This window comes from Paraburkholderia fungorum (genome assembly GCF_003610895.1).
Lineage (GTDB): Bacteria > Pseudomonadota > Gammaproteobacteria > Burkholderiales > Burkholderiaceae > Paraburkholderia > Paraburkholderia fungorum_B.
This window is the reverse complement of the sequence record NZ_MCAS01000031.1, coordinates 1-56040: the sequence shown is the minus strand read 5'-3', so window position 1 is coordinate 56040 and position 56040 is coordinate 1. Positions and strand designations below refer to the sequence as shown.

57 protein-coding genes and 1 tRNA gene are annotated in these 56040 nt (G+C 62.2%); 37 read left to right on the top strand and 21 right to left on the bottom strand.

What is annotated here, in order from left to right:
* Positions 1–267 precede the first annotated feature (267 nt).
* The 12 genes from BCY88_RS25800 to BCY88_RS25745 all read right to left on the bottom strand — a co-directional run bounded on the left by BCY88_RS25800 (position 268) and on the right by BCY88_RS25745 (position 9567).
* On the bottom strand, positions 268–687 hold the full coding sequence (locus tag BCY88_RS25800) for an ExbD/TolR family protein (RefSeq protein ID WP_120346996.1): 420 nt from the start codon (positions 685–687) through the stop codon (positions 268–270).
* 16 nt (positions 688–703) lie between these two features.
* Entirely contained in the window at positions 704–1435 is a 732-nt protein-coding gene (locus tag BCY88_RS25795) for a MotA/TolQ/ExbB proton channel family protein (RefSeq protein WP_120346995.1), read from the bottom strand.
* A gap of 29 nt (positions 1436–1464) precedes the next feature.
* Entirely contained in the window at positions 1465–2193 is a 729-nt protein-coding gene (locus BCY88_RS25790; protein WP_120346994.1) for an energy transducer TonB, read from the bottom strand.
* Between the two features lie 246 nt (positions 2194–2439).
* Positions 2440–2676: a (2Fe-2S)-binding protein gene (locus BCY88_RS25785; protein WP_120346993.1), complete on the bottom strand. Its 237-nt coding sequence runs from the start codon at positions 2674–2676 to the stop codon at positions 2440–2442.
* A gap of 216 nt (positions 2677–2892) precedes the next feature.
* Positions 2893–3780 (bottom strand): glutamate racemase, encoded by an 888-nt coding sequence (gene murI, locus BCY88_RS25780; RefSeq protein WP_120346992.1) that lies wholly within the window; start codon positions 3778–3780, stop codon positions 2893–2895.
* 180 nt (positions 3781–3960) lie between these two features.
* Positions 3961–4440 carry a bacterioferritin gene (bfr, locus tag BCY88_RS25775; protein WP_090685707.1) on the bottom strand — a complete coding sequence of 160 codons (480 nt, stop codon included), beginning with the start codon at positions 4438–4440 and terminating at the stop codon, positions 3961–3963.
* Between the two features lie 195 nt (positions 4441–4635).
* Positions 4636–6159: a fumarate hydratase gene (locus BCY88_RS25770; RefSeq protein WP_120346991.1), complete on the bottom strand. Its 1524-nt coding sequence runs from the start codon at positions 6157–6159 to the stop codon at positions 4636–4638.
* Between the two features lie 55 nt (positions 6160–6214).
* The gene (locus BCY88_RS25765; protein ID WP_259461513.1) at positions 6215–6781 is read right to left on the bottom strand and encodes a TIGR00645 family protein; all 567 of its coding nucleotides are present in this window, start codon (positions 6779–6781) and stop codon (positions 6215–6217) included.
* A 279-nt stretch (positions 6782–7060) separates the two neighbouring features.
* The gene (locus tag BCY88_RS25760; protein WP_120347022.1) at positions 7061–7954 is read right to left on the bottom strand and encodes a DMT family transporter; all 894 of its coding nucleotides are present in this window, start codon (positions 7952–7954) and stop codon (positions 7061–7063) included.
* A gap of 81 nt (positions 7955–8035) precedes the next feature.
* On the bottom strand, positions 8036–8647 hold the full coding sequence (locus BCY88_RS25755; RefSeq protein ID WP_120346989.1) for a hypothetical protein: 612 nt from the start codon (positions 8645–8647) through the stop codon (positions 8036–8038).
* A 101-nt stretch (positions 8648–8748) separates the two neighbouring features.
* Positions 8749–9129, bottom strand: a complete 381-nt coding sequence (locus BCY88_RS25750; RefSeq protein WP_120346988.1) for a hypothetical protein — start codon at positions 9127–9129, stop codon at positions 8749–8751.
* A gap of 120 nt (positions 9130–9249) precedes the next feature.
* A complete protein-coding gene (locus tag BCY88_RS25745; RefSeq protein ID WP_120346987.1) occupies positions 9250–9567 on the bottom strand; it encodes a ribbon-helix-helix domain-containing protein in 318 nt (105 codons plus the stop codon).
* Between the two features lie 39 nt (positions 9568–9606).
* Between BCY88_RS25745 and BCY88_RS25740 the strand changes: the two genes are divergently transcribed.
* From BCY88_RS25740 to BCY88_RS40455, 18 genes are all read left to right on the top strand, one after another.
* On the top strand, positions 9607–9804 hold the full coding sequence (locus tag BCY88_RS25740) for a hypothetical protein (RefSeq protein ID WP_120346986.1): 198 nt from the start codon (positions 9607–9609) through the stop codon (positions 9802–9804).
* A gap of 178 nt (positions 9805–9982) precedes the next feature.
* Positions 9983–12115 carry a type III secretion system outer membrane ring subunit SctC gene (gene sctC / locus BCY88_RS25735; protein ID WP_183081447.1) on the top strand — a complete coding sequence of 711 codons (2133 nt, stop codon included), beginning with the start codon at positions 9983–9985 and terminating at the stop codon, positions 12113–12115.
* Positions 12105–13202 (top strand): FHA domain-containing protein, encoded by a 1098-nt coding sequence (locus BCY88_RS25725; RefSeq protein ID WP_120346985.1) that lies wholly within the window; start codon positions 12105–12107, stop codon positions 13200–13202. The genes sctC and BCY88_RS25725 overlap by 11 nt, the downstream gene beginning before the upstream one ends.
* Entirely contained in the window at positions 13180–13437 is a 258-nt protein-coding gene (locus BCY88_RS25720; RefSeq protein ID WP_259461512.1) for a hypothetical protein, read from the top strand. Before BCY88_RS25725 ends, BCY88_RS25720 begins: the two co-directional genes overlap by 23 nt.
* Positions 13438–13453: 16 nt before the next feature.
* Positions 13454–13786 carry a hypothetical protein gene (locus BCY88_RS25715; RefSeq protein WP_120346983.1) on the top strand — a complete coding sequence of 111 codons (333 nt, stop codon included), beginning with the start codon at positions 13454–13456 and terminating at the stop codon, positions 13784–13786.
* 28 nt (positions 13787–13814) lie between these two features.
* Positions 13815–14300 carry a tetratricopeptide repeat protein gene (locus BCY88_RS25710; protein ID WP_259461511.1) on the top strand — a complete coding sequence of 162 codons (486 nt, stop codon included), beginning with the start codon at positions 13815–13817 and terminating at the stop codon, positions 14298–14300.
* A gap of 1 nt (position 14301) precedes the next feature.
* Positions 14302–14625 (top strand): acyl carrier protein, encoded by a 324-nt coding sequence (locus BCY88_RS25705; protein WP_120346981.1) that lies wholly within the window; start codon positions 14302–14304, stop codon positions 14623–14625.
* Positions 14625–15554 carry a type III secretion system inner membrane ring lipoprotein SctJ gene (sctJ, locus tag BCY88_RS25700; protein ID WP_120346980.1) on the top strand — a complete coding sequence of 310 codons (930 nt, stop codon included), beginning with the start codon at positions 14625–14627 and terminating at the stop codon, positions 15552–15554. The genes BCY88_RS25705 and sctJ overlap by 1 nt, the downstream gene beginning before the upstream one ends.
* Complete coding sequence (locus BCY88_RS25695; RefSeq protein WP_120346979.1) at positions 15551–16123, top strand: hypothetical protein; 573 nt, start codon at positions 15551–15553, stop codon at positions 16121–16123. The genes sctJ and BCY88_RS25695 overlap by 4 nt, the downstream gene beginning before the upstream one ends.
* Positions 16117–16908: a flagellar biosynthesis protein gene (locus tag BCY88_RS25690; RefSeq protein ID WP_120346978.1), complete on the top strand. Its 792-nt coding sequence runs from the start codon at positions 16117–16119 to the stop codon at positions 16906–16908. The genes BCY88_RS25695 and BCY88_RS25690 overlap by 7 nt, the downstream gene beginning before the upstream one ends.
* Positions 16905–17879, top strand: a complete 975-nt coding sequence (locus tag BCY88_RS25685; RefSeq protein WP_120346977.1) for a FliM/FliN family flagellar motor switch protein — start codon at positions 16905–16907, stop codon at positions 17877–17879. The genes BCY88_RS25690 and BCY88_RS25685 overlap by 4 nt, the downstream gene beginning before the upstream one ends.
* A complete protein-coding gene (locus BCY88_RS25680) occupies positions 17876–18520 on the top strand; it encodes an EscR/YscR/HrcR family type III secretion system export apparatus protein (protein ID WP_120346976.1) in 645 nt (214 codons plus the stop codon). Before BCY88_RS25685 ends, BCY88_RS25680 begins: the two co-directional genes overlap by 4 nt.
* Positions 18517–18792 carry a type III secretion system export apparatus subunit SctS gene (sctS, locus tag BCY88_RS25675; protein ID WP_120346975.1) on the top strand — a complete coding sequence of 92 codons (276 nt, stop codon included), beginning with the start codon at positions 18517–18519 and terminating at the stop codon, positions 18790–18792. The genes BCY88_RS25680 and sctS overlap by 4 nt, the downstream gene beginning before the upstream one ends.
* Positions 18793–18794: 2 nt before the next feature.
* Entirely contained in the window at positions 18795–19517 is a 723-nt protein-coding gene (locus BCY88_RS25670) for an EscT/YscT/HrcT family type III secretion system export apparatus protein (protein ID WP_120346974.1), read from the top strand.
* Positions 19514–20254, top strand: a complete 741-nt coding sequence (locus BCY88_RS25665; RefSeq protein WP_120346973.1) for an EscU/YscU/HrcU family type III secretion system export apparatus switch protein — start codon at positions 19514–19516, stop codon at positions 20252–20254. The genes BCY88_RS25670 and BCY88_RS25665 overlap by 4 nt, the downstream gene beginning before the upstream one ends.
* A gap of 1 nt (position 20255) precedes the next feature.
* On the top strand, positions 20256–22334 hold the full coding sequence (locus tag BCY88_RS25660) for a flagellar biosynthesis protein FlhA (RefSeq protein ID WP_120346972.1): 2079 nt from the start codon (positions 20256–20258) through the stop codon (positions 22332–22334).
* Between the two features lie 8 nt (positions 22335–22342).
* On the top strand, positions 22343–23671 hold the full coding sequence (locus tag BCY88_RS25655; RefSeq protein ID WP_120346971.1) for a FliI/YscN family ATPase: 1329 nt from the start codon (positions 22343–22345) through the stop codon (positions 23669–23671).
* Between the two features lie 257 nt (positions 23672–23928).
* Positions 23929–24099 carry a hypothetical protein gene (locus BCY88_RS40455; protein ID WP_259461510.1) on the top strand — a complete coding sequence of 57 codons (171 nt, stop codon included), beginning with the start codon at positions 23929–23931 and terminating at the stop codon, positions 24097–24099.
* Between the two features lie 76 nt (positions 24100–24175).
* Here the strand turns inward: BCY88_RS40455 and BCY88_RS25645 are convergent, their stop codons facing one another.
* Complete coding sequence (locus BCY88_RS25645) at positions 24176–25612, bottom strand: hypothetical protein (RefSeq protein ID WP_147408557.1); 1437 nt, start codon at positions 25610–25612, stop codon at positions 24176–24178.
* A gap of 471 nt (positions 25613–26083) precedes the next feature.
* A complete protein-coding gene (locus tag BCY88_RS25640; RefSeq protein WP_120346968.1) occupies positions 26084–27223 on the bottom strand; it encodes a DUF1521 domain-containing protein in 1140 nt (379 codons plus the stop codon).
* Positions 27224–27446: 223 nt separating this feature from the next.
* Here BCY88_RS25640 and BCY88_RS39925 point away from each other — a divergent pair, with 223 nt between their 5' ends.
* From BCY88_RS39925 to BCY88_RS25620, 5 genes are all read left to right on the top strand, one after another.
* Positions 27447–27596 (top strand): hypothetical protein, encoded by a 150-nt coding sequence (locus tag BCY88_RS39925; protein WP_183081446.1) that lies wholly within the window; start codon positions 27447–27449, stop codon positions 27594–27596.
* Between the two features lie 422 nt (positions 27597–28018).
* The gene (acs, locus tag BCY88_RS25635) at positions 28019–30001 is read left to right on the top strand and encodes an acetate--CoA ligase (protein WP_120347021.1); all 1983 of its coding nucleotides are present in this window, start codon (positions 28019–28021) and stop codon (positions 29999–30001) included.
* Positions 30002–30149: 148 nt separating this feature from the next.
* Positions 30150–30545, top strand: coding sequence for a DUF4212 domain-containing protein (locus BCY88_RS25630; protein ID WP_120346967.1), 396 nt, complete (start codon positions 30150–30152; stop codon positions 30543–30545).
* 4 nt (positions 30546–30549) lie between these two features.
* Positions 30550–32568 (top strand): sodium:solute symporter family protein, encoded by a 2019-nt coding sequence (locus BCY88_RS25625; protein WP_120347020.1) that lies wholly within the window; start codon positions 30550–30552, stop codon positions 32566–32568.
* A gap of 60 nt (positions 32569–32628) precedes the next feature.
* A tRNA-Ser gene (locus BCY88_RS25620) sits at positions 32629–32719 on the top strand.
* A 171-nt stretch (positions 32720–32890) separates the two neighbouring features.
* Here the strand turns inward: BCY88_RS25620 and BCY88_RS25615 are convergent.
* Genes BCY88_RS25615 through BCY88_RS25600 form a run of 4 tightly spaced genes read right to left on the bottom strand, consistent with a single transcriptional unit; the run spans position 32891 to position 37546 of the window.
* Positions 32891–33622: an ABC transporter ATP-binding protein gene (locus BCY88_RS25615; RefSeq protein WP_120346966.1), complete on the bottom strand. Its 732-nt coding sequence runs from the start codon at positions 33620–33622 to the stop codon at positions 32891–32893.
* Positions 33610–35418: a branched-chain amino acid ABC transporter ATP-binding protein/permease gene (locus tag BCY88_RS25610; RefSeq protein WP_120346965.1), complete on the bottom strand. Its 1809-nt coding sequence runs from the start codon at positions 35416–35418 to the stop codon at positions 33610–33612. The genes BCY88_RS25615 and BCY88_RS25610 overlap by 13 nt, the downstream gene beginning before the upstream one ends.
* Positions 35419–35421: 3 nt before the next feature.
* Positions 35422–36321 (bottom strand): branched-chain amino acid ABC transporter permease, encoded by a 900-nt coding sequence (locus tag BCY88_RS25605; protein WP_120346964.1) that lies wholly within the window; start codon positions 36319–36321, stop codon positions 35422–35424.
* A gap of 25 nt (positions 36322–36346) precedes the next feature.
* On the bottom strand, positions 36347–37546 hold the full coding sequence (locus tag BCY88_RS25600; protein ID WP_120346963.1) for a branched-chain amino acid ABC transporter substrate-binding protein: 1200 nt from the start codon (positions 37544–37546) through the stop codon (positions 36347–36349).
* A 273-nt stretch (positions 37547–37819) separates the two neighbouring features.
* Between BCY88_RS25600 and BCY88_RS25595 the strand changes: the two genes are divergently transcribed.
* The 4 genes from BCY88_RS25595 to BCY88_RS25580 all read left to right on the top strand — a co-directional run bounded on the left by BCY88_RS25595 (position 37820) and on the right by BCY88_RS25580 (position 40637).
* A complete protein-coding gene (locus BCY88_RS25595; protein WP_120346962.1) occupies positions 37820–39064 on the top strand; it encodes a D-amino acid dehydrogenase in 1245 nt (414 codons plus the stop codon).
* The gene (locus tag BCY88_RS25590) at positions 39061–39837 is read left to right on the top strand and encodes a maleate cis-trans isomerase family protein (RefSeq protein ID WP_120346961.1); all 777 of its coding nucleotides are present in this window, start codon (positions 39061–39063) and stop codon (positions 39835–39837) included. The genes BCY88_RS25595 and BCY88_RS25590 overlap by 4 nt, the downstream gene beginning before the upstream one ends.
* A gap of 153 nt (positions 39838–39990) precedes the next feature.
* A complete protein-coding gene (locus BCY88_RS25585) occupies positions 39991–40299 on the top strand; it encodes a hypothetical protein (protein ID WP_120347019.1) in 309 nt (102 codons plus the stop codon).
* Positions 40300–40385: 86 nt separating this feature from the next.
* Entirely contained in the window at positions 40386–40637 is a 252-nt protein-coding gene (locus tag BCY88_RS25580) for a hypothetical protein (RefSeq protein WP_120347018.1), read from the top strand.
* Between the two features lie 42 nt (positions 40638–40679).
* Here the strand turns inward: BCY88_RS25580 and BCY88_RS25575 are convergent, their stop codons facing one another.
* Positions 40680–41483 carry a helix-turn-helix transcriptional regulator gene (locus tag BCY88_RS25575; protein WP_120346960.1) on the bottom strand — a complete coding sequence of 268 codons (804 nt, stop codon included), beginning with the start codon at positions 41481–41483 and terminating at the stop codon, positions 40680–40682.
* Between the two features lie 121 nt (positions 41484–41604).
* On the opposite strand from BCY88_RS25575, the gene BCY88_RS25570 reads away from it, so the two are divergent.
* The 7 genes from BCY88_RS25570 (at position 41605) to BCY88_RS25540 (ending at position 50169) form a co-directional block, all read left to right on the top strand.
* Positions 41605–43008 carry an APC family permease gene (locus BCY88_RS25570; protein WP_120346959.1) on the top strand — a complete coding sequence of 468 codons (1404 nt, stop codon included), beginning with the start codon at positions 41605–41607 and terminating at the stop codon, positions 43006–43008.
* 18 nt (positions 43009–43026) lie between these two features.
* On the top strand, positions 43027–44145 hold the full coding sequence (locus BCY88_RS25565; protein ID WP_120346958.1) for a DmpA family aminopeptidase: 1119 nt from the start codon (positions 43027–43029) through the stop codon (positions 44143–44145).
* A gap of 130 nt (positions 44146–44275) precedes the next feature.
* Positions 44276–45541: an MFS transporter gene (locus BCY88_RS25560; protein ID WP_120346957.1), complete on the top strand. Its 1266-nt coding sequence runs from the start codon at positions 44276–44278 to the stop codon at positions 45539–45541.
* A 155-nt stretch (positions 45542–45696) separates the two neighbouring features.
* Positions 45697–46326 carry a pyridoxamine 5'-phosphate oxidase family protein gene (locus BCY88_RS25555; protein WP_120346956.1) on the top strand — a complete coding sequence of 210 codons (630 nt, stop codon included), beginning with the start codon at positions 45697–45699 and terminating at the stop codon, positions 46324–46326.
* Between the two features lie 57 nt (positions 46327–46383).
* Positions 46384–47304, top strand: a complete 921-nt coding sequence (locus BCY88_RS25550) for a LysR substrate-binding domain-containing protein (protein ID WP_120346955.1) — start codon at positions 46384–46386, stop codon at positions 47302–47304.
* Positions 47305–47553: 249 nt separating this feature from the next.
* The gene (locus BCY88_RS25545) at positions 47554–48861 is read left to right on the top strand and encodes an MFS transporter (RefSeq protein WP_120346954.1); all 1308 of its coding nucleotides are present in this window, start codon (positions 47554–47556) and stop codon (positions 48859–48861) included.
* A gap of 60 nt (positions 48862–48921) precedes the next feature.
* The gene (locus tag BCY88_RS25540) at positions 48922–50169 is read left to right on the top strand and encodes a metal-dependent hydrolase family protein (RefSeq protein ID WP_120346953.1); all 1248 of its coding nucleotides are present in this window, start codon (positions 48922–48924) and stop codon (positions 50167–50169) included.
* 45 nt (positions 50170–50214) lie between these two features.
* Here the strand turns inward: BCY88_RS25540 and BCY88_RS25535 are convergent, their stop codons facing one another.
* Positions 50215–51126 carry a DMT family transporter gene (locus BCY88_RS25535; RefSeq protein ID WP_120346952.1) on the bottom strand — a complete coding sequence of 304 codons (912 nt, stop codon included), beginning with the start codon at positions 51124–51126 and terminating at the stop codon, positions 50215–50217.
* 122 nt (positions 51127–51248) lie between these two features.
* On the opposite strand from BCY88_RS25535, the gene BCY88_RS25530 reads away from it, so the two are divergent.
* Both BCY88_RS25530 and BCY88_RS25525 read left to right on the top strand, forming a co-directional pair.
* A complete protein-coding gene (locus BCY88_RS25530; protein ID WP_120346951.1) occupies positions 51249–52169 on the top strand; it encodes a LysR family transcriptional regulator in 921 nt (306 codons plus the stop codon).
* 142 nt (positions 52170–52311) lie between these two features.
* Complete coding sequence (locus tag BCY88_RS25525; RefSeq protein WP_120346950.1) at positions 52312–53421, top strand: asparaginase; 1110 nt, start codon at positions 52312–52314, stop codon at positions 53419–53421.
* Positions 53422–53442: 21 nt separating this feature from the next.
* Here the strand turns inward: BCY88_RS25525 and BCY88_RS25520 are convergent, their stop codons facing one another.
* Positions 53443–54222 (bottom strand): hypothetical protein, encoded by a 780-nt coding sequence (locus BCY88_RS25520; protein ID WP_120346949.1) that lies wholly within the window; start codon positions 54220–54222, stop codon positions 53443–53445.
* 528 nt (positions 54223–54750) lie between these two features.
* On the opposite strand from BCY88_RS25520, the gene BCY88_RS25515 reads away from it, so the two are divergent.
* On the top strand, positions 54751–56001 hold the full coding sequence (locus BCY88_RS25515; protein WP_120342987.1) for an IS256 family transposase: 1251 nt from the start codon (positions 54751–54753) through the stop codon (positions 55999–56001).
* Positions 56002–56040: the final 39 nt, after the last annotated feature.

The following is a 56040-nucleotide window of genomic DNA, read 5'->3' as shown; positions in this document are numbered from 1 at the left end:
ACTCATGGCCTCTATGATAGTGGGCCTGATAGGGCTGACCGCGCTGTCCGTGTTGAACACGGCTGTCGCATGCGGTGATTCGAGCTATCAGTCATCTTCTGACGGTAAGTGATCCCGCCGCCCGAAGGCGCCGAGTGCGCACAAAAAAAGGCCTTCATCTGACGATGAAGGCCTTTTACTTTTAGCCCTTGTTTCAAGCGCTATTCTGCTTTTTTTTGGCAGGCGCCGCTTAACAGCGGCGCGATGCGATGTACAGATCGCTTGCGCTTATTTCGCCTTAGGCTGCGTGACGAAACCAATTTTCGTGAGACCGCCGGCCTGCGCCGCCGACATCACTTCGGCCACTTTCTCGTACGCGACCTTGCGGTCCGCATCCAGATGCAGCTCCGGCTGCGGATTCGCTTGAGCAGCCTCGGCAATCTTCGCGCTCAGCGCTGCTTGGTCGACCTTCTTGTCGTCCCACAATACGTTGCCGTTTGCGTCGATCGCGACCGTTACTTGCGCGGGCTTGGTATCTTCCTTCTGACTGCTTGCATGCGGCAGATCGATTTTGACCGCGTGACGAATAACCGGAATCGTCACCATGAAGACGATCAGGAGAACCAACATCACGTCGACGAGCGGCGTCATGTTGATTTCGTTCATCAGGCCGTCGTCATCGTCGCCGGCGAAAGGGCTCATTGCCATCGGAATGCCTCGTCGATCAGTGAGCGCGCGTAGCGAGGCGCAGACCGTCACCGCGCTTGGACGACGACAGACGGGCACCCGTCACGAAGAAGGCGTGCAGACCGTGCGCGAAGCGGCTCAACTTGGCGACGACCGCCTTGTTGGCGCGCGTCAACGCGTTGTAGCCGAGCACGGCCGGAATCGCGACGAACAGGCCGAACGCCGTCATGATCAGCGCTTCGCCGACCGGACCCGCGACCTGATCGATCGACGACTGGCCGCTCGCGCCGATCGCCAGCAGTGCGTGATAGATGCCCCACACCGTGCCGAACAGGCCAACGAACGGCGCCGTGCTGCCGATCGAAGCGAGAATCGCCAGGCCGCTTTGCATGCGCGCGACGCTTTCATCCATCGTGTCCTTCAGGCAGCGCGTCACCCAGTCCGACACGTCCATGCGGTCGTGCAGATGCGGCTGGGTTTGATGATGGTGATCGGCGGCTTCCTGGCCCGACAGCGCAAGCGCGAGGAACGGATTGTCCTGCGGCGTCGACGAACCGGCGCCGAGTTTTTTCACGCCGTCGGCGAGGTCGTCCGAATGCCAGAACTGCTGCTCCGCGTTCTTCGTGAGGCGGTTCAGACGCATCACATTCCAGCCCTTGATGATGATCACGCTCCACGACATCACCGACATGATCAACAGCGCGAGCGCGATACCGCGCGTCACGAAATCCCCTTGCGCCCACACGTGCGCCAGTCCGTAGTTTTGCATTGCAATTCCTTCTTTTTTTAAAATCTGCCTCAATCGTTCAGATTGAAGTTGTAAGGCTGGGTGTACGCGGCCCGAATCGGCTGGCCGTTTTCCAGATAGGGCTTGCAGGCGCTCGCGTGCGCGGCGGCGACTGCGGCATCGTCCAGACGGCTGAAGCCGCTACTCTTTTTCAGTTCGATGTTTTCGAGCTTGCCCGTCAGTCCGACCACGAACTTCACGTAAGCCGTACCGGTTTCACCGCGGCGCTTCGACAGCGATGGGTACTCCGGCGTGACCATGCTGCAGTCGATATGCGAGACGTTTTTCGGCGCGGTGATTTCCATCGTCGGACGGCCGACTGCGGGTGCGGTCTGAGCAGGCGGTGCAGCCGGCGCGGGCGGCGTTGGATCAGCCGCCGCGACCGGTGTGGCCGACGGCGCGGCGGCCACGGGCAGCGGCGTAGGCGTTGGCTTGGGTGTTGGTGTCGGTTTCGACGGGACTTTGACCTTGGTGTGGACCGGCGGCGTCGGCTTGGGCGGTGGCGGCGCGATCGATTGCAGCGCGACGGGCGCGGCCACGGGCGCCGGCGGCAGCAGTTGTGCGGTCATGACGCGCGATTCGATTACCGGTTGCACGGGTTCATGACGCAACGTCAGGATCACTGCTAGCAAAGCGACGTGAATCGCCGCGACCGCGGCAGTCGCAGTCAGGGCACGGGAATTCATTCGGAGGGACGAAGCCAGCGTGGTGCTGGCTAAAGCGGTATGCGAGGCCTGCATGTTAGCGGGGAGGCGTGCCGCCGATGCGGCACGTCAGACAAGACATCGTCATGTTCGGAAGATCAGCAGCGAAATGAACAAAGTGGTCACGAAACCTATCAGCAATTCCATCTCGAACTCCTTTTAACGGATGAGCGGGTAGCTGGCTGGTACGGATACTGGCTTGCTGACGGCAGTGGGATAACGCGTGAGGCAGTGAGGCCGTAAGCCTCGAGGCGCGGCGTGGGCCGCGCCCTGAAAACGGGCTCAGGCAGCCTTGCGTTCGTAAAACGTCAACGGCATGACCTGCGAGTGATGATCGAAGCCGCAGCGGCTTGCACATACGCCGCTTTCCATCATGACGCCGCGCACGGAATCCGCGCACTTGCCACAGCAGATAGCGACGCCGAGCTCGAACTGAAGTTCGTCGAACGAATCGACGCCTTCCGCGATCGAGGCACGGATCTTTCGGTCAGAAACAGACTTGCAGACACAGACAATCATGGCAGGGCGTCATAGCTAACGTTAATGCGAACTATTATCATTTTGATTGGCCGGTTTGGCAAGCGTCCTGCATCATTTTTTGTAACAAAACCAGACTCTTAGAAGGGTTTCGTCTACCGGCGGGGATTGGGTGCGAGTGGCGGGAAGGGCGCAAAGCCGCCTAAAAAGCACGCGAAAAGGCCGTAGGACGGCCTGAAACGCAGCGCAGGAGGGGTTTTATGCGGCTTGGGAATCCGGCGCTGCCGTGCGGCGCGAAGGGATCACGACCTGGTCGACCGTTGCGTCAATATGCAGCAGGGTCGCGGCGAGTTGCTGCTGATGCCTGCCGTCGTCGGTCGAATAAAAGCGGGTCGGAGCAGCATGGGTGCTTTCCGCGGCGGCGCGCAATCCATGCTGGTCGAGTACCCGTTCCAGCTGGCGCGCGATAGCCACGCTCGTATCGATCAGCATCAGCCGGTCGCCAACGATATCGCGGATCGCCGCGTCGAGAAACGGATAGTGGGTGCAGCCGAGCACCAGGGTGTCGGCGCCGGCGCCGAGCATGGGCTCCAGGTAGCTTCGCAGCAGCGCGCGCAGCTCCGCGGATCCCACATCGCAGCGTTCCACCGCCTGCACGAGCCCATGGCCCGGCTGGCAAAGAAAGCGGCAATCCGTGGCGTAGCGCTCCAGCAGCCCCTGAAAGCGGGCGCTGCGCAAAGTCACCTGGGTGGCGAGCACGCCGGCAACACGCGTTTTCGACTGCAGGGAGGCTGGTTTGACGCCTGGCTCGACCCCCACCAGCGGAATCGCCAGTTTTTCGCGGACCAGCGCGATGGACTGCGCGGTTGCCGTGTTGCATGCAACCACCAACGCCTTTGCGCCTTGCTTCGCGAGCCATTCTCCGATTGCGAGGGTGCGGTCGGCGATGAAGTCGTCGTCACGCTCGCCGTAGGGTGCGTAAAGCGAGTCGGCGACGTAGATGAGCGCTTCGCCGGGCAGTTGCGCCCGGACCGCCCGCAACACCGACAAACCGCCCAGACCCGAATCGAAAATGCCGACCGGCGCCTGCGAACCGCCGCCTGAGGTGGCAATCGGAGTACGCGAAGATGGCGATTCTGTGGACATTGGCGAGAAGGGGACGTGCGGCACACCGGTCACGGGAAACTCACGAAAACGGGGAAGTGCGCAAGTATATCGCCCGCGCGGCGCCCACCCTGACAAATGAGCCGTCCGATAGACAGCCAGGTCAGATGGCGTGTGAGCAGACCCATGGGCCGGCGCGCGGTTTTTCTCAGACTGGTTCGATCAGGATTCGATCGAGCCCATTGCAGTTTGCTGGTAGTTCTGGATGCCGACCTTGTCGATCAGGTCCAGCTGCGTTTCGAGCCAGTCGATGTGTTCTTCTGTGTCGTCGAGAATCTTCACGAAGATTTCGCGCGAGATGAAATCGCGAACCGATTCGCAATACACAATCGCTTCTTTACAGGTGCTTTGTGAAATCTGCTCGAGCTTCAAATCGCATTCGAGGATTTCTTTGGTTTCCTCGCCGATCAGCAGCTTGTGCAGATCTTGCAGGTTCGGCAGGCCGTCGAGCATGAAAATACGTTCGATCAACCAGTCGGCGTGCTTCATCTCGCCGATCGATTCGTCGTATTCATGCTTGCCGAGCTTCTCGAGACCCCAGTGCTTGTACATCCGCGCGTGCAGGAAGTACTGGTTGATCGCGGTCAGTTCGTTTTTCAACTGTGAGTTGAGATATTCGATGACCTTCTTGTCGCCTTGCATGATGTGTCCTTGTAGGGGATTTGAATTTCCCAGAACAATAAACGGCGAAACGCAAAAAGCCAAGGCAAAAAACAGATTTTCGCCTGATTTCAGAGGGTTTTTCGCGTGATGCGTACCGTTCTCATTTCATCATAAAAAAAGCCGGGGTTTCAGGCCCCGGCTTTAAATTATTCAGCGCACTTCAGTCAATAGCGATCAGGCCGTCGCGACCGGAATCTTGCCGATCTTCGCTTGCCATTCCTTCGGGCCGGTCTGGTGCACCGAGGTGCCGTTCGAATCGACGGCAACCGTCACGGGCATGTCCTGCACGTCGAACTCGTAGATTGCTTCCATGCCGAGGTCTTCGAACGCGAGAACCTTGGCGCTGCGAATCGCCTTCGATACGAGGTAAGCCGCACCGCCCACCGCCATCAAATACGCGGCCTTGTGCTTCTTGATCGCCTCGATCGCGACCGGGCCACGCTCGGCCTTGCCGATCATCGAGATGAGGCCGGTCTGCGACAGCATGGTCTCAGTGAATTTGTCCATGCGCGTGGCGGTGGTTGGGCCTGCGGGGCCCACTGCCTCGTCGCGTACCGGATCGACCGGGCCGACGTAATAGATCACGCGATTCGTGAAGTCGACCGGCAGCTTTTCGCCCTTGGCGAGCATGTCGGCGATGCGCTTGTGTGCAGCGTCGCGGCCCGTCAACATCTTGCCCGACAGCAGCAGCGTTTGACCCGGCTTCCAGCTGGCGACTTCTTCCGGCGTCAACGTGTTCAGATCGACGCGCTGGCTCTTTTCCGTGTCCGGTTCCCACTGCACCTTCGGCCATGCGTCGAGCGACGGCGCTTCGAGCTTTGCCACGCCCGAGCCATCGAGTGTGAAATGCGCGTGACGGGTCGCCGCGCAGTTCGGGATGATCGCGATCGGCTTGCTCGCCGCGTGCGTCGGTGCGGCCATGATCTTCACGTCGAGCACCGTGGCGAGACCGCCGAGGCCTTGTGCGCCGATGCCGAGCGCGTTGACTTTCTCGTGCAGTTCGACGCGCAGTTCTTCGATCCAGTCTTGCGGGCCGCGTGCGATCACGTCCTGAATGTCGATCGGGTCCATCAGCGATTCTTTCGCCATCACCATCGCTTTCTCAGCGGTGCCGCCGATGCCGATGCCGAGCATGCCCGGCGGGCACCAGCCTGCGCCCATGGTCGGCACGGTCTTCAGAATCCAGTCGACGATCGAGTCCGACGGGTTCAGCATCGCGAACTTCGACTTGTTTTCCGAGCCGCCGCCCTTGGCCGCGACCTGCACGTCGACCTTGTCGCCCGGCACGATCTCGTAGTGGATCACGGCCGGTGTGTTGTCTTTCGTGTTCTTGCGGGCGCCTTCAGGCGGGCTCACGATCGATGCACGCAGCACGTTGTCCGGGTTCAGATAACCGCGGCGCACACCTTCGTTGATCATCTCGGTGACGCCCATCGTCGCACCGTCCCAACGCACGTCCATGCCGACCTTCACGAACACCGTGACGATACCGGTGTCCTGGCAGATCGGGCGCTTGCCTTCGGCGCACATGCGGCTGTTGGTGAGAATCTGCGCGATCGCATCCTTCGCGGCCGGGCTCTCTTCGAGCTCGTAAGCGCGGCCCAAGGCCTGGATGTAATCGAGCGGGTGGTAATAGCTGATGTACTGAAGCGAATCAGCAATGCTCTGAATCAGATCTTCCTGTTTGATGACGGTCATGGCTAGCTCAGTGGGGACAATGGCGCTTGTTATTCCGACACGCAGGGCAGTGCGGTCAGTCGTGCGCCTTCAGGGGAGTGGAATCGTGGGAACTCACGACATGCAGCGCCGCGGGTTCCTGAAAGTGTTTCGGGTGCGTATGCGTGGTGAGCCGGTCGACGAGCGCCATTACCAGCGCCGAGACGAGGAACGCAACGTGAATGATGACCTGCCACATGATGGCATGCGTCGAATTCTGGTCGGGGCTGATGAAGGTCTTCAGCAGATGGATCGACGAGATACTGATCAGCGCCATCGACAGTTTGACTTTCAGCACGCCGGCGTTGACATGGTCGAGCCATTCCGGTTCGTCCGGATGACCTTCAACGCCCAGGCGTGATACGAAAGTTTCATACCCGCCGATGATCACCATGATCAGCAGGTTCGAGATCATCACCACGTCGATCAGGCCGAGTACCACCAGCATGATGTTGGTTTCGTCGAGCGTCATGGACGCGCTGACCAGATGCCAGACTTCTTTCAGGAACAGAACGACGTAGACCGCCTGGGCGACGATCAGGCCCAGGTAGAGCGGCACTTGCAGCCAGCGGCTCATGAAGATGATGACGGGCAGCGGACGCATCGGGCGGCGCGTGTTACCAGCGGAGGTGGGGCGCGGTGCGGACATGGGCAAGAGTCAGATGAAACGCAGGTGACAGAACACGGACTAAATGTGCTGACCCGAAGCGCGAATCAAACGCGCGATCGAGCACGCAAACCAGGGCGCAGACAGCGCGGTACGCGGCCAGAAAGGCCAGAGAAGCTCGCGTCAGGCGCGCTATTGTACCGCGTCAGATGGATTTGCTGCGGCGCGGCGGGCAGTGCGGGAGGGTGGCGCCGCCAGGGTGCTCAGCCTGGTCCCTTACGACGTTACCGGCGGTACCCGCTTGACCTTCAGGCTCGCCAGCCCGATCCCGGCCACCACGCAGGCGAGCGCGATGCCGTGCGCGAGCGTGGGCCGTTCATCGAGAAAAACGATACCGTAGATGGCCGCGGCCACCGGCAGCACGGCACTGAACACGCCCGCAAGGCTGCCCGGCACATGACGAATGCCCTTCATCCACAGCCAGAACGAGAAGATGCTCGCCGACAGCCCATACCACAGCACCAGCGTCCAGACGCCGACCGGCACCGCGCGATAGTCGAAGTGCACCAATGCGGTGGCGCCGAGCGGCAGCATCAGCAGCAGGCCGAACAGATGCGTATAGGCGCAGATGTCGATCGGCGCCAGCGTCTGCGTTAAACGGCGCGACAGGATGATGTACAGCGATTCGCAGCACACGGCGCCCAGCACCATCAGATTGCCTGTGAACGAAGTCTCGCCGCTCGCATTCTCATCCACATGGGCCAGATTGATGACGATCACGCCGACGATCGCCAGCGCGATCGACACGAGTGCCCGACCGTTCGGACGCTCTTTGAGGATCAGCCACGAGAGCAGCGCGACGACAGCGGGAATCGTGCTGGTGATGACGCCGGCTGCGACCGCGCTCGTGCGTTGCACGCCGCCCAGCATGAGAAGCGTGAACCCGAAGGTGCCGAACAGCGCCTGCAAAAACAGGTTGAGCCATTCATCGCGTTTGACGCGGCGCAGCTTGGCCACGCGCAGCAGCGGCCACAGCACCGCCATGGCGATCACGAAACGCAGCAGCGCGAACAGGGGGACGGGGACAAACTCGACGATCGATTTACCGATTCCGACATTGCTGCCGACCAGCAGCATCGAGGTAATGAGAAGCAGGGAGTAACGATTCAATTCGAAGATCCGGATAAGAGCGCGCATCAGCCTTGCAGTTTACCGGAGCGGTCGGTCAACCGCACACACCGGCTGCCTGTGTCAGGCGCCTCGGGCACCGTTGTAGAGGTCATAGGGTGTGCCGCATGCGGAGTTGGCCCGGGCGAAATGCGCGACGATACGAGGGCGGCCAGGACCCGCTGCATCCTGGCTCCGAATGATGCGCAGACCCGTCAGGCGCAGCGGGGTCCCTGGCGGCACGATGACATGATCGGCAAGCAGGGCTGTCGACAGATTCTTCTGTGGGACCGACTCGTCAAAGATCGAGAACAGCTGGTAGGCACCGGCACGCGGTTGTGCCGCATTTCTTGCCCATGCCGCCGCATTGGACGGCAGGACAAAGGCGCACTGTGCTCCGAGGTCGACAAAATGCCGGCCTCGGCCGTGTTGTAGCATGGCGAGTCCTTCGCGAGAGATCTGCGACACCCGGTACGAGGTGCCCACGTAATCCTGCATTAACTGCAATTCGTCGAGGAAACGCTGCACGACTGCGTCTGGCGGCGAGGCGCTGCGCAGCGTCTCGCCGATATGGCGATGGCTATCGCTATCGCCGACAAAACCGGTAATGGCCGAGTGCAATCCTGCATTGGAGTGTCGCGCGAGGCCGTCGATTCGCTTGCGATCGACGGGACCCGGCCCGAGAGAATTCATCATTGCGTCCTGAAAGAAAGGCGGGATTCGAAGCGGGGCGGTATACGGGATGCCGCCCCGAGACCGGCCGAGTCTGCGCGACGGCCAGACCGTTCAGGGTGCCGTCAAGCGGCGCCCGAACCCGATGAGCCAGACGAACCCGATGAACCTGCCTGGCCCATCATCGACGTGAACATGCTCATAAGTGGCGAAACCACTTGCGCCGCGGCGGAAATGGCTGTTTTGATGAGGTCCATGATCTGGCTCATCATCTCGCTGCCGCCACTTCCGCTCCCCTGCGCCGATGAGTCGGCGCCCTGTGCTGCCTGGCCGTCACCACCCGCTCCCGCGCAAGACGTATTGCCGGCATCCCCGGTTTTGTCGGTGGAAAACGTGCGCACGGAGGCGAAGTGCGCCTCGGTCTGCATGCCGCTTTGAGCCGGTGCGGACGTGCTGCTCATGTGGAGCTGCGTGCTGTTGCCCATGTTGTTGATCGCATTCGTCATGATCAAATCCTTGTGATTAAAAATTTAAACTGATCAGTTGTTTTTTTCGCGTGAGTAATTGCGCGTCGCGACATATAAGGGAATGGATGCGTCTATTCCGATGAACCTCCTTGCAGGTTATTAAAATGCGTTGACCGGCGCGTCTGGATCGAGTGTCCTCATATCGATCAGATGCTTCTGTTCTATTATTTGAGTGACGCAAATAATTCTGATAAGTCCAGTGAAATTGCAGACGGTTTCTTGCGTCATATCAATATCGATAGCCCATTTTGAAATTAACTTGCCGACTGTCAGAGATTCCTGACGCGCAATTTCTTCGATGATTCGCCAGTAAATTTCCTCGAGTCGCAGACATGTTGCAAAACCGTTAATTCTGATTGAGCGTAGTCTTGGTTTTGCAAGCTGAGGCGTGAAGTTGCAATACCGTGTCATCCGCATGTCGACGCTTCTGTAGGAACCGGCAGGAGCGAAGCATCCATGAAGATCTCGAAGCCCACCAAGGCCCTGAACAAGATCGAGAAAGTCAAAGAGTTGTGGTTTGGGTTGAATGGTTTACCTGTCATAAGCGAATTAATCGAATTGTCGGTTCGTCAATCCTCTTCCTTTGCTAACGCAGAAGGTCATACAGATATAAGACTTGCGACAATGTGTATCTTCAGCCTATTTTTGGGATAAAAAATTCATTTTGATTAATTTGAGGTGAAGATGAAATCCTGGTCTTGAAATTCTGTTCGGTAAGGGGCGTGGCGCGCTCGACATTCCGGGGATGTCGTATATGTGTATGACCATGGAGTGTTGAAGCGCCATTAAATTTCTGGCTAACGTAGTCAATAAACGCAGCCAGGGATTTTTAATGCTAATGATGTGGCGCAACGATTCGATCATCAAGAAGGGCGGCAAACCCTCGTCCTTGCAGCCGTACGCGATCCGGGGCGCCGTGCGCCATATCGCGGGGCTGCTCGGCGTGGCCTGTCCGGCACTGCTGATGTCCACGGCCGACGCCGCGACTCCCGTTTGGCGCGGTGCACCGATTCACTATGCGGTGAACGGCGCACCACTGCCCGACGTGTTGCGTGATGTGCTCGCCGTCGAAGGCTTGAGCGCCGACATCGGTCGCGACGTAAAAGGAGCGGTCAACGGCCGCTTCGACGACACGCCTGGCAACGTCTTCACCCAACTGGCGGAGGCGTACGGCCTCGTCTGGTACTTCGACGGCAAGGTGATGCACGTCGCGACGGCTTCGGACGTGCGCAGCCGGGTTATTCCGTTTGCTCCGATGACCCGCGAAGCGGTTGCATCGCTGCTTCGCAACCTCGATCTCGACGACCCGCGCCTGCCGATCAGATATTCGGCGACCACGGTCAAGGTTGCGGGTCCGTCGAAGTTCGTCGACGCGGTGACGGAGGCGATCGACAAGGCGCAGCGGCAGACTACGGTCGAGCCGTCGTTCGACGAGACCGCGATCCGCGTTTTCCCGCTGCGCTACGCGCAGGCGCAGGACGTTCACTACAGCGTGGGAGCACAGGAGCAGCTCGTGCCTGGCGTCGCTTCGCTGCTGCGCCAGTTGATGACGGACACCTGGCAGTCGACTGCGTCGCGCACAACGCGTGCGCGCACCGATGCGCGGGCCGAGCAGCGCGCCGATGATCGCAGCGCGCGCGGCGGCCCGCCGCCGCTGCCAAGCCTGCTCGGTCTCGGTCTTGGCGGCGCGTCGCCCGCAGGCAATGTTGAGCGGCCGCCACTGCCAGACGCTGACACCGCGCAGCCCCCCGTGACCCCCGCGCGGCGCAATATCGTCGCCGATCAGCGCACCAACGCGGTGGTCATCAGCGACCTCGTCTCGATGATGCCGAATTACGAGCGCGCCATCGCGATGCTCGACCAGCCTCAGGAACTGGTGGAAATCGACGCCGTGGTGATCGACGTATCGTCGAATGCCGCACGCTCGCTCGGCGTGCAATGGGGCGGCGCAAATGGACGTATCAACGGCGCTTCCGGGACCGCAAGCGCGCCGTTGGCGTTCCGCGCTCCGAAGCTGGCGACGCCGGCTAGCGCATTAACCGGACTGAACCTCGCGACGCTGGTCGGCAACTCGGCGCAATACCTGTTTGCACAGATCCATGCATTGGAAGATGCCGGTCAGGCGCGTGTGCTGTCGCGCCCGCAGGTGCTCACGCTGAACAACACGGAAGCGGCCCTGACTTCGCGCAGTTCGGTCTATGTGCGCGTGGCGGGTAATCAGGCCGTCGATCTCTTCAACATCGACACCGGGATGACCCTGAAGGTGACGCCGAGCGTTGAATCGGGCGGTGAGCCTCGCCGCAATATCCGGCTGAACATCCAGATCGAAGACGGCACATTCAACACGCTGGTGACGGTGGACGGTATTCCGAAGGTCGACAACCATTCGGTCGTCACCCAGGCGATCGTGCGCGACGGTGACAGTCTGCTGATAGGCGGCTATCAATATGAGCGCAGCGAGAGCACGACGTCGAAGGTGCCGGTGCTCGGCGACGTGCCGTACCTCGGTGCGCTGTTCCGGGATACCCAGACGACGCATGAGCGCCTCGAACGGCTGATCCTGATTACGCCGCGGCTCAAACGTCTGTCGGGTGACGTTGAGCCGGACACGGCGCAGGCCGCAGCGGGAATGCCGGTGGGCGCCGTTCGCCCGGATCCCGACGCGATCCTCGCGCAGCGGTCTGGCGTAGTGGCTGCCTTGTCCGCGCTGGCACCGCCAACGGGCGGTGCTGCGGCGGAACCCGCGAAACCTGCCGGGGCCACGGCAGCGGTTGCGCAGAACGCCGACGTCGTATCGCGGACGCTGACGCAAGCCGCTGCGAGCGCCGCGCCACCGCCACCGCCACCGCCACCGCCACCGCCACCGCCACCGCCACCGCCACCGTACCCATCGCGATCACATTGGTCGTCATCCGATTTGCCGCTGGTGAGCAAGATGCCGTGGGAGCGTCGCGATGAACGCTGATGCGCTGATTGTGGTGATGGAGGGCGTGCACACCGGCGCGAGCGTGGTGCTGCCGGCTGACCGGCCGCTGCGGATAGGCAGTGGCGCGGATGCCGACCTGATGGTGATAGACGAGGGCGTCGAACCCCTGCACGTTACCGTCGAGCTGCACGGCACGGGACTCGTGCTGGTTGCCCACCAGGCGAAAGTCACGGTGTTCGGCCGGCCCCTGCCGCCGGGGCGGCGCGTGACAGTGGAGCGCGGCGCACGGTTTTCAGCGGGCGTCGTTACTTTTCAGTTCAGCGGCCGCGATGCGCCGGGTGAGGCAATGACGCGTGACGCCGAGCGCGCCTATCTGCTGCGTCATGCGCAGCTTGTGTATCTCGGCAAACGCTGGTCGGATGCGTCGCGCGTCACCAAAGCAGTGGTCTTCGGGATGCCGTTTGCCTTGGCGCTGCTGGCCTGGATCTCGTCTACCCAGTGGTCTGGCGTACCGCGCGCGACGCGTCCCAACGACGCATTCCGTCTGGTGACGAAACATCTCGACCCGAGGACCGGCGCACTCGTCTACGAGGGCTATGTACAGTCGCCCGCTGATCTGGCCGCACTAACCGCCAGTGCGTGGTCACAGAAGCGGGCGCTGGTGATGCACGTGATCGTGCTCGCGCAGTTGCAGGAACAGGTCGAAGAGTTTCTCGCGCGCTACTACCGCGGCGCGGAGGTGCACCCCGCGGGGCCCGGTACGTTCACGGCGACGCTGCCGGTGGCCCAGGGCTTCATATCGCCTGAATCGTGGGACTACGCGCGCATCGCCCGCCTGGCGAGTGCCGAGATCAGCGGACTGCGTGGTCTCACTTTTCCCGGCCACGTGCAGCAGGGCGAGCGCGTGCGCGTGCCGCTCGAAGCACTCGGCCTGAATCTGCTCAGCGGCCGTCACGCAGTCTGGCTTACCGATGCGCAGGGCGTGCGCTACTTCCCAGGCGCACGACTGCCAATAGGACGGATCACGCGACTATCGACCTGTTCTGCGTACATCTTGCGCGATGACGATGGTTCGATCTACGAATTTTTTATGGATGCTGCTCATGCCCCAAAACAATGCCAATAAGAGCACGCTTGGCGCGTGCGCCGATTTGCGGCTGGAAGCTCAACTCGCCGAAGGCGGCGGAGCCGGTCGTGAGTTGATCGCGGCGCGGCTGACTGCTGAGATCAGTCGCGTTAGCGATGCGCTCGTGACGGCGGCGCCGACCGTGAAAAATGAACTGGTTCTGCTTGTCGAGTGTTTGCGAGCGGCTCGACTGGTGGTGGAACGAAGCGCGAGCTTCACAAACGCTCGGGATTAAATTTAGGAATCCAGAAATGAGTGAGATTAATACGACCATGTCTCCGAATTCGGGAGGCAGCAGTTTCTCCGGCGGCGGTGGTAGCGGTGGCAGCTCGGTGGTCGGCGACACAGGAGGCGTGTCGGCCCAGAAGGTTGTCGAAGTGCTGGCGAAGATTCTCGAGAAGCAGAACAAGGACTTCGACAACAAATTGAAGCAGGCCGAAGTCGCCGACGACAAGCAGCAGAACGTCGCAATGCTGAAGGTCCAGCAGGCGATGGGCTCGGTCAATACGACCCAGAGTGCAGCAACGTCGTGCATCCAGGGTTTGACCGACGCGCAGAAGGAAACGGCGCGCTCTTCCAAGTAACGTTTTTTTAACCAGGACGGAGACGCCCTTGTGGCGTCTTCGGGAGCTATTGCAGATGCAGGACGACACACTGGAACTGCTGATTTCAATCGGTCACTACGCTCGCGTCCATCGACGCTTCGACGAGGCGCACTACCTGTTCGACCGGCTGGCCCTGCTGTATCCGCAGCGAGCCTTTCCGTACCTCGGGCAGGGTCTTGTCGAACTCGACCGTGCGAACTACCGCGGCGCGTCGCTGTTGTTCGGCCGGGCGCTCGCGATTGTGCCGGACAGCGCGCTGGCGTGTGCCTGGCTCGGCGTGTGCCAGATTTTCGAAGGGCAATACGCGCTCGGCGCACGCACGCTGATGAAGGTGACGGATGCCGACGAACCTGCTGCGAGTTCGATGGCGGCGGCATTTCTGAATCTGCCCGAATGCGCACCTTACGCGCGCGCTGCTCACGCCGCGCAGGCTGCGCCAGCTGCGGCTTTTCTTTCAACCATAGAACGACTGACCAATCTAGGCGAGCATTGATATGTTGCAACCTCCCGTCACCACCACGCCGACGCAAGCCGGCTCGTTGTCCCCTGTGGCTCCCGTCATGGGCCTGTCCGCTAACGATTCGGGCGACGGCGCGTCGCTATTCGAGCGTCTGATGGCGCATGCAGAGGGCATGCAGGACAAGTCGTCACAGCAACTGTCGCAGCACCTCGATCAACTCGACTCAGGCCGCATCTCGACGTCCGACATGCTGCGTCTGCAGGCCGACATGGGCGCCTTCGCAGTGAAGGTGCAGATGACGGTACGTGTGGCCGACGAGATCGGCCGCGCCATCCAGACATTGACGCAACGAAGCTGATGCGCCGCACCCTGATCCTGCTGCCGGTCCTGCTTTTCCTCGCCGGCTGCAGAACCTCGCTTTTTGAAGGCCTGGACGAGGACCAGGCGAATCGCATCGTCGCCGCGCTGAGCCATCACGGCATTAACGGCTACAAGGAGCGCAGCGCGGACCGGACCTGGAACGTTTCGGTCGACGACGCCGACGCGGTGGTCGCCACCGAGCTTGCCAGCGCGTACGCACTGCCGCGCGGCGGCCACGCGAATCTCGGCGACCTGTTTAGCCGCCAGGGGTTGATCTCGAGCCCCGAGGAGGATCGCGTCCGCTACGTGTATGGGCTGTCACAGGAGCTGTCCGAAACACTTGAAAAGATGGACGGCGTACTGGTTGCCCGCGTGCACATTGTGCTGCCGCAAAAAGACCCGATGGACCCCGCGCAGGACACGTTGCCCTCGGCGTCCGTGATGATGCGCTACCGCAGCGACTACAACATCGAGCTGATGCGCGACAGGATTCGCGCACTGGTGGCGGGCAGTGTGGAAGGGTTGACGCCCGCGCGCGTGTCGTTGACGTTGCTGCCGGTGACGCCGGTGCTGAGCTTCCCAGCCAATTGCAGCGACGGCGCCGACGTTGCCAGTGCCGCGGGCGCGGTCGAAGCAACGACTTGTGCGCAGGACAGCGGCAAAGCGTCGATGCGCACCACGGCGATGCTAGGTGTGATGACCTTGCTCGTGCTGCTGGGGGCCGGCTTCATGTGGCTGTGGCGCTCGGAAACGCGCACCTGGTTCAAACGGAAGACGCCCACGCGCAATGCCGGATTACCGCCCGCGGACTCCGGCCCTTCTGCGCCACAAACACGACGCGACGCCGCTGACGCAAACGCCGTGGACATTGCGGACGCCGATATCCGTCCGTCGAAATCCACGACCCGCACCGGAGACGACGCATGAAGCACGCCTATACCTGCGCACCCGCTCACTGGGCGCATCACAGCTGGCTCGAAACTGGGCAACCGATTCGTCACGAGCGTGCCGCGCGTGCTGCCCATGCCTTTCTGTTCAGTCGTTACCCGCAACTCGTTCAGGTGGCGCTTGCCGACGTGCCGGCAGTCCTGCCGCTCTGGCCGAGGCCGGCGTGCGCGCGCCTGTGCCGGATCGTTGCCGCGCTCGCGTTCGCCCGTTCGTTGCGCCGTGTAGTCACTGCCCGGGCTCGTGTTGCGTTGGCGCTCAGCGTCGCGCCGCGCCTGCTCGCTGCGATTCAGCGGCACCCGCGTGCCGGCGCGGCCGACCTGAAAGTCGAGCCGGCACCGGTGCTATCCAGCCGGCGCGACATGACGGCGCTCGGACTGGCGTTGGCCATGCAGGCGGTGGACTCCCGCTATGCGTTCTGGTGGAGCCTGCGCCTGCCGCGTGAGATAGCCGAGGCCGCTGCCCATTATCGGGTGCATGGATTCTCGGCGCTCGACGCGCGCGAACTGGTTGCCGACGCGCAGCGTTTGATGGAGGCGCACTCATGCTGATCTGCCGAATGGGCGCGTGGCGGATCGAATCCGACGGTCATTTGAGCGCGCTCGAACTGACGTCGCTCGACGGTCTTCGTGCAGTCGAAGCGGCGCGCGCAGCCGAGGCGGCACAAGAACGTGCTCGTCTCGCCTCGCAGGTGCGTGAACTCAAACGCCGTGCGTGGCGTCGCGGCCAATCAGCCGGCAAGGCCGCTGTGTTGCGTGAGCACGTCGGCTGTGCGGCTGCCGCGGCTTTTGCCGCGCATCGCTTGCAGGACCGGTTGACGCAGATCGTGCTGAGCGCGGTGAGCGACATTGTCGGCGGGCTGCCGCCATCGGCCACGTTGACCAATCAGTTGCGCCGCGCGGTCGCCGTGTCTCAGTCGCAACGACTCGTATCTGTGCGTGTTGCCAGGCCGGTGTTCAAGGACGCCGCGCAACTGATCGCAACGATCGAGCAGGAACTCGGCACACCGCTTTGCACGGTTCTGGCCGATGCGGGATTGCCTGCGCATTCGTGTGTCATCGAAACCGAGGCGGGCGTGATCGACGGGGGCCTGAAGGTGCAACTGCGGGCGCTGGAGCGCGGCATCCGTGACGGCGTGGCGCACGTATTGCGGACTTACGATCTTGCTGACGGGTCGGGGCGTACAGCGCTCGACAACGTCGAGCGTGGCGTGAGGCTGACGCTGGCCGTGCTGGCCGGTCCACGGTCGCCTGCACCTCCATCCCCTCCGCCTGCACCCGCTTCACCGATTCCGGCTCGGGTAATTCAACGCCGGCTCGCGCGGGAGGTGGCATGAGTCTCTGGCCGGATCTGGAAATCCTCGCGCGGTCCGACGCCGAGCGCCACAACCTGGCGATCCGGCACTTCGGCCGGCCACAGGCAGTACGCGTTGGCACACGACGTTTCACGCTGGAGTTCGAGCCGTGCCGCGCGCGTTATCCATTGCTGGTGTCCGGTACGGCGGCGCATGCACCGTTCAGCGCCGCATGCGATGCCGGCGCGCTGCTGCCGGAGTTGACGCCATCAGTGATCGCCGAGCGCGGTGACACAGCCGTGATGCACGTTGTCGACGCGCTGAACGACTGGCTGTGCGCACTGGAAGGGCTGTTCGGTTTCACGATCGACATCACCGCCGTCGCTTTCGATGGGCTCACGCAACCGGGCGCGTACGGCCTCGCCGTTACGCACGCGGCAAGCGGTCGTGCTGCTCATTTCGCGTTTTGCAGCCCTGCAGTCGATGCCTGGCTGCAACGACGCCTGCCGGCGCCGGCGCCGTCCAGCGAGGCGCTGTTGCGTCGCCTGTATGTGCGCTTGCCGATCTGTATGGCCGGCCCGGCAATGTCGCTGCCGCGGCTGCGCAAGATCGCGGTGGGGCACGCCCTGCTGTTCGACCGTCATTCGTGTTATCTGCGCGTGCCGTTGCGGTTGGGCGCGTGCCGGATTTTGTTGAAGTTCACTGAGGAGTACACCTTGATAGACCATGTCCTGAATGATGAAACCCCGCCCGTTGAAGTGACCAGCGAGCTGTTGCCTATCGATAGCCTGACGTTCGCGTTCGACGCAATGCTCGGCACGCTGTCGTTGTCGGTTGCCGAACTGGCCCATCTGCGCCAGGGATCGATTGTCGGCTTCCGGCTACCCGCGAATGAGCGGACGGTCACGCTGCTGTGTCAGGGCATCCCGTTCGCACGTGGCGAGCTGATCGATATCGAGGGTTCGTTGGGCGTGCGCGTGACCCGGCTAACCCAGGAGGATCTGCCGGCATGACCGCTCAACTCGATCAGCTGCAGACCGTCAGCATGTTCTTCATGCTCGGTCTGCTCCCGCTTGCGGTCGTCATGACGACTTCGTTCACGAAGTTCAGCATTGTGCTGACGCTGCTGCGCTCGGCGCTCGGTGTGCAGCAGGCACCGAGCAATCTGGTGATTTCGGGGCTCGCGCTCGCGGCAACGCTGGTCGTGATGTCGCCTACCGTCACGAAGATTGAAGCCGCGCTGCCGGCCAACGACAGCGGCGATGTTGTGATGCCGCGTCCCTCCGAGCTGTGGCAGGCGGTTCGAGGTCCGCTCGGTGAATTCATGCTGAAGCATTCGCGGCCCGACGAGCGCAAGTTCCTCGTGGGCGCCGCGAAGCGGATCGATCCCGGGCACGATGCCCAGGAGACCGATTTTCAGCTGCTGATTCCTGCGTTTCTGATCGGCGAAATAGCGAGCGGGTTCGAGGCGGGTTTTCTGCTCTACATCGCTTTTCTGGTGGTGGATCTGGTCGTCGCCAACGTGCTGAGCGCCATGGGCATGATGATGCTGTCGCCCAGCACGGTGTCGATTCCACTGAAGCTTTTTGTCTTCGTGTCGGTGTCAGGTATCTCGAAGCTGATGCACGGCCTTATTGTCGGCTATGCCAAATGAACAGTGCTCCGTCTCTTGCCACGTTGTCCAGTGATGCACTCATGCTGGTGTTCTGGTTGTCGCTGCCCGCTCTCGCTGTGGCGACGGTCGTCGGTTTGCTGATCGGCCTTCTGCAGTCGATCACACAAATACAGGACCAGAGCCTGCCTTACGGTGCAAAGATCATCTGCGTCGGTGCGGTGCTGATCGTTACCGCTCCCTGGGCGAGCCGCGAGCTCACGCGCTTTCTCACTCATGTGTTTACCTTCATCGCCGCGGGACGCCTGCATTGAACATGAACTACACCGGCTACTTCGAGGGTTTTGCGTTCTGTGCGATCAGGCCTGCAGTGGCGCTGTTTCTCATCCCGTTTGGTCAAAGCGGCTCGCTTGGCATCCTGCTGCGGCTGCCGATGCTGCTAGCGCTTGCCATGCTGCCTCAACAGATCGGCTGGCCGGCGCCGCTGCTGCCCGCGATCTGCGTCGAAGCGGCGACTGGTGCTGCGCTCGGCTTGCTGCTCGGCACGATCTTTCACGCGGCGGCAGCAGCGGGCGCGATACTTGATCAGCAGGGTGGCTACTCCAGCGCGGCGATCTATGATCCGCACTTCCAGCAAGAAGCGGCGATATTCGAAACGATGTTTTCGCAGTTTGCCGCCCTGACGCTCTTTACGGGGCCAGGGCTGCCGCTGCTGTTCGGCTATTTCACGGATGCGTGGGTGCTCTGGCCGCCGGGCCGTCTGCATCCTGATCTGAGCGACTTGTTCCGAAATCTTGCGTTGCGCGACCTGCCGGGCTCGCTGACCGAGGGCGTACGGCTCGCCAGTCCATTGCTTGGTCTTGCGCTGCTGATCGATCTCGCCTTCGGGTTGATGTCGCGGCACGCGAGACGGCTTAATCCGTTCGCGACCGCGCGCACCGTCAAGGCAATGATCCTGCCGTTTGCTGCGATGCTCAGCGTGCCGGTGCTGTTTGCCCAGTTGCGTATCGCCTTCGATCATGTGATCCATCTGCGATGAGTAACAAGACCGAAGCTCCGACCCCCAAGCGGATCCGCCGCGCGCGAAAGGACGGCGACATCGCGAAGAGCATGCACCTGACGGTCGCGTTCAGCGGTCTGTGCTGGTGGCTGTATCTATTCATCGAGGCCCCGCGGCTGTATGCCTTGTGCGCGAGGCTGATGGTGCATATGACGACACTGGACCCCAACCTTGTGTTCGGCGACCGGCTTGTATCGACGCTCGCCGCGCTGAACGCGTTCATGGCGCTGGTACTGAGCACGGTCGGCGTCGGCGTGCTCGCCGTTCTGGTGCCGGAACTGGTGCAGACGCGCGGACTGCTCGCGTGGAAGCGCGTAACACCCGACGTGAAGCGTCTGAACCCGGTCAACGGGCTCAAGCAGATGTTCAGCCTGCGACTGCTGTGGGACACGGTACTCACGCTGCTGCAGTTCGCGATCCTGCTCTTTCTTTTCGCGCAGGCGCTCGCCGCATGGCTGCGGCAACTCGCGTCCATCTGGGCTTTCTCGCTGCCGGTTCACCTGGGCTACACGGCGATCTCGCACTCGCATCTGCTGGCCTGGATAACCGCATCGCAGATCGTGCCCGCCGCCGCCGACTATTTCATCCAGCGCTTTCTGTGGCTGCGCGAAATGCGCATGGACAAGAGCGAAATCAAACGGGAATTCCGCGACGACGAAGGCGACCTCTACGTAAAAAACCGTCGCCGCACGCTTCATCGGGAGCTTGGTCAATAAAATGTCGAACCGTTCCATTCTCAGCCGTTACGATCTCTCGGCCTTTTTCGCGCGTCACGCCGACCTCGCCGTCGGCATCGGCATCCTGGCGGTGCTGGCGCTGCTGATCGTGCCCGTGCCGCCGTTCGTGCTCGATCTGTTTATTTGCGCGAGTTTTGCCGCCAGTCTGACGATGTTGAGCGCCACGCTGTACGTCTCGAAGGCCGCCGAACTCGCGAGTTTTCCGTCGCTGTTGCTGATCACCACGTTACTGCGCCTTGCGCTGGCGATCGCGTCGACCAAAATGATCCTGTTGCATGCGCACGCCGGCCAGATCATCACCGCATTCGGCGAACTGGTGGTGGGTGGCAACGTTGCGGTCGGACTGGTGGTATTCGTCGTGCTCGCGGCGATCCAGTTCATCGTGGTCGCGAAAGGGGCGGACCGGGTGGCTGAGGTGGCCGCGCGCTTTACGCTGGATGGCATTCCGGGCCGCCAGATGAGCATCGATGCCGACATGCGCAACGGTGTGATCACGGCGGCGCAGGCGAGCCGGATGCGCGCGGCGCTCGAACGTGAGACGTACTTCTACGGCTCGCTCGATGGCGCGATGAAATTTGTCAAGGGCGACGCGGTGGCGGGACTCGTCGTCGCGCTGGTGAATATCGTGGGCGGGCTGGCGGTCGGCATCGCGCAGCGTGGCATGCCGTTCGGCGACGCGCTGCACACCTATACGATTCTCACGGTCGGCGATGGCCTGGTGTCGCAGATTCCGTCACTGATCGTGTCGGTGGCGGCGGGTATTCTCGTGACCCGCGTAGCTGCGGCCGATAGCGCGGATACGCATCTGGGCGCGGACATCTACCGGCAACTGGCGCTGCATCCGAAAGCGCTGGCGATGGCCGGCGTCGCCTGTCTCCTGCTGGCCGCGATTCCTGGCTTTCCGCACATTCAGTTTCTGGTTGCCGGCGGACTGCTGCTTGCGCTGGCGATTACGCTGATCCGCAACGCCGCGCTCGCGACGAACTCGCAGCGCGCGCTGATGCCTGAGATGACGCGCGACGGCGGCAACTACGTGCCGCGCATCCTCGACGACGTCGAGCTGGGCACCAGCGCCACATTGCGGCTACGGCTCGGCTTGAAAGCTTTCGATGCGTTGCGGCCCGAGGCGCTGAACCGGCAGCTCGGCCAGTTGCGCCGCCGCCTGATGGTCGAGCTGGGTGTGCCGTTTCCCGGTCTCGCGTTGCTGCGCGATGCACGGCTCGCGCCGGAGCGCTATATCGTCGATATCGAGGACGTGCCGTTTGCGAGCAGCACGCTGGTTGCAGCCCACACGCTCGTGAGCGGCGCTGAAAGCCTGATTGTGTTCGAAGGAGTCGAAGGCTACCGGCCGCGCATGGCGAAATCGGTCTGGGTGCCGAGCGCAACGGCGGCGTCGATCAGCGATCCGGGAATTCAGAAGGCGAGTGTCGACGAAGCATTGTGCGATCACCTCGCCGAGATCTGCGAACGTTCGGCGGCCGATTTTCTCGGCACGCAGGAGACGCGCTTCCTGCTCGATCAACTGGCGATCGAATTTCGCGAGCTGGTCGCGCAGGCGGCGCAGGCGGCGAGCACAGTGCAGATTGCGAGCGTGCTGCGGCAACTGCTGCAGCAGCGCGTGCCAATTCGCAACCTGCGTGCGATTCTCGAAGCTGTCGTGCGCGTGCCGGCGGGTGAGCGCACGATCGACCGGATGGTGCGGGAAGCGCGCATCCAGCTTGGACGGCAAATGACGCGTGGTTATGCGGATCTTGAGACATGGACAATCTCGGCGGCCGTGCTGGATCCGGCATGGGAGGCCAGCCTCGAAGCGCAGATCAGAAGCGGCGTCGACGGCGAACCGCAGTGCGTGCTGTCCGCAGAACAACTCACCTATGTGCAGCAGATCCTTGCAGCGGACCTGTCCTGGATCCGTCTGGTTGTCACGAATGCTGTGCTGCGTCCGCATCTTGCACGTGTGTTCAGCGACTTCGGCTGGCGTGTTCCGGTGCTGGCGATCGAAGAGATTCCACTCGATGTCTACCGTGTTCAGACAGTCGCGACGCTGGGGGCGGCATGACCCGGAACATGCTGCGTTCGTCCGGAAATAACGTACCGGTGTTGACCTCTGCGCCGGCGCTGCGCGGCCGGGTGGTCGAAGCGCGCGGCGTGGTTGCGCGGGTGGTGGGGGTGTCGTTACGGATCGGCGAGAAGGTGCGGCTGGTGCGCCCGGATACGTTCGAGGCGCAATACGGCGAAGTGGTCGGCTTTGCGCACGATGGCGCGCTTGTCATGCCGCTCGCCGGTTTGACGGGCCTTTCCGACATCACCGAGGTGCAAGGCTGTGGCTCGGCGTGGGGCACGTTCGATGCAGCGAGGCTGCTTGGACGGGTGGTCGACGGGCTTGGCAATCCGCTCGACGGCGGCCCCGCGCCACAGCCGCTCGCACCGGGCGCGGCAGCGCACGTCGATGCCGGGGCGACGCTCAATCCGCTCGAACGGCCAGTGATCGCCACGCCGTTTGCTACCGGCGTGCGCGCGATCGACGGCCTGCTCACCTGCGGCGTTGGCCAGCGCACAGGCATCTTTGCGCCGGCAGGCGGAGGCAAGAGCACGATCATGGGCATGATCGCCAACGGCGCGTCGACCGATGCGGTCGTGGTGGCGCTGATCGGCGAGCGGGGCCGCGAGGTGGCCGAATTCATTCATGACCATCTTGCACACCGGCGTGCCTCGACCATCGTGATTGCTTCGACGTCCGACCGTCCCGCTGCGGAGCGGATCAAAGCGGCGGAACTCGCGGCGAAAGTCGCGGCGGACTTGCGAGCGACGGGTCGCAATGTGCTGCTGCTGTTCGACTCGCTGACGCGCTATGCGCGGGCGCTGCGCGAGCTCGGCCTGGCGGTCGGGGAGCCGCCCCTGCGCGGCGGCTTTCCACCGAGCGTGTTCGCGCAATTGCCGCGGCTGATCGAATCGGCGGGCGTAACGGGACGAGGGAGCATCACGGCCTTCTATACCGTGCTCGCCGACGAAACCGATCTGTCCGATCCGGTTGCCGAAGAGGCGCGCTCGCTGCTCGACGGGCACATCCAGCTGTCGTCGAAACTGGGCGCGTCCGGCCACTATCCCGCGATCGACATTCTGCGCAGCCGCAGCCGCCTGATGAATCGTGTTGCCGATGCCGCGCAGCGCGCCGATGCCAACCGCGTGCGCGATTGGTTGGCGCGGTATGAGGAGGTCGAGATGTTGCTGCAGATCGGCGAATACGAGCGGGGTAACGACGCCGAGACCGACCGCGCGATCGACCAGCGCCCGGCGATCCAGCGCTTTCTGTGTCAGCCGTACGACCGCTGCAGTTCGTGGGCCGAAACGCGCGCGCTGTTGCAGGTGTTGTGCGCGGATGCGTCCCCGGTGTGATGCGCAGCGCGGCGCAGGAGGCGGATCTTTGGCGGCTGCTCGCGAGGGTGCGCGGTTTGCGGGTGCGCCGCAGACTTCGTGTGCTGGCGGAGGCGCGCCGACGTGAGCGGGGGGCGGCTGCGGCGGTGGCTGAAAAGGTCGCCGTGCTGGAGCGGCACGCAACCGCGCGGCAACACGTGCTCGCGTTCTGTCGACGCGATCAGAGGGCCGGAGGGCAATGGCATGCGACTCTCCGTGCGCACGATGGACAGACGCCCATGCTGCAGCAGCAACTGAGCGACGCGCAGTACGCGCACGCGCGGGCGCGCCACGATGTGGGGGAAGCGTTGCGGGACTGGAATGTCGAGCGGATCCGGCATGACGATGCCAAAGAGCGTTGGCGGGCGGCTCTCGCACGCGGGGCGCGCGAGAGTCGTGAGCATGGTTAGCACCGCCGTGCTGAGAAAGCTGCGGCGAGCGGCGGTGGAGGGGCGCCCCTCCACCGCCGTTCACCTTCAATACTGGTTAGGAGTGGGGGTCATTCTGAATGAACCTTTGCATCGCCTGGCGCAGATCCTGCGTTTGATTTTTTCCGAAGTGGTAGTTCTCCAGATCGAACTCTGCATGGTAAGCCGGCGACACAATGCCGTTTAGGACCATGCCGAATGCTGCGGCATAGCGGTCTTTCATCGGTAGGTGGGGGTCCGCGACATCGCGTGCGAAGGTCCAGGCTTCGCGTGCTGACGCACCGGCGTGAGACAGTTCCCCGGCATCCACATGATGCACATTGTTGATGATGGTTTCCGCGGACTGGTCCGAAAGATTGATACCGAGGCGCTGCAGTAAACCGTTGACCGCGTTGACGGAGTTGGTGTACGAGCCCGGCTGATTGCCGGTTGGCGAATTCTGCGTCTCCGTGTTGAGCCGCTCCCGGTTGTTCGCATTGCTGCCGCCAGCCGCGGTATCGCCGGGGTTCCCGCCTTTGAGGCCGACATTGTCGTGGGTTTGCCAGTTGCCTTGCTGGTCGAGTTGGACAGGCTGCTGAGGCTTCGACGCGTCGGCGGGATTGTAGACTCGCCATGTGCCGTTGTCCTTGTCGTAGTTGACTGGCCAGTCCTTATCAGCTGCCTGGATGTAAGCCTGGCCTTTCTCGTCCCTGAAAACGCCGGGACTGTTCGGGTCCGCTTCCAGGTTGCCGCTTGGCTTGCCGGCGTATTGCTGGGGCACGGCGTCGAAGTTCGAGCTGCTCGCAGACGCGTGCTGCTCGCCTGGTTTCGCCGTCGAAGCTGGGGGCTGCTCGGCCGGTTTCGTCGTCGAAGCCGTGGCCGGTTCGCCTGGTTTCGCCGTCGAAGGCGCTCCGGTCGCGGGGGCCCCGGGAGCCTCGCCGGTCGGTAGGGTTTCGCGCCCGCCTTGCACAAGGTCCGTAATCTGCGGCACTTCTGGGGTGCCGTCCGGTTTTTTCTGGCCGGCGATAGCCCGAGTGATAGATTCTGCGTTCTTGAAGATGGGCAGTTGTTCCAACACATGATCGATCTTCTCGCCGAGTATCTCACCGTCATGGGTACCGTCGCCCTTCTTTATATCCACGATCTTGCCTATGGTTTGTCCCGGATGTGTGATGCCGTCTGTGAAGCCGCGCCCGAAGACATCCGCTGGCGTCTCGTGCCCTGCATTTGCGGGGTGTGGGTTCGGTGCTGGAGAGTATCCGTCATACACGTGTTCGCCGTTAGGGCCCAGATGCCAATAGGTTTTGGCATTGAGATCGGCAGGGGGCGGCCCTTTTTGAACCTGGTCGGACCCTGCGCCACCTGAGTCTAGCTGTTGCGTGTTGCCGGCAGCTGATGTGTCGTACACCGCGGGCCGTGCCTGTGGTTGGACACCTTTGGTACTTTGGCCACCGTTCTGGTCCGCTGTGACAGGGGTGACAACGTTCTGTTGACTGTTGGATGAATCGACTTGCATTTTGCGTACCTTGCTGAAGTTAGACATCGGAATCGGCTTTGCCGAACACCTCTCCAGAGAAGAGGTGCGAGTCCATTTGAACGCTTAGGCTTCGTTGCAAGGTCGTATCTATCGCTACGTATTTTTTCAGTTTGTAACCGGCGCAGACCGTATCGTAGGGTTTCCAACCTACGACCAATAAGGATGACAAATGAATGGAGGGGCGGCTTGAGCAGCACGGCGACAGTGATCGCTGGGGCGGGACCCACCGCGGCACTTGAACGTCCGCTTGACGATTTTCGCCGCGACTACGGGCGGCGGAGCAAGCAGTTCGCTTGCAAGGGCGTGCTGGCGGTTGGTCCACAGGGAAGGCGAACGGGGAAGGGGGCGCTCGGGAGAGCGGTTGGATGCCGCATTCGATCGGCGAAACGTGCGTGCGGCATCCGTTGGGGGCAATGGCTGCCGCAATTGCCCCCTCATCCTGCGGTTTGCTTACGTGTTGGCTTTCTGGATGTTGTCAGCCGTCGGTTGCTTGCCTGTGACCGGATCGATCCAGCCGCTGCCGTTGCGAGCGGCGAGGACGGTATAGCCGTCCGGTGTGGCGGCGTCGAGCGCACGGCCGTTGTTGCTCTTCTGGATGTTGAGGCCGGACTTGTTCTGCTCGCTCAGCCCGGTGACCTGGTAGGCTTGATTGCCGTGGGTGATCGTCACCTGGTCCGCAAACGAGACATTCTTGTTGTTTGCGGCCGCCTGGGTGCTGACGGTGACCTTGGTGTCGTCCGGCAGCATGAACGTCATCGGGCCGTTGAACATCGCAGTCGACGAGTTGGCAGCGTTCTCGTGCTGGGTCAGGTGCGGATCACCCCAGATCTTCGTTGTGTCGCCGGATTTCGTATTGGTCATGACCATCGACGAATCGGCCTTGTTGAAGTCGAGCGTGTAGTTGCCAAGGTTGATGCTCGCCTTGTCGTTGCACACCGCGGTGTTGGTCCACTGCGTCTGGTTGCTCTTGCCGCCGCAGTCGTTGCGCGATGGCGGCTGATTGCCCTTGCCAGCGTCCTTGTTGCCGCAGTCGTTACGCGGTGGCATCGGGTTGCTCTTGCCGGAGTCCTTGTTGCCGCAGTCGTTGCGTGGCGGCGTCGGATTGCTCTTGCCGGAGTCCTTGTTACCGCAGTCGTTACGCGGTGGCGTCGGGTTGCTCTTGCCGGAGTCCTTGTTGCCGCAGTCGTTACGTGACGGCAGCGACGGCGCACGGTTGTCCGCGCGCGAGTTGTCATTGCAGCGATTGCCGCCTGCTGTGGTGCTGTTGCCGCCCGTTGGGCCGCTGTTGCCGCCGCGACCGTCATTGTGACCAGAATTTGTCGGTTGCTGATTCGCGGACTGACCGCGATTGCTGACGCTCCCTTGCGCGATGAATGTGTTGGTTTGACCATTCGCCGTGGTGGTTTGACTGAACACAGAGAACGATGCCTTGGAGAATCCGCTCAGCATATTCGACATCTGGCTGGCCGTTCCTGCGCCGCGCGCGAGCTGTGACTGCGCGCCCCCGCCGAAGAGGGTATTTACGTTGCCCTGCAGCGATAGATAAGGATTGCTGATTTGTGGAAGGTTGAACTGAGTTGCAGCTTGCATGTCGATATTCCTGAAGTAAAAGAGACGGCCTTGGCTTTACAGCCGGAACCTCGCGGCCGACGGCATGAGGTGGGTCCCGCGTATGAATAGTAGGGGCGGAGCGGAAGCGAAAGGCCATACTTATGTATAGAACTGCAACTGCACACCGTCCGGCGAAGTGGTTTTCACATGCGACGGGGTTTCTTCGCAGGAGCACCCATCGTGATCGAATTGATGTCACGCCATGGACGGTCGTGGCGGGTTGGGGTCGCCGCGGGTAGGCAACGGCCGCTGGTGGGGGCGTGCGATGGTGCGCCTGAAGTGGCTCCGGACCACGACGCTGCGCCGCAACCTGGCGCCGGCATCGCTGCCGACGGACGTAGTTGTCGTATGAGTGCTCCTTTTGCCGGCATGGCAAAGAGCCTGCGCGATCGGAACCCGCGGATGACCGCCAATTGTGATGCGTGGACATGGAATACCCCAGGTACAACCCTGGGTGTCGATGCTGCATGACCGCGCGCCATGGCAGGTCATGGCTGGGTGAAGTTCATGACAGGGTGCGAGTGCTTCAGCTAACATGGCAAACCTGCGAACGCGAGGCAATACGGGGGTAGAGCAGCCTGTGTAAGTGACGGGTAAGTTCCTGCCGGTATCGTGCTTGTAAGCTGGCAATGGGTTGCGTAGACGAAACAACGCGCGTGCCATGTTGTTCGTGGATCAGGAGACACGCGCCGGGTCATTGCGCGCGGCATGACATGGCGCACCCAAGGTGCGCCGGCACAGGTTTTACGTTTCATCTTCACCAAGGGGTTGTCGATGTCTGCGATTGAATCGGTTCTTCACGAACGCCGTGTTTTTCCGCCCTCCGCTGAAGCAGCGGCTGGCGCTACGATTTCCGGCATGGATGCGTACCGGGCGCTGGCCGCCGAAGCGGAACGCGATTACGAGGGTTTCTGGGGGCGCCTCGCCCGCGAGACGCTCAGCTGGAACAAGCCTTTCAGCAAGGTGCTCGACGAGTCGAAGGCGCCTTTCTACACCTGGTTCGAAGACGGCCAGTTGAACGCCTCGTACAACAGCATCGACCGTCATGTCGAAGCGGGTAACGGCGAGCGCGTGGCGATCGTCTTCGAGGCCGACGACGGCACCGTCACCAACCTCACCTATAACGATCTGCTGCAACGTGTGTCGCGCTTTGCGAATGCGCTGAAAAAACGCGGCGTGAAGAAGGGCGATCGCGTCGTGATTTATATGCCGATGTCGATCGAAGGCATCGTCGCGATGCAGGCTTGCGCACGGATCGGCGCCACGCATTCGGTGGTGTTCGGCGGCTTCTCGTCGAAGTCGCTCAATGAGCGCCTCGTGGATGTGGGCGCGGTGGCGCTCGTGACCTCCGACGAACAGATGCGCGGTGGCAAAGCACTGCCGCTGAAGAACATCGCCGACGAAGCCATCGCCATGGGCGGCTGCGACGCCGTGAAGAGCGTGATCGTCTACAAGCGCACCGGCGGCAAGATCGCGTGGAACGATAGCCGCGATCTGTGGATGCACGAACTCACGCAAGCCGAATCGGATCAATGCGCGCCGGAGTGGGTCGGCGCCGAGCATCCGCTGTTCATTCTTTACACCTCGGGTTCGACGGGCAAGCCGAAGGGCGTGCAGCACAGCACCGGCGGCTATCTGCTGTGGGCCGCGCAGACCATGAAGTGGACCTTCGACTGGAAGCCCACGGATGTGTTCTGGTGTACCGCCGACATCGGCTGGATCACCGGGCACAGCTACATCACGTATGGTCCGTTGGCGCTCGGCGGCACCCAGGTCGTGTTCGAAGGCGTGCCGACCTATCCGAACGCCGGCCGCTTCTGGGACATGATCGCGAGGCACAAGGTCACGCTGTTCTATACCGCGCCCACGGCGATCCGCTCGCTCATCAAGGCCGCCGAAGCAGACGCGAAAGTGCATCCGAAGAGCTATGACCTGTCGACGCTGCGCATCATCGGCACGGTCGGCGAGCCGATCAATCCGGAAGCCTGGGTGTGGTATCACGAGAACGTCGGCGGCGGCCGTTGCCCCATCGTCGACACGTGGTGGCAAACCGAGACCGGCGGCCACATGATCACGCCGCTGCCGGGCGCGACGCCTTTGGTGCCGGGTTCGTGCACGCTGCCGCTGCCGGGCATCATGGCCGCGGTGGTCGACGAAACCGGCCAGGACGTGCCAAACGGGCAGGGCGGCATTCTGGTGGTGAAGCGTCCGTGGCCGGCGATGCTGCGCAACGTGTGGGGCGATCCGGATCGCTACAAGAAGAGCTACTTCCCGGAAGAGCTCGGCGGCAAGCTGTATCTCGCCGGCGACGGCGCGGTGCGCGACAAGGACACCGGCTACTTCACGATCATGGGGCGTATCGACGACGTGCTCAATGTATCGGGCCACCGCCTCGGCACGATGGAGATCGAGTCGGCGCTGGTGTCGAACCCGATCGTGGCCGAAGCGGCCGTGGTGGGCCGCCCTGACGATACGACCGGTGAAGCCGTGTGCGCATTCGTGGTGCTCAAACGCGCGCGTCCGGAAGGCGAAGAAGCGGTGAAGCTCGCCAACGAACTGCGCGCCTGGGTCGCCAAGGAGATTGGCCCGATCGCCAAGCCGAAGGACATCCGCTTCGGCGAGAATCTGCCGAAGACGCGTTCGGGCAAGATCATGCGCCGCCTGTTGCGTTCGCTCGCGAAGGGCGAGGCCATCACCCAGGACGTGTCGACCCTGGAGAACCCGGCGATTCTCGATCAGCTCGGCGAGTCGCTCTGAGCCTGGGTTTGCCAGGGTTTGCGGAAAGCGCGTCCCGGACGATGCGCTCTTGACCAGACCCAGGTATCGACCACTGAAGTCAGGCTGTTAAAGCCACCGCGCGGACAATCCCGATTGCCTGCCCGGTGGCTTTTTGATACATAGGCGCATGGCCGCGCCGCACCACACCTCTCACGCTACGCTCAATCCCGTGCCTGAACCCCCTGCGGTCTCGGTTGCGATGGCGCGCGCGCATCAGAAGTACTGGCGTTTCAATCTCGCCTTGATCGCGGCGTTGATGACGGTGGGCTTCGTGGTGTCGTTCGTTTTGCCGCTGGTGGCGCCGGCATTGGAGCACGTGCGCTTCATGGGCTTCAGGTTGCCGTTCTACTTCGGTGCACAAGGGGCGATTCTGATTTACGTCGCGTTGATCGTCGTTTACATCGTGCTGATGCAGCGTGCCGACCGCCGTCTGCAGCGCGCTTTCGATGCGGATGCCGATGCGGGTTCGAGCATCGGCGGCGCCGGTGCCGATGCTCGCGCGCCCATCGCGCCGGGAAGCTGAGCCGATGAAGCTCACGAACCGGCTGATTCGTTCATACGCGCTCTATACGCTCGGTTTCCTGCTTTTCATCTACGTGATGTGGCTTATCGAGCGGACCACCGGCCCGGGTGTGTGGATCGGTTATGTGTTCCTGTTCGTGCCGATCGCCGTGTATGCGGTGATTGGCTTGCTGTCGCGCACATCGGACCTCGTCGAATACTACGTGGCCGGGCGGCGCGTGCCGTCCTTCTTCAACGGCATGGCGACTGCGGCCGACTGGTTGTCCGCTGCATCGTTCATCGGCCTCGCCGGGTCGATTTATGCGACCGGATATGACGGTCTCGCGTACCTGATGGGTTGGACCGGCGGCTATTGTCTCGTCGCATTTCTGCTCGCGCCGTATGTGCGCAAGCTCGCGCGCTACACGATCCCCGACTTTCTCGGCACGCGCTTTTCGAGCAACGCGGTGCGTGGGCTTGCGGCGTTAGCGGCGATCCTGTGCTCGTTCGTTTATCTGGTCGCGCAGATTCAGGGTGTCGGACTGATAGCGACGCGTTTTATCGGCGTCGATTTCGCGATCGGCATTTTCTGCGGGCTGGCGGGAATTCTCGTGTGCTCGTTTCTGGGCGGCATGCGTGCCGTGACGTGGACCCAGGTCGCGCAATACATCATCCTGATTGCGGCGATTCTGATTCCCGTGTCGATGATCGCGCATAAGGACGGCCTCGGCTGGGTGCCGCAGTTCAACTATGGGCGCTTGATGGAGCGCGTCGAAGGACTCGAGAAGCAGGTGCGCGACGCACCGCTCGAACAGACCGTACGCGACGACTATCGGCGGCGCGCCGATCTGATGCAGATGCGGCTCGATACGCTGCCGCAATCGTTCGTTGACGAGAAGCTGCGCCTCACGCAGGAAGTCGCGGACTTGCGCCGCCACAACGGTCCGCTACGCGATATCAAGGAACGTGAGAAAGCGCTCGAACAGTTTCCACGCGACGCCGCCGCCGCGCAGATCGTCTGGACCCAACTCCGCGACGAGATGCTGATGCGCGCGGCCGCGCCGGTGCCGATGCACGAAGCATTTCCCGTGACGAGCGAAGAGGACCGGCGCACCCACGAGCGCAATTTCCTGTCACTGCTGCTGTGCCTGTCGCTGGGCACGGCGAGCCTGCCGCACATCCTGACACGCTACAACACGACGACCTCGGTGGCCTCCGCGCGACGCTCGGTCGGCTGGACGTTGTTCTTCGTCGCGCTGTTCTATCTGACGGTGCCCGTGCTGGCCGTGCTGATCAAGTATGAGATGTTGAGCAACCTGGTCGGCCATCACTTTGCCGATTTGCCGCAGTGGCTTACGCAATGGCGCAAGGTCGAGCCGAGTCTGATCAGCCTTGCCGATACGAATGGCGACGGCATCGTGCGTTGGAGTGAGATCCAGATGCAGCCGGATATGGTGGTGCTCGCCGCGCCTGAAATCGCGGGGCTGCCGTATGTGATGTCGGGGTTGATCGCGGCCGGTGCGCTGGCTGCGGCGCTTTCGACTGCGGACGGTTTGCTGCTGACGATTGCCAACGCGCTATCGCACGACGTCTACTATCACATGGTCGATCCGACGGCATCGAGCCAGCGGCGCGTGACGATCTCGAAGATATTGTTGCTCGGGGTCGCGCTTTTCGCGTCGTATGTAGCTTCGCTGAATACGGGGAATATTCTCTTTCTGGTTGGGGCGGCATTTTCGCTGGCGGCTTCGAGCCTGTTTCCGGTGCTGGTGCTGGGCGTGTTCTGGAAACGCACCACGCGGCTTGGCGCAGTCGCGGGCATGGTGGCGGGGCTCGTGGTCTGCATTTACTACATCGTCTCGACGTATCCGTTCTTCACGCAGATGACGGGCTTCGCGGGTGCGCGCTGGTTTGGGATCGAACCGATCAGCTCAGGCGTGTTCGGCGTACCGGCGGGGTTTCTGGTGGCGATCGCAGTGAGTCTGATCGACCGGAAACCGGACGCTTATACGAGGGCGCTGGTGGACTACATCCGGCATCCTTAAGCGTGTTTGCGCATGGGTGTGGCGCAGGGCGCGAAGTTTGCTATAATTCGGCTCCCCGCCGGAGAGATGGATGAGCGGTTTAAGTCGCACGCCTGGAAAGCGTGTATAGGTTAATAACCTATCCGGGGTTCGAATCCCCGTCTCTCCGCCAGAACTGAATGATAAGCCGTTGAATCTAAAAGGATTCAACGGCTTTTTGTTTTTGGGTCCGTCAGGCGCAACCTTAGTGGCGTCCATCTGTTGTTCTGGGAAACACGGAATATATCTACTCGATTACGCGCGAAGCACCTCCGGTTTGGTATGGCATCCGCTCGATCTGATATCACTTCGTCGTAACCGCACTCCCACCCAGATACGCCGCGCGAACCCGGCTATCCTGCGCCAGATCCCTGGCAGGACCGGCCAGCGCGATGCGGCCGCTTTCCAGCACGTAGGCCCGATGAGCGATACGCAGTGCCTGCCTTGCGTTCTGCTCGACGAGAAGAATCGAGGTGCCTTCGTTGCAGATGTCGGCAATCATGCCGAAGATCACCCGGACCAGTTTCGGCGCCAATCCCATGGACGGCTCGTCCAGCAGCACGACGCGAGGCCGCAGCATCAGCGCGCGTGCGATCGCGAGCATCTGCTGTTCGCCGCCGCTGAGCGTGCCCGCCAACTGACCGCGCCGCTCTCCGAGCCGCGGGAAAGTCCGATAGACCCCGGCCATCCGCTCTCCCAGCAACGCGCCGTCGGTCCGGATCAGATAACCACCGAGCCGCAGATTCTCCTCGACGCTCAGCGCGCCGAACATGCGTCGGCCTTCCGGTACGTGGCCAAGACCCAGGGCCACGATCTGGTGAGCCCGCAGTTCGGTGAGCGGCTGCCCGGCCATCACGATCTGTCCGGCGCGCGAGCGAATCAGTCCGGAAATGGCGCGTAGCGTCGTGGTCTTGCCCGCGCCGTTGCTGCCGAGCAAGGCCACGATCTCACCTTCTCCGACGTCCAGCGAGAGGCCGTGCAGAACCTCCACGTTCCCATAGCTGACATGCAGATCGCGGATCGTTAGGAGTCCCACAGCGAGGTCTCCCCGGCGGCATCGTCGGCCGCTTCGTCAATCCCGGCTGTACCGAGATAGGCATCAATTACACGAGGGTCGGCCTGGATCTCGCCGGGCGTTCCCTCGGCGATGATGACGCCATGGTCCATGACGATGATCCGGTCCGACACGCCCATTACCAGCATCATGTCGTGTTCGATCAGCAGCACCGTCACGCCAAGATCCCGAATACGCCGGATCAGCTCCATCAATGCGTGCTTCTCGGTCGGATTCATTCCCGCTGCGGGTTCGTCCAGCAGCAGAAGATAGGGGTTGCTGGCGAGCGCGCGAGCAATCTCCAGGCGGCGTTGATCGCCATAAGGCAGGTCGGCGGCGCGTTCGCCCGCCCGGGCGCCGAGGCCGACGAAGCCAAGCCAGCCGAGGCCTTCCGCTGCGTGATCGGCCTCCTCGGAGCGAGCAGAGGGCAGTGCAAGCAGTTCTGCGATCAATGGCATTCTGAGCCGATGGTCCATGCCGATCAGCACATTCTCGAAAGCCGTCATGTTGGCGAACAGGCGGATGCCCTGGAACGTGCGCGCCATCCCGCGATGGACGATGCGATGCGGTGCGCCGCCAACCAGCGATGCGCCGCGCCAGAGAACCTGACCGCCGCTCAGGCGCGTCACCCCGGTGAGACAGTTGAACACCGTGGTTTTGCCTGCGCCGTTCGGGCCGATCAGGCTGAGAATCTCGCCGCCGCGCACGGTGAAACTGACGCCGCCCACTGCACGCACCCCGCCAAAGCGGCGCTGCATGTCGCGCACATCGAGCAGGATTTCATCGGTGACGATCTGACGGCGCGCGGGCTTTGCGGCACCGGCGCCCTCGCGCGGCGGCGCGACGCGGCGCAGTGGCGCCGGCCACAGCCCTTGCGGCCGGAGCAGCATCAGAATCACCAGCCCGATCGCGAAGCCGAAGATGCGCCAAAGGTTGAGAAACCGCAGCAGCTCGGGCAGGCCGGCAACGATAACGGCGCCGAGTATCACGCCGGGAATACTGCCTCGGCCGCCCAGCACGACGATGATCAGGATCGTGACGGACTGCAGATAGGTGAAGCCGGTCGGGTCGATGGTCCCGAAGCGCGCGGCGAACAGGCTGCCGCCCAGTCCGCCGATCAATGCGCCCATGACGTAGGCCAGCAGCTTGACGCGCAGCGTCGGCACGCCGACGGCCTCGGCCGCCGCCTCGTCCTCGCGGATGCTGGTCCAGGCGCGGCCGAGCCGCGACTGACCAAGGCGGATCGCAAACACGAGCACCACCACGAGGAACGCGATACCCAGTTCGTACACCGCATGAGGCGAGCTGATTTCGTAGCCGAACAGGTTCGGGCTGTCGATACCGTAGATGCCGTTCGGCCCGCCCGTAATCCGCAGATTGGTGGCAATGATGCGCGTGATCTCGCCGAATCCCAGCGTGACGATCGCCAGATAGTCGCTGCGCAGGCGCAGCGTGGGGTAGCCGATCACGATGCCCGAAGCGCCGGCAAACGCGAGACTGAACGGCAGCGTTTCCCAGAACGAGAAGTGCAGCAGGGTTTCCAGCAGCGCCGTCGTGTACGCGCCGATGGCGAAGAAGGCGGCATAGCCCAGATCCAGCAGCCCGGCATAGCCGACTACGATATTCAGCCCCAGGCCGAGGATCGAATAGGTGGCGATAGTCAGGCCGACATCGACGATATAGCTGCTGGCGACAGCCGGCAGCGCCACGGCGGCGATCAGGAGGCCGACGCCGGCTGCAGGACGGCGCCAACGCGCTGAAGCTTGCGCCGCACGCATGGCCTACATTCTCTCGACGACGCGTTCGCCGAACAAGCCGGTCGGCTTGATGACGAGCACACCGATTAGCACACCGAAGACCAGCACATCGGTCCACTGCGACGAGACATAGCCCGCGCCGAACGCTTCGAGCAGGCCGATCAGAATGCCGCCGGCCATCGCACCCGGAATGTTGCCGATGCCGCCGAGAACAGCGGCGGTGAAAGCACGCAGACCCAGCACAAAGCCCATGAAGAAATTGATCTGCGTGTAGTAGAGCCCTTCCATCACGCCTGCGACGGCGGCCAGCACGGAACCGAGCAGGAAGGTCAACTGGATCAGCCGCTCGACATTCACGCCCATCAGACGCGCTGCGTCCTGATCGATTGCCAGCGCGCGCATGGCCGTGCCGAGGAAGGTGTGATGAACGAAGAAATACAGCGCCAGCATCAGCGCAAAGCTCGCCACGATGATGCCGATCTGCGTGAAACTGACCCGCACGCCGAGCAGATCCAGGCCTGCCTGGCTGAGCACGTGCGGATAGGTATCAAAGCCGGCGCCGTAGAGCAGCAGCACGCCGTTTTCCAGCGCGAGCGAAACACCGAGCGCGGTGATCAGAATCGACAGCCGCGGCGCGCGCAACAACGGTTGATACGCCAGCCGCTCGATGGCGAGACCAAGGGCGCCGGTCACGGCCATCGAAGCCACGAGCGCAATCAGCAGCGTCAGTGCGAGCGGCAGGTGTGCCGCGGCGAGCGCGGTCAACGCGGTCCAGCCGACGAATGCGCCGACCATGAACAGATCACCGTGAGCGAAATTGATCAGCCGGATGATCCCGTAGACCATCGTGTAGCCGAGGGCGACGAGGGCATAGAACGAGCCCGTCGTCAGCCCTTCGATGACGAACTGGAAAAAGGTGCTCATGACCGGGCCCGGTGCGCGACAGGGCCTACTTCATCGCCACCCAGTGCCCGCCCGAATCAAGACGCTGATAAGGCGCGAAATTGCCGCCGCGCACCGTGATGACGATATACACCGCGTTGCTGCGGTCACCTTTCGCATTGAAGCTGATTGTTCCGGTCACGCCCTGATAGCCCGAAATCTTGTGCAGAGCAGCACTGATCGCAGCGGGTGTCGTCGATTTTGCGTTCGCGATCGCCTTTGCAGTGACCCCGACGGCATCGTATTCATAGACGGAATAGGGGCCGGGACCTTGTCCGTAAGCCTTCGTATAGTCGTCGACGTAGCCGTGCGCGGCACTCAGGAACTGCGCCAGTGGCGCCGTGGTGATGACCATGTCGTCGGCTGCGGGGCCGGCGGTTTTCATCAGCGTGGGGTCGTTGGTGGCGTCACCGCCCATCAGCGTCATTTTCATCCCCAGTTGCCGCGCCTCTTTCACCATCAGGCCGGCCTCGGCGAAGTAGCCGGTGTAGTAGATGACGTCCGGTTTCAGCGCGGCGACATGGGTCAGTGTCGGCGAGTAATCCATCTGGCCGGGTGTGATCGCATCGTCGTAGACAACGTCGACGCCGTTCTTTTTCAGCGCTTCCACTGTGTTGTCGGCGAGGCCCTTGGAATAGGTCGTGTTGTCGTTGATGACAGCCGCGCGTTTCGCGTGCAGGAAGTTCTTGATGAAATTGGCGGCAAACGGACCCTGTTCGTCGTCACGGCCGATCGTGCGGAACACGTTCTCGTAGCCCATCTCGGTCAGTTTGGGATTGGTCGACGCGTCCATCACGTAGGGAATGCCGGCGCGATGAAAGGTTGTCAATTCCGGCAGCGCCGCGCTGGAGCAGTAACCGCCTGCTACCGCGACAACGCCTGCGTCGACGAGTTTTTGCGCTGCCTGTACAGCCGTCTGCGCGTCGCAGGCGTCGTCTTCCGGCACCAGTTCGATCTGCTTGCCGAGCACGCCGCCGGCCGCATTGATTTTGGCGGCGGCCAGTTTGGCACCGTTGACGATGTCCTGACCGGCGTTAGCGCTACTGCCCGACAACGGGACCGGCACGCCGATCTTGATGGTGGCGCCCTGGCTACGCGCCGAACCGGGGACCGTGCCGGCGAGCACGACAATCGCAGCCATGGCCGCGATTGTCGTGCGCCGCGAGACGCACGTTGCGTCGGTTGCGCCATTCTTCTGAGCAATCATGTTAGTGACTCCTTATTGTGAAAGGGATCAAAGCGATCCGCCACGCGGATAGACCGGTGACATCAGAAAACGGACGAAAACGCGCGCATTGCGTGCAATGCAGCATTCGCCAGCCCAATGGATCGGCTGACAGGCCTATCGCGCGGCGGTTACGAAAGTGTTCCTTTCATGATAGGTCTCGCCGCCGATTGGGCGGGCTAGGGTATCCGCGTATAAACCTCCTTTCGACGCGCCAGCGGCGCTATATTTAAGCGATGAGTAAGGAGGGCGCGCATGAAAAGCGTCGTGCTGGGGGGCGGAATCGCAGGTGTCACGGCGGCCTGGTACCTTGCGAAAGAGGGCCGCGAGGTCACCGTGATCGATCGCCGGCCGGGCGTCGCGCTCGAGACCAGTTTTGCCAACGCCGGCCTGGTTGCGCCGGGGCACTCCTATACATGGGCCTCGCCGCGTGCGCCGAAAATTCTGCTGAAGTCGCTTTTTGTCGATGGGCAGGCGCTGCGCCTGAAACTCAACGCGGACCCGCACATGTGGATCTGGTGCCTCCAGTTCCTGCGAAACTGCACGGCGGAACGCTCCCGCGTGAACACGACGCGCAAGGTCGCGCTCTGCCGCTACGCGCAGACGCAACTGCAGCAGCTGAGCGCCGCCGAGCATCTGCAGTACGACCGTATTAGTCACGGCCTGTTGTATCTCTATCGCGACGAAGCATCGTTTGCGCGCGGCACGCAGAACATGTCGATTCTCAAGGACAACGGCCTGCCGCTGGAAACACTCGACGCGGCGCAGGTCGTGACACGGGAACCCGCGCTTGGCGGCGCGCGCGACAGGATTGCCGGTGCAATCTATTGCCCAACCGACGAAAGCGGCGATGCGCACCTGTTCACCCGCGCGTTGAAGAAGGCGTGTGAAGGCCTTGGCGTGCAATTCGAGTTCGATACGCCGATCAGCGCAATCGAGGCGTCAGGCGACCAGATAACCGGAGTGCGTACGTCAGCGGGACTCGTGCGAGGTGACGAATTCGTGCTGGCGCTTGGTTCCTGGTCGCCGATTATTGCGCGTCGCCTGGGTTATCGGCTGCCTGTGTATCCGGTAAAGGGCTATTCGGCCACGTTCCCGGTTGGGCCGGATCACCGTCCGCCGGATCTGGGTGGTGTCGACGAGAACAACCTTGTCGCGTGGGCGCGTTTTGGCGACAGGCTGCGCTTTACCGCAACCGCGGAATTCGCCGGCTATGACACGCGCCATACCCCCGCCGATTTCACGACCATGCTGCGAGCCGCCCGCGAACTGTTTCCCGGCGGCGCCGACTATGACAGTCCGTCCTATTGGGCAGGATTGCGCCCGATGACGCCGGAGGGCACACCGTTGATTGGCCGCACGCGTCACAGGAATCTGTACCTGAACACCGGGCACGGACACATGGGATGGACCATGTCTTGCGGCACCGCGAAACTGCTGGCGGACATCATGGCCGGGCGGCAACCCGAGATCGACATGACAGGGATGACACTGAAATGAGCACGAATGCACTGCACGACGCGGTCTATGCAAAACTGGATTTCGCGCTGGACGACGGCATCTGCCGGCGTGCCGCGGTGGGTCTCGTGGTGCTCGCCACCGATCATACGATCGAACATGAATGGCGCAGGCTGTTGACGCAGGACGGCGTGGCGTTCTACGAAAGCCGCGTGTACAACTCGGCGGACATCACGCCCGAACGGCTGAGGGAAATGGAATCCCGCATTGCGGCGGCAGTGGCGCTGATCCGACCAGGCGAGCGGATCGATGTCGTGGCGTTTGGCTGCACGTCGGCATCCATGGTGATCGGCGAGGAAAACGTGTTCGCGCGCATTCACGAAGCGCGTCCAGGTGTCGCGTGCACCACGCCGATCACCGCCGCGCTCGCTGCGTTGCGTGCGCTGGGTACGCAGCGCGTCGCACTGTTGACGCCCTATGTGCGTGCGATCAACGACACCATGCGCGACTATATCGAGGCGCGCGGTGTCGGCGTCACGCGCATGGCCTCGTTCGAGCATGCGAACGACAACGAAGTGGCGCGGATTGACGCGACCTCCCTGCGGGCCGGCGTCGAGCATCTTGCACAAAGCCCCGACGTGGACGCTGTTTTCGTGTCTTGCACGAGTTTGCGCATTGCCGGGCTCATTCCGGAGTTCGAGGCAAGGACCGGCAAACCCGTGATATCGAGCAACTTCGCGATGGCGTGGCATGCGTTGCGCCTCGCGGGTGTAGAGGATTGCGAACCGCATCTGGGGCGCTTGTTCGCGCTGTGATTGACGAACATCGCGTGCACCGAAAAATGCTCGATGTGTGGCGCGTCGCCGGCGTCGTCTTCGCGGACGATCCCGTCCCGCGCAGGGGCCGAAGGCCGCAAAAGAAGCGGGGCATAATATGAAGATTCCTTTGTCGGGGTGATGGAGGTAGATATGGCTGCGTTTGCTATTGACGGCGTACGCATTAACGCTGCAACTGATCGTGTCACGCATGTGCGCTGGGCGCCCATCGACCTGAGGACGCACGATTGCCTGTCGCCAGCCGCAATCGTCGAGGTGGCCGAGGTGGTCAAAGCGATCCGCGCGGGAGACGTAGGCTGGTCCCTCTTTACCCTCGGTGGGGTGAGATTCCTGGGGCCGAAAATAAAGATCGTTCCGCACACCAATGGCCCCGACGGAATCGACACGGAGGAGCCCGATGGCAGCGTTGAAAAGTCCATCGACGATCTTCCACACGTTTGACGAAGCAACCGGCGGGGTCGCGCGCATCCGGTTTTCATGCCGCGGCACTTGAACAAGATTCCTTCGAATTGCGATTGGAGACTGCCATGTGGGACAAGATCGAGCACAACGGGTATGAGGTCTGGGTTCTTCCGATCCTGGCATACGGTCCGCCGGCGCCTGACACCTTGTGGCATTACTCGGCGTACATCTGTCGGCATGGCGCGCATGCCCACATTGCTGGGCAGAGCATTCGCTTCGAGGAACTGGTTGCCCCGTTTCCCAGTGAAGAAGCGGCCCGTGAAGCCGGGTATGTTGAAGGCAAGCGGCGCGTTGATGAGATTTCCGAAGGCGGGTGAGATGCCACCGGTAATTGACTGTCACTCGACTTTGAAGAATACCTATCCCGCCTCATGCCCCAGCGCCTGAATAAACAACGAAAATAGTTCGGGCTGCGTCGAGATGCCGAGCTTGTTATAAAGATTCCGCCGGTGCACCTTCACCGTCTCCGGCGAAATCGCCAGCCGTTCGGCAATCGCTTTGGATGAGTTGCCGCGCAACACCAACCGCGCAATCGCCATTTCCCGCTCCGACAGCAACTCCGCTCCAAACCCCGCTAGCGCGCGCTCGACCCGTCCGGAAAGATCGCCGCTTTCCACGCTCTTGCCGGGCTCGGTGGCAAGACGCGCCACATGCTGTCGTATCGTCGCAATTAACCAGGGTGTGCAAACGGAAAGCCGCCCGAGCGCCTCCACATCGAATCGCGTCTTCGCGCCCAACGACAGCGATACGACGCCACCCGCAGGCGCAATCTTGACGATCAGCTGCAACTCATCTTCCCCAACCGCGTCGCGAAAGTAACTCAGGAAGTATTCGCTTTGCCGAAACAGATCCGGCGCCACCTCCTCGAGCCGGTACAGTCCGTCGGCCAGGCCATCGTGTGCGGCCTGTAGAAAAGGATCGAGCACGTACAGTCCGTTCAGATAAAGCGGCACCGGCGAAGGCTTGTCCGTACCCCCGGTATCGAATTCTTCCAGCACGCGTGGCACGCCATCCTGACCGACGAGCACCGCCAGCGCATTGTCAAACGGCGCGATTTCGTTGAGCAGAAGTATCAGATTCCGCCAGAACCTGGGCGCACCCAATTGGTCGATCACGCGCGCCAGCGCCTGATGCATTGCTACTTCCGTGAACAGTCGATCCATGCGTCTCCACCTAATTGGCGTAACCCTAAGCGGTAATAGCGCTGTGTAAATTGGCTTCCTACACTCCGCCGAACAGTGCTCAAGTATGGACGCTGAAAAAATCATTGCAAAGGAGAGGACGATGGCGATCACGGAAACGTCGGTTGCGGCGCAAGCCGTCCCCGCAGGGCTGGGCACATCCGGCGCGCTGAAGCAGTCGCTCAGCGTGCGGGATGTGGTGATGATTACCGTATCTGGGGTGACGCCCGCCAGTTCCATTTTCGTGATCGCGCCGTTTGCGATCCAGCAGGCGGGCAGCGGGGCGGTGCTGTCGTTCCTGCTAGGCGGCGTGCTCGCGCTGGCTTTCGCGTTGTGCTATGCGGAATTGAGCGCGGCGCATCGCAGCGCCGGTGGCGAGTATGTGATGGCGAAACGGGTGTTCGGCGCGTTGCCGGGCTATCTGACCTTTATCGCGGTGCTGGCGGTCAGCGTGTTCATTCCGGCCGTGCTGGCAAGCGGCGCGGCGCCGTATCTCAACAATGCCTTCGGTACGAACTTCAGCAATCAGTCGGTGGCGCTCGCGATCGTCGTACTCAGCTACGTGCTCGGCATTCTCAACATCAAGACCAACGCGTGGATCACCGGTGCGTTCCTGACGGTCGAAGTGCTAGTACTCCTCCTGATTGCCTACCTGGGATTCTCGGAGCCGCATCGCGCCATCAGTGCGTTGGTCCACCCTCAAGTCGCGAGCAACGGTACGCTGATTTCGGCGACCGCGGCCGCCATTATTCCGGCCGTGGGCACGGCGATCTTCTGCTACAACGGTTTCGGCGCCGCGGTGTTCCTCGCTGAGGACCTCGAAGGGGGCAATCGCAGTGTCGCGAAAGCCGTCATGTATTCGCTGCTGGCCATCCTGCTGATCGAACTGATCCCATTGACCGCGATCGTGCTCGGCGCGCCTTCGCTGATCGATATGTCGAAGAGCGCGGATCCGATAGGCTATGTGGTCCGCGAACTCAGTAATCCGGTCATCATGCGGGTGGTGAGCGCGGGGATTTTCCTGTCGGTGTTCAACGCAATCATCGCAATCGTGATTCAGGTGGGACGTCTGCTGTATAGCAGCGGCCGTCACGCATTATGGGTGCGTAGCTGCAATCATGCGTTCACGCGCATTCACCCGCGCTTCGATTCGCCCTGGCTTGCCACGTTGACGCTTGCGGTTCCGTCGGCACTGCTGCTTTTCGTATCGAGCCTCGATGAGCTGACCGCGTTCACGGTGGACCTGCTGCTCGTGATCTACATCGTGATTGCGGTGGCGGCGCTGGCCAGCCGCGTCGTGCGACGCGATGTCGAGCATCACTACCGGATGCCGTTGTGGCCGCTGCCGCCGCTGGTGGCGATCGTCGGCGCAACCTACACGTTGTACACGACAATGCAGAGCGCGGCCAAGCCTACGGATCTGTACATCATTGGTGGATTACTAGTGTTGGCGCTCGCGATGTATGCGGCGTGGGCACGTCATAGCGTGACGTTTCGCGAACTTTGAATCGAAGGAAAACAGGCAATGCGTACAAGGGAACTCGGCATCCGTATCGGGCGTGGTACGCCAGGGCGTTTCAATGCGATTACCGATGTCGCCGGTGTCCGTGTCGGACATCACACGCTGAATGTGGAAGCGGGAGATGCCTCGGTGCACACGGGCGTGACCATCATCGAACCGCGTGCGGGCAGTGCGCGCATGGCGCCTTGCTTTGCGGGATGTCACATCCTGAACGGCAACGGCGACGCAACCGGTCTCGAATGGATACGCGAGGCGGGCTTGCTGACGACGCCGATTGCATACACCAACACCCATAGCGTGGGCGTGGTGCGCGACGCGCTGGTCGCGGCGGAGCGGCACGAAGCCAACGGGGACGTGTACTGGTGCATGCCGGTCGTGCTTGAAACCTACGACGGACTGCTCAACGATATATGGGGGCAGCACGTCACCGCGGATCATGTGCGGCGAGCGCGAGCCGAAGCACGCACGGGGGAGGTGAGGGAGGGAAACGTAGGCGGCGGCACGGGCATGATCTGCCATGAGTTCAAGGGAGGAATCGGCACGGCATCGAGAGTGTTGAAGCCGGCTGAAGGCGGCTGGACCGTTGGGGCATTGGTGCAGGCGAACTATGGCCGGCGCGACGCGCTGAGGGTGGCGGGGTATCCGGTGGGCGAAGTGCTCGGGGACATGCATTCACCGTTCAGACAAACGCAAGGAGGGCGTACAGGAGAACCGGGCATGGGCTCGATTGCCGTGACGCTCGCAACCGATGCGCCTTTGCTGCCGCATCAGTGCACGCGCCTCGCACAGCGTGCGAGTGTTGGGATCGCCCGCATGGGAGGAGGCACTGAAGATTCTAGCGGTGACATCTTCCTGGCCTTTTCGGTGGGAAATTCGGAACTGCCGGCGGTCAACTATGGGTGCGTTGGGAAGCCCACCACGGCCGTGGAGATGGTGAATAACGATCACATGTCCGCGTTGTTTTCGGCTGCGGCGGAGGCCGTGGAAGAAGCCATCGTCAATGCCCTGCTGGCTGCTACGGATATGAGCGCGCGCGGCGCTCGCGTGGAGGCGATCGGCGCTGAACGCTTGCTGTCCGCGCTTCGTGACGTGGGATGGAAGCCTGATAGCCAGAATCGGTGACATCTCTCATGGAAGGGCCGCTCTCGCGGCCTTACAAAAAGAAAGCACTGCGTAAGTGTAAAAACAAAATAAATAAACTTGCTCTAAACTGGCTGCCGCCCAAGCCAGCCTAGTAGAGAGCAAGAAACCAATGCCCCGACCTCCGGCCGACCCCGTCGGCGACTCTAGCTTCAGTTTGCCAAAACACCCTCCGTTCCAGCGTTTCTGGTGTACCCGTATCCTCTCGTCGCTGTCGTTCCAGATGCTCGCCGTCGCAATGGGCTGGCACATCTACGCGCTAACGCATAGCGCCTTCGCACTGGGCCTCGTCGGTCTTGCCCAATTTCTGCCGATGTTCCTGCTGACGCTCGTGGTCGGCCATGTCGCCGACCGCTACGACCGTCGCCGGATCGCGGCCATCTGTCAGAGCCTCGAAAGCGTCGCTGCATTGTTATTCGCCTTCGGCACGTTCGGCGGCTGGATTAGCGCGCCGGTCATCTATGTATTGGCCGCATGCGTGGGCGCGGCCCGCGCCTTCGAGTCTCCCGCGGTCGCATCGCTGTTGCCGGGCGTCGTGCCGCGCGGGCAATTGCCCAAAGCCACGGCATGGGCCACCTCCGCCAATCAATCCGCCCAGATCGCGGGTCCGGCACTGGGCGGCCTGCTGTACGGCATCGGTCCGGATGTGGCCTACCTCGCATGCACGCTGTCGTTCGCCGCGGCCGCCGCCTCAGTGTGGGCCATTCCATTGCAGGCCAGGTTGGCGAGCCGCGCGCCGGTTACGCTCGAATCGGTATTCTCGGGCATCGCTTTTATCCGCAGGGAACCGGTGATCCTCGGCGCATTGTCGCTGGATCTGTTCGCTGTGCTGTTCGGCGGCGCGACGGCGCTGTTGCCGGTTTTCGCACGCGACATCCTGCATACCGGACCGCTCGGTCTTGGCCTGTTGCGCTCGGGTACCGCCATCGGCGCGCTCGCGGGCACCATCTGGCTCGCGCATTTTCCGCTGCGCAACCGGCCAGGCGCCGCGATGTTCGGTGGCGTGATTGCGTTTGGCACGGCCACTGTCGTATTCGGTCTGTCGCATGAATTTTTCGTGTCGCTTCTTGCCTTGATGGTGCTGGGGGCGTCCGACACCATCAGCGTGGTGGTGCGCCTGTCGCTTGTTCAACTGCGCACGCCGGACGAAATGCTGGGCCGGGTCAGCGCGGTCAACTCGCTTTTCATCGGGACCTCGAACCAACTCGGCGAATTCGAATCGGGTGTGACCGCAGGTTGGTGGGGCGCGCAACCGGCCGTGCTGGTAGGCGGCATCGCGACGATCACCATCGCCCTGCTGTGGATGCGCTTCTTTCCGGAACTCAAGCGCACGCGCTCGCTGGAGCGGGAAGAGGGGTTGGCGCCGAGTCATTCGTAGAGACGCCCGGCGCGTCGTGTTCAACGAAGGCGTGATCGCATCCTCTCGCTTTCTGAAAGTCAGATTCCCGATTTCGCCGGGTTCTCTTTAAAGATGGAAGCCGGTAACGTTGAGCGTGCAACCTGCGGGCTTACCCGCGAGACAGGAGCCGTTCAATGAATCACGCACCTCCCCACCCGTACCCGAGCGACATCGCCTTCACGCCGACGGTGAAGGCGATCCAGGCCCGTAATGGTTCACGTGATGCGTATGCGCGCATGGAGACCGACCGCGGTTGGGAGACGCGTATCACGCCGGATGTCGCGAGTTTCATCGAGCAGCAGACGAGCGTGTTCTTCGCCACCGCGAACGACGAAGGCCAGCCCTATATTCAGCATCGCGGCGGTCCCGCCGGTTTTTTGCATGTAGTCGACGATCACACCATTGCGTTCGCCGATTTCGCCGGCAATCGGCAATACATCACGCTGGGCAATCTCGCCGATAACCCGAAGGCGTATCTCTTCCTCATCGACTACGCGCGCCGGCGGCGCATCAAGCTTTGGGGCGAGGCGCGCGTGGTCGAAGACGATCCCGAACTGCTGGCAAAGCTGATGCCGCAGGGATACAAGGCGCGTGGCGAGCGAGTGATCGCAATGACGGTCAACGCGTGGGATATGAACTGCCCGCAGCACATCCCGCAGCGTTTCGAAGCAGCGGACGTGGCCGCCGCGCTCGCGGAACGGGACCAGCGCATCGAGGCGCTGGAAGCGGAAATCGCGCGCTTACGCGCTGCGTCACAGGCTTGATTTGAAGCGCGCTTCGACCCGCTATGATGGAGGCAAGCTCACTCGGCCACCCTCATCATGCGGATTGCCCCATTACCGCCGCTTCAATGCCTGATCGCGTTCGAATCGGCTGTACGTCATGCCAGTTTCACTAAAGCGGCGGTGGAGCTCCATCTGACGCAAAGCGCGATCAGCCGCCAGATCGCGCAACTGGAGGACTTTCTCGGTCGCTCGCTGTTTGTGCGCGAGCACCGCGCCTTACGTCTGACGATCGCCGGCGAGCGCTACGCGAGCCATGTGCAGTGGCTGCTTGCCAATTGCTCGGAAGCCACGCTGGATGTGATGAAGCGATACGGCGACCTGGAGTTGACGATCGCGTGTTCGTCGGGTGTAGCGGTGTTGTGGCTTACGCCACGCCTGGGCGCGTTTCGCGCCGCCCATCCGAACGTGAAGATCCGGATGATCGTGCGCGACGGACTTGCATCGCTGTCGCCCGCGGAATTCGACGTAGGTCTGTACTACATCCGCCAGCATGCAGCGCCACACTTCACTGCTCGCCGCATTTTCGACGAAGACGTGTACCCGGTATGTTCGCCCGGGTATCTCGCCGGCCGCGTGCTGGAGCCGGCCGATCTCGCGCATGAAACATTGCTGGTGCAGGAAGACGGTCAGCGGCAATGGATGTCGTGGCCCGAATGGTTCCGTCTCAACAACGTGGCGATGCCAGGATCGCCGCAGTCTGTCGCCGTCAATCATTATCCGCAACTCGTGCAAATGGCGATTCTCGGGCAGGGCGTCGTGCTCGGCTGGCGTCATATGATCGATGCGTGTCTGAACGAGGGGCTGCTGGTGCGCGCCACACGAGCGTCGGCCAGCCACGGTGGCGGCTACTACGTCGTTTCGCCGAACGATCGCGCGGAGAACCAGGCGGCGCGCCTGTTTACACGCTGGCTTTTCGAGCAGGCCGAGGCGCAGGCAAGCGCACAAACAAGCGGGTAGACAGCCGGCCAACCGATCGCAGAGATGCGCGGCGCGCCCGTGGTCTGGTTCATTTCGCATGCGCTACGCGCATGCATGCATGCGAATCTTTCGTTTCGAAAACAAATCAGGTCTCTCTACGATCGGTTTCATGCAGGCGAAAGCGCCGCTCGACGCCGAAGCGTCGCCTTGCTGGCAGATCCGCCGGACCCGTAGCCATGCAGCGGCAGCATGAGCCGCCGTGCAAGCAGCCTGATGAGGAAAGAGACCATGCAAGGAACGCTTTCATCCAACGTTACGATATCCGTGGATACGCTCGCGCGGCAGCGGCGCCGCGCGATTATCGCCACTGTGCTCGGTAACGGGCTCGAGTGGTTCGACTTCACTGTTTATAGTTTTTTCGCGGTGATTATCGCCAAGCTGTTCTTTCCGACCGGCAATGAACTGTCTTCGCTGCTGCTTGCCGTCGCAACGTTCGGTGTGGGTTTCTTCATGCGGCCCGTGGGCGGCATCGTGCTCGGCGTGTATGCGGATAAAGTGGGACGAAAGGCAGCGCTCTCGCTGACTATTCTGCTGATGGCGGGCGGCACTGCACTCATTGGCCTCGCGCCGACCTATGACCAGATCGGCGTGTGGGCGCCGGTTCTGATCGTGGTGGCCCGCCTGCTGCAAGGTTTTTCGGCCGGCGGCGAAATGGGTACCGCCACCGCGTTTCTTACCGAATATGCGCCGGCCGGCAAGCGTGCATTCTATTCGAGCTGGATTCAGTCGAGCATTGGCTTCGCGGTGCTGCTGGGCGCAGCGGTCGGCACCTTCGTGACAGCAGGTCTGAGCGCCGACGCGTTGCATTCGTGGGGCTGGAGAATGCCTTTTCTGATCGGCATTCTGATCGGGCCGGTGGGCTATTTCATTCGCAGCCGCATGGACGAAACGCCGGCATTCAGCGCGGTTGCCGAGCAGGCGAAAAGCGATTCGCCACTCACGGAAGTGTTCCGCCGCTTTCCGCGTGAGACGTTCGCGAGCTTTTCGATGGTAATTCTGTGGACGGTGTGCACCTACGTGCTGCTGTTCTATATGCCGACCTATTCGGTGCGCACACTGCATCTGCCGCAATCGACGGGCTTTCGCGCCGGCATGTGCGGTGGCGTGATGATCATGTGCTTTTCGCCGGTGGTCGGCAAGCTGGCTGACCGCTTTGGCCGCCGCCGCTTCCTGTCCGGCGCTGCTGCATTGATCTTCCTGCTCGCATGGCCGATGTTCACTTACATCAACCACGCGCCTGGGCTCGTTTCGCTGATGGTGTTTCAAGCCGTATTCGGTTTGCTGATTGCGACCTACACCGGCCCGATTCTCGCTGCGTTCTCCGAACTGTTTCCGACCAAGGTGCTGTCTACGGGTCTCTCCGTTGCGTACAACTTCGCGGTGACGATTTTCGGCGGCTTCGCACCATTCTTCATCACGTGGCTGATCGCGTCGACGGGCAGCAACATGGCGCCCGCAATCTACGTGATGATCGCCGCGCTGATCAGCCTCGTGGGCACCTTCTATGTGCGTGATCCGCGCCATAGCCGCGCCTGAGGCAGCGTTTCCGGCCGGCGAAAGCCGGCGGGTTTTCTTCATCAAGTCAGGAAGATAGCGATGAGTATTACGGTAATCAGCGGCGGCAACGTACTCGATCTGGTCCAGGGCACGCTGCTCGAACACCATCATGTCGTGATCGAAAACGGCCACATTGTCGAAGTCACCGATCGTCCTGTCGATCTGCCGAATGCGCGCGTGATCGACGCGCGCGGCAAGACGGTGATGCCCGGCTTGATCGATTGTCACGTGCACGTGCTGGCTTCGCGCGCGAACCTTGGTGTCAATGCGACGCAGCCGAATATCCTCACGGCGATTCGCGCGCTGCCGATTCTGAAGGCGATGCTCGGCCGCGGCTTTACGACGGTGCGCGACGCGGGTGGCGCGGATTGGGGTTTGACGCAGGCGCTCGAAAGCGGATTGATTCCGGGGCCGCGTATTTTCCCGTCGGGTAAGGCGCTGTCGCAAACCGGCGGCCACGGCGACTTCCGTCCGCGCGGGGACGTGCTCGAACCCTGTTCATGTGCCTTTCGTGCAGGGGCGATTGCGCGGGTTGTCGACGGTGTCGATGCGGTACGGCTGGCGGTGCGTGAAGAGATTCAGAAAGGCGCCACTCAGATCAAGATCATGGCGTCTGGCGGCGTGGCTTCGCCTACCGATCCGATCAGCAACACACAGTATTCAGAGGACGAAATCCGCGCAATCGTCGCCGAAGCGGAGGCAGCCAATACCTACGTGATGGCGCATGCCTATACCGGCCGCGCGATTTCGCGTGCGATTCGCTGCGGAGTGCGTACCATCGAGCACGGCAATCTGGTAGACGAAGCCGCCGCGAAACTGATGCGCGAACACGGCGCATTCGTCGTGCCCACGCTGGTCACTTATGACGCGCTGGCCAGACACGGCGCAGACTACGGTTTGCCGGCCGATTCGATCGCCAAGGTCGAAACCGTGCGGCAAGCGGGGCGTGACTCGCTACAGATCTATGCGAACGCCGGCGTGCCGATGGGATTCGGTTCGGACCTGCTAGGCGAAATGCACACATTTCAGAGCGACGAACTGCGTATACGCGCCGAAGTGCTCGGTAATCTGGAGGCGTTGCGTTCGGCCACGACGATCGCCGCCGATATCGTCGAGCGCGGCGGCAAACTCGGCATCATCAAAGCAGGGGCGATCGCCGATGTTCTGGTGGTCGACGGCAACCCGCTCAAGGACATCGGTGTGTTGACCGGGCAGGGCGAGCGCCTCGAGTATGTGTTGCAGCGTGGCGAGGTGGTGAGCGAGCGGGGCACCGTCACGTCGCGCTAATTGGGCGGTGCGTGTGCGGCGATCGGGACGGCTTGCTTCAATTCGCTAGGTGCCTGCCGCACTCACACGCAACGCCGTCCATCGCACCGTCGCGAGAATCGATGCCACGACGATCAAGGCGCCGCCGATCCAGGCGGCCGTTGAAATCCGTTCACCTAACCAGAGGCACGCGAACAGCGCGCCGAAGGCGGGTTCGCTGCCCATCAGCAACGACACGCGCGTCGGACTGCTGCGTTTGATGGCGAAGTTTTGCGCGAAGAACGCGAACAGTGTGCACGCAATGACCAGATAGCCGATGTAGCCCCAGAACATCGCGTGTCCCGCGAGCGAGGGCACAGGTTGCCACTGTTGCGGCGCAAACAGCAGCGCCACCGCCGCGCTACCGATTGCCACCACGCCCGATTGAACCGCCGTTACCGACAAAGGCGGCAACGCGGAGTCGCGCATCACGCGTTTCGTCACGCACACGTTGAGTGCGCGCAGCAGCGCGGCGAGCAGAATCAACGCGTCGCCGGGATTGAAACTCAGCGCGCCGTCGCCCGCCAGCAACCAGGCGCCGAACAGCGACAGCGCGACGGCCGCCCATTCGATACGGCTCGGCGTGCGCTTGAGCATCCACCATTCGACGAGCGGCGTCAGCACCACGCACAGGCTGATCAGAAACGCGGCATTAGCCGCACGCGTCAGCAGAATGCCGAACGTCTCGCAGAGAAAGATGCCGAGCAGCAGGGTGCCCGCGATCAGCACGCCGCGCAACGTGCGGGCGTCGGCGGCGCGTAAATGGCGCAAGGTGGGCGACAGGATCACGAAGGTGATGCCGAAACGCATTGCCAGCAAGCCCAGCACCGGATAAAACACCAGGGCGCTTTTGACGACGCCGTAGCTGGTGCCCCAGACCACGGCGACTGCGAGCAGCATCAGATCGGAGAGCAGAAGCAGGCGTTCTTGTTTCGACATGGCGAACCTCGGGCAGATGAGCGCATATTGTCGAACTTTGCTTGCGAGGCGATAATCGGGTCATTGTGCATATCATTTGTGCTGGACATGCATAAATAGGCTCAACCCTCGGGCGCTCGACAATGAACCCAACCGACCTTTTCGCCTTGCTGCCGGACATGGCGGTTTTCGCGCGCGTTGTCGATGCCGGCAATTTCTCAGTGGCCGCACGTCAGCTCGGCAGCACGCCATCCACGGTTAGCCGACAGATCAAACGCCTCGAGGACGCCTTGGCGACACGCCTGCTCGAACGGTCCACGCGCACGGTGCGGGTCACGGAATCAGGTGCCCAGGTGGCGCGTTTTTGCCGCGACATGGTGAGCGCGGCGTCCGGCGCGGTGGATGCCGCCGGGCAACTGGCCGGCAGACCACAAGGCAAGGTGAGCGTGAGCGCGCCGACCGCGTTTGCGAAAACGGTGATTCACCCGCTGATTCCCGGCTTTCTGCGCACCTACGAGGAAGTCGACCTGCAACTGCTGTTCACCGACCACGACGTCGATCCGCTTGCCGACGATGTCGATCTGGTGATCCGTCTGACCGAGCATCCACCGCCCGGCCTCGCAGGCCGCAGGCTGGGCGCGGTGCGCTGGCTGCTGGTTGCGTCGCCTGCTTATTTGCGTGAGCGCGGCACGCCGGCTCATCCGCGGGATCTCCTCAAGCATGAGTGCATCTACCTGGGCGAAACTGCCGACGACAACCGCTGGCGTTTTCGTCGTGGCACCGAGACACAAACAGTGGATGTGAAGGGGCGCTACATCGCCAACCATGCCGGCGCGCGGCTGGAAGCTGCGCAGCAGGATTTCGGCATCGCGAATCTGCCTGAATTTGCCGCCGCCGGTGCATTGCTAAGCGGCGAACTCGTGCAGGTGCTGCCCGACTGGAATCTCGAAGCACGCGCTTACGTGGGAGCGGTGTGGCTGTTGTATCCGCCAAACCGTTTTTTGCCGCCGAAGGTGAGGGCGCTGATCGACTACCTCGTCGAGCAATTACACGGAGCGGCTTGAGCGCGGATCCAATTTGCCGTGCACGCCGCTCGCTAGTCGTGGCTGTGTGCGCAAGACGAACGTAGAATCGCTCGCATCATCACGATTCACCACACCATTCATAGTGATCGCACCGACTGAGGCGATCAGGAGGAGAACGGACATGACCTTGCGTGAAACCGGGCCGATTGCGGCGACTGTTTATCGGGGCGAAGTGATCGAGAACACGCATATCGCCCATGTTGCGGTGGTCCAGGCCGATGGCCAACTGCTGTATTCATTCGGCGATCCCTCGCGCATGACCCTGGTCCGCTCCGCGGCCAAGCCCGCCCAGGCGCTCGCGGTGCTGGAAACCGGTGCGCTCGAGCGTTTCGGTTTCGACGAAGCCGACCTCGCACTCATCTGCGCGTCGCACAGCAGCGAACCGCGCCATATCGAACGCACGCGGCAGATGCTGGCGAAGGTGCAGGTCAGCGAGTCCGACCTGCGTTGCGGCGGGCATCCGCCGTTGTCCGACGCCGTGTATGTCGACTGGCTGAAGCGCGATTTCAAACCGGGCGCGGTGTGCAGCAATTGTTCGGGTAAGCACGCCGGCATGCTGGCCGGCGCGCGTTCGATCGGAGCGGCGATAGCGGGTTATGAACTGCCGGGGCATCCGTTACAGGTGCGCGTGAAGCACACTGTCGCCGAGGTATGCGATTTGCCGGATGATGCGGTGCAATGGTCGATCGACGGTTGCAACCTGCCGACGCCGGCGTTTGCCCTTGATCGCCTGGCCCGATTGTTCGCGAAGCTCGCTGCCGCGGAGGATGAGACCTCGGCATCTTCGGCTGCTTCTGCGGGCATTCCTTCCGCCGTTTCGCCCCGTACCGTTGCGCTCGCGCGCATCTATCGCGCGATGGCGGCGCATCCGGAGTGGGTGGCAGGCGAGGGGCGTTTCTGTACCACGTTGATGCGGGCTTTCGACGGCGCGCTGATCGGCAAAGTCGGCGCCGACGGCAGTTACGCGATTGGCGTGCGGGCTTCGCAGCAGACAGCACGGCTCGGCGCTAACGGTGCGCTCGGCATTGCAGTGAAGGTGGAGGACGGCAACATCGGCGTGCTGTATGCGAGCGTTGCCGAACTGCTTGAGCGGCTCGATATCGGCAGTCCTGAGCAACGCGCGAAACTGCGCGCGTTTCATGCGCCGGCGATGTTCAACACCATGGGCGTTGAAATCGGGCATCTGGCATTTTCGCTTGCGCTCGAAGCGCATGCACGCGGCGAGGCGTGAGGGTAGACAGGGCGACGCCGCCTATGCGTCGTCTTTCTTGAAGCGATCCTGTATGGCTACCAGCTGATCGTCGCTGGTGGCCACGATCCATAGACGGGCGCGTTCTACCATCAAACGATTGTGATCCTTTAGCGCGCCCATCGACACGGCGGTTTTCCACGCGACGGGTGCGGCGCGGCTGGTTCTGCCTGATGGCGTGCCGACCAGCAAGGCGTAGGGTCCGAGGGGCAGCGACACGAAGGGCATGGCGGGTTTGACGCGTATGCGCCAGTCGATGAAAGGCGAATCGCTGAAGAGAAGTGGCGTGGGCAGGCCATGCAGCACGGTGAAGTCATAGAGCGCGAGTTGTTCGCGCATGGGGCCATAGACCTTTCGAATATCGCTGACGAGCGCCGCGCGGATTTCGTCGTCGAACATGGCTTCCTGGGTGTAGTGCTCGACTGCTTGCAGCGCGTCGTGCTGATAGGCGCTGAAGATGGCGAGGTCGACGCAATCGTGAACGGCGCGTTGGACTTCCGCGGCGGAGCCGGCTTCTTCGGGTTTGCCGAGTTGCGCGGCGCGCAGGAAACGCGCGAGGGCGGCGTCTTGAGTGGATGGGCCGGTGGCCAGTGGGTCGTCTACGGCGTTTTTGTCTAATGGAACGTAGAGGTATTTTTCTGCCGCGAAGCGGGATTTTTTGCCGTCATCGAAGCTGATTTCGCCGGTGGCGCAGTTTATGTAGCGAGTGCCGATGTGGCCGTGTTCCCACACGTAGTTTTTCAGAAAGGGACGCAGGGGGTGGAGTGGGTCTGGTTGTAGCATCTTGGGGGTGCACTCCGTGCGGGTTGGGTTTGGGTATGGTCACATAGATTTGGGGTTTTTTGTCTGTTTGTCTGTTTGTCTGGTTGCCTGCGGCGTTGGTCTTTGCTTGTTCTGGCTTCTTTGGCCTTTCCTTGTTGTGTTAGTGGTCTATTAGTGTTGCCCCTGTGCGGGGCGGCACTTACTTTCTTTGCCGCCGCAAAGAAAGATAAGCAAAGAAAGCGGCTCACACCGCCAGCCCATAAGCGGGTCCCCCGCGCAGCCACGGTAGTGGTGCATCTGGAATCCGTGTTCTCGCACACTCCGCGTTAGCGACACAGGGCTCATTCGCTCCCACTCCGCACTGCGTGCGTCGTGGATGGGTCTGCATGGGAAACCAGGGGGACGTGGTTAGTGGTTTGATGAATGACCGTTCGGCGCGCGTAGCGCCGCCGGAGGTATGATTGCCTTGTCACCGGAGCGAAGTGTGCGAGAACACGGGCCTGTCATTAATTTCGTGTTCAAGGCATATCATTCTCCCCAGGAGAACCTATGCCTCGCAAACCGAAAGCTACGCCGGCAGAACTGCCGGTGATCCCCGCTGAGCTGCTTGAGAAGTTCGGCAACGGGCCGATGACGGCCGAAGCGATCAACGCCGCGACGTTGTCCTTGAAGAAGGCGCTGATCGAGCGGGCGCTGGGTGGCGAGATGAGCCATCATCTCGGCTACACGTCCGGTGCTGCAAAGCCCGCGGCCGTCACCAATCAGCGCAATGGCACGGGCGCCAAGACAGTCCTGACCGAGGACGGTCCGATCCGTATCGAGATCCCACGCGATCGCGACGGTAGTTTCGAACCGCTGCTGATTCCCAAGCACGAACGGCGCTTCACGGGTTTCGATGACAAGATCGTCGCCATGTATGCCCGGGGTATGACCGTGCGTGAGATACAAGGCTTTCTGCTCGAACAGTATGGCACCGACGTCTCGCCTGATTTCATCAGCTCGGTTACCGACGAGGTCATGGCCGAAGTGACGGCCTGGCAGGGCCGCCCGCTTGAGCCGATGTATCCGGTGGTGTTCTTCGACGCATTGCGGGTCAAGATCCGCGAAGACGCCGTGGTGCGCAACAAGGCGATCTACCTTGCGCTGGGCATTCTTCCCGACGGCACACGCGATATCCTCGGCCTGTGGATCGAGAACACCGAGGGCGCCAAGTTCTGGATGAAGGTGTTCAACGACCTCAGGACGCGCGGCGTCAACGACATCCTGATCGCCGTCACCGATGGTCTGAAGGGTATGCCCGAGGCGCTGGCGGCAGTGTTTCCGGCCACCACGCTGCAGACCTGCATTGTTCACCTGATCCGCAACAGCCTCGATTACGCGAGCTGGAAGGACCGCAGGGGCCTGGCCGCAGCGATCCGCCCGATCTACACCGCGCCCAGCGCGGAAGCGGCGCAGGCGGAACTCGATGCATTTGCTGATGGGCCATGGGGGCAGAAATTCCCGCCGGTCAGCGCGGCGTGGCGCAACGCCTGGGATCGCGTAATTCCGTTCTTTGCGTTTCCACCGTCGGTTCGCAAGGTGATATACACGACGAACGCCATTGAGAACATCAACTCGCAGTTGCGCAAGATCATCAAAACGCGGGGCCACTTCCCGACCGACGAGGCTGCGACGAAGCTCATCTGGCTTGCATTGCGTAACATCACTGCCGATTGGGGGCGTGCGGCTCATGACTGGAAGGCCGCCATGAACCAGTTCGCCATACTTTATGAGGACCGATTCGTTCGACCATCCGTGTAATTCTCAACCCGCCTTGAACACGGAAATTCTGACACCCCC

Bases quoted from the DNA above. Each gene is read 5' to 3' on its own strand.
- BCY88_RS25800 (WP_120346996.1), bottom strand. From the start codon at position 687: ATGGCAATGAGCCCTTTCGCCGGCGACGATGACGACGGCCTGATGAAC.
- BCY88_RS25795 (WP_120346995.1), bottom strand. From the start codon at position 1,435: ATGCAAAACTACGGACTGGCGCACGTGTGGGCGCAAGGGGATTTCGTG.
- BCY88_RS25790 (WP_120346994.1), bottom strand. From the start codon at position 2,193: ATGCAGGCCTCGCATACCGCTTTAGCCAGCACCACGCTGGCTTCGTCC.
- BCY88_RS25785 (WP_120346993.1), bottom strand. From the start codon at position 2,676: ATGATTGTCTGTGTCTGCAAGTCTGTTTCTGACCGAAAGATCCGTGCC.
- murI (WP_120346992.1), bottom strand. From the start codon at position 3,780: ATGTCCACAGAATCGCCATCTTCGCGTACTCCGATTGCCACCTCAGGC.
- bfr (WP_090685707.1), bottom strand. From the start codon at position 4,440: ATGCAAGGCGACAAGAAGGTCATCGAATATCTCAACTCACAGTTGAAA.
- BCY88_RS25770 (WP_120346991.1), bottom strand. From the start codon at position 6,159: ATGACCGTCATCAAACAGGAAGATCTGATTCAGAGCATTGCTGATTCG.
- BCY88_RS25765 (WP_259461513.1), bottom strand. From the start codon at position 6,781: ATGCGTCCGCTGCCCGTCATCATCTTCATGAGCCGCTGGCTGCAAGTG.
- BCY88_RS25755 (WP_120346989.1), bottom strand. From the start codon at position 8,647: ATGATGAATTCTCTCGGGCCGGGTCCCGTCGATCGCAAGCGAATCGAC.
- BCY88_RS25750 (WP_120346988.1), bottom strand. From the start codon at position 9,129: ATGACGAATGCGATCAACAACATGGGCAACAGCACGCAGCTCCACATG.
- BCY88_RS25745 (WP_120346987.1), bottom strand. From the start codon at position 9,567: ATGCGGATGACACGGTATTGCAACTTCACGCCTCAGCTTGCAAAACCA.
- BCY88_RS25740 (WP_120346986.1), top strand. From the start codon at position 9,607: ATGAAGATCTCGAAGCCCACCAAGGCCCTGAACAAGATCGAGAAAGTC.
- sctC (WP_183081447.1), top strand. From the start codon at position 9,983: ATGCTAATGATGTGGCGCAACGATTCGATCATCAAGAAGGGCGGCAAA.
- BCY88_RS25725 (WP_120346985.1), top strand. From the start codon at position 12,105: ATGAACGCTGATGCGCTGATTGTGGTGATGGAGGGCGTGCACACCGGC.
- BCY88_RS25720 (WP_259461512.1), top strand. From the start codon at position 13,180: ATGCCCCAAAACAATGCCAATAAGAGCACGCTTGGCGCGTGCGCCGAT.
- BCY88_RS25715 (WP_120346983.1), top strand. From the start codon at position 13,454: ATGAGTGAGATTAATACGACCATGTCTCCGAATTCGGGAGGCAGCAGT.
- BCY88_RS25705 (WP_120346981.1), top strand. From the start codon at position 14,302: ATGTTGCAACCTCCCGTCACCACCACGCCGACGCAAGCCGGCTCGTTG.
- sctJ (WP_120346980.1), top strand. From the start codon at position 14,625: ATGCGCCGCACCCTGATCCTGCTGCCGGTCCTGCTTTTCCTCGCCGGC.
- BCY88_RS25695 (WP_120346979.1), top strand. From the start codon at position 15,551: ATGAAGCACGCCTATACCTGCGCACCCGCTCACTGGGCGCATCACAGC.
- BCY88_RS25690 (WP_120346978.1), top strand. From the start codon at position 16,117: ATGCTGATCTGCCGAATGGGCGCGTGGCGGATCGAATCCGACGGTCAT.
- BCY88_RS25685 (WP_120346977.1), top strand. From the start codon at position 16,905: ATGAGTCTCTGGCCGGATCTGGAAATCCTCGCGCGGTCCGACGCCGAG.
- BCY88_RS25680 (WP_120346976.1), top strand. From the start codon at position 17,876: ATGACCGCTCAACTCGATCAGCTGCAGACCGTCAGCATGTTCTTCATG.
- sctS (WP_120346975.1), top strand. From the start codon at position 18,517: ATGAACAGTGCTCCGTCTCTTGCCACGTTGTCCAGTGATGCACTCATG.
- BCY88_RS25670 (WP_120346974.1), top strand. From the start codon at position 18,795: ATGAACTACACCGGCTACTTCGAGGGTTTTGCGTTCTGTGCGATCAGG.
- BCY88_RS25665 (WP_120346973.1), top strand. From the start codon at position 19,514: ATGAGTAACAAGACCGAAGCTCCGACCCCCAAGCGGATCCGCCGCGCG.
- BCY88_RS25660 (WP_120346972.1), top strand. From the start codon at position 20,256: ATGTCGAACCGTTCCATTCTCAGCCGTTACGATCTCTCGGCCTTTTTC.
- BCY88_RS25655 (WP_120346971.1), top strand. From the start codon at position 22,343: ATGCTGCGTTCGTCCGGAAATAACGTACCGGTGTTGACCTCTGCGCCG.
- BCY88_RS40455 (WP_259461510.1), top strand. From the start codon at position 23,929: ATGCTGCAGCAGCAACTGAGCGACGCGCAGTACGCGCACGCGCGGGCG.
- BCY88_RS25645 (WP_147408557.1), bottom strand. From the start codon at position 25,612: ATGCAAGTCGATTCATCCAACAGTCAACAGAACGTTGTCACCCCTGTC.
- BCY88_RS25640 (WP_120346968.1), bottom strand. From the start codon at position 27,223: ATGCAAGCTGCAACTCAGTTCAACCTTCCACAAATCAGCAATCCTTAT.
- BCY88_RS39925 (WP_183081446.1), top strand. From the start codon at position 27,447: ATGGACGGTCGTGGCGGGTTGGGGTCGCCGCGGGTAGGCAACGGCCGC.
- acs (WP_120347021.1), top strand. From the start codon at position 28,019: ATGTCTGCGATTGAATCGGTTCTTCACGAACGCCGTGTTTTTCCGCCC.
- BCY88_RS25630 (WP_120346967.1), top strand. From the start codon at position 30,150: ATGGCCGCGCCGCACCACACCTCTCACGCTACGCTCAATCCCGTGCCT.
- BCY88_RS25625 (WP_120347020.1), top strand. From the start codon at position 30,550: ATGAAGCTCACGAACCGGCTGATTCGTTCATACGCGCTCTATACGCTC.
- BCY88_RS25610 (WP_120346965.1), bottom strand. From the start codon at position 35,418: ATGCGTGCGGCGCAAGCTTCAGCGCGTTGGCGCCGTCCTGCAGCCGGC.
- BCY88_RS25605 (WP_120346964.1), bottom strand. From the start codon at position 36,321: ATGAGCACCTTTTTCCAGTTCGTCATCGAAGGGCTGACGACGGGCTCG.
- BCY88_RS25600 (WP_120346963.1), bottom strand. From the start codon at position 37,546: ATGATTGCTCAGAAGAATGGCGCAACCGACGCAACGTGCGTCTCGCGG.
- BCY88_RS25595 (WP_120346962.1), top strand. From the start codon at position 37,820: ATGAAAAGCGTCGTGCTGGGGGGCGGAATCGCAGGTGTCACGGCGGCC.
- BCY88_RS25590 (WP_120346961.1), top strand. From the start codon at position 39,061: ATGAGCACGAATGCACTGCACGACGCGGTCTATGCAAAACTGGATTTC.
- BCY88_RS25585 (WP_120347019.1), top strand. From the start codon at position 39,991: ATGGCTGCGTTTGCTATTGACGGCGTACGCATTAACGCTGCAACTGAT.
- BCY88_RS25580 (WP_120347018.1), top strand. From the start codon at position 40,386: ATGTGGGACAAGATCGAGCACAACGGGTATGAGGTCTGGGTTCTTCCG.
- BCY88_RS25575 (WP_120346960.1), bottom strand. From the start codon at position 41,483: ATGGATCGACTGTTCACGGAAGTAGCAATGCATCAGGCGCTGGCGCGC.
- BCY88_RS25570 (WP_120346959.1), top strand. From the start codon at position 41,605: ATGGCGATCACGGAAACGTCGGTTGCGGCGCAAGCCGTCCCCGCAGGG.
- BCY88_RS25565 (WP_120346958.1), top strand. From the start codon at position 43,027: ATGCGTACAAGGGAACTCGGCATCCGTATCGGGCGTGGTACGCCAGGG.
- BCY88_RS25560 (WP_120346957.1), top strand. From the start codon at position 44,276: ATGCCCCGACCTCCGGCCGACCCCGTCGGCGACTCTAGCTTCAGTTTG.
- BCY88_RS25555 (WP_120346956.1), top strand. From the start codon at position 45,697: ATGAATCACGCACCTCCCCACCCGTACCCGAGCGACATCGCCTTCACG.
- BCY88_RS25550 (WP_120346955.1), top strand. From the start codon at position 46,384: ATGCGGATTGCCCCATTACCGCCGCTTCAATGCCTGATCGCGTTCGAA.
- BCY88_RS25545 (WP_120346954.1), top strand. From the start codon at position 47,554: ATGCAAGGAACGCTTTCATCCAACGTTACGATATCCGTGGATACGCTC.
- BCY88_RS25540 (WP_120346953.1), top strand. From the start codon at position 48,922: ATGAGTATTACGGTAATCAGCGGCGGCAACGTACTCGATCTGGTCCAG.
- BCY88_RS25535 (WP_120346952.1), bottom strand. From the start codon at position 51,126: ATGTCGAAACAAGAACGCCTGCTTCTGCTCTCCGATCTGATGCTGCTC.
- BCY88_RS25530 (WP_120346951.1), top strand. From the start codon at position 51,249: ATGAACCCAACCGACCTTTTCGCCTTGCTGCCGGACATGGCGGTTTTC.
- BCY88_RS25525 (WP_120346950.1), top strand. From the start codon at position 52,312: ATGACCTTGCGTGAAACCGGGCCGATTGCGGCGACTGTTTATCGGGGC.
- BCY88_RS25520 (WP_120346949.1), bottom strand. From the start codon at position 54,222: ATGCTACAACCAGACCCACTCCACCCCCTGCGTCCCTTTCTGAAAAAC.
- BCY88_RS25515 (WP_120342987.1), top strand. From the start codon at position 54,751: ATGCCTCGCAAACCGAAAGCTACGCCGGCAGAACTGCCGGTGATCCCC.